General features: G+C 64.9%; 54 protein-coding genes and 1 tRNA gene (2 of these 55 running past the window's edge). 28 read left to right on the top strand and 27 right to left on the bottom strand.

Annotated elements, in window-relative coordinates; all coding sequences use genetic code 11:
* From ggt to AWB66_RS18365, 3 genes are all read left to right on the top strand, one after another.
* On the top strand, positions 1–859 hold the 3' portion of the coding sequence (gene ggt, locus AWB66_RS18375; RefSeq protein WP_087631605.1) for a gamma-glutamyltransferase. The gene continues 779 nt to the left of window position 1, outside the view; only the last 859 of its 1,638 coding nucleotides appear in the window; its start codon lies off the left edge, out of view; its stop codon occupies positions 857–859.
* A 395-nt stretch (positions 860–1,254) separates the two neighbouring features.
* Positions 1,255–2,082 (top strand): ferritin-like domain-containing protein, encoded by an 828-nt coding sequence (locus tag AWB66_RS18370; protein WP_087631647.1) that lies wholly within the window; start codon positions 1,255–1,257, stop codon positions 2,080–2,082.
* A gap of 94 nt (positions 2,083–2,176) precedes the next feature.
* Positions 2,177–2,689 carry a hypothetical protein gene (locus tag AWB66_RS18365; protein ID WP_087631604.1) on the top strand — a complete coding sequence of 171 codons (513 nt, stop codon included), beginning with the start codon at positions 2,177–2,179 and terminating at the stop codon, positions 2,687–2,689.
* 49 nt (positions 2,690–2,738) lie between these two features.
* On the opposite strand, the gene AWB66_RS18360 is transcribed toward AWB66_RS18365, so the two are convergent.
* The 4 genes from AWB66_RS18360 to AWB66_RS18345 all read right to left on the bottom strand — a co-directional run bounded on the left by AWB66_RS18360 (position 2,739) and on the right by AWB66_RS18345 (position 7,276).
* Positions 2,739–4,232 (bottom strand): DEAD/DEAH box helicase, encoded by a 1,494-nt coding sequence (locus AWB66_RS18360; protein WP_087631603.1) that lies wholly within the window; start codon positions 4,230–4,232, stop codon positions 2,739–2,741.
* Between the two features lie 236 nt (positions 4,233–4,468).
* Complete coding sequence (trhA, locus tag AWB66_RS18355) at positions 4,469–5,089, bottom strand: PAQR family membrane homeostasis protein TrhA (protein ID WP_087631602.1); 621 nt, start codon at positions 5,087–5,089, stop codon at positions 4,469–4,471.
* Positions 5,090–5,215: 126 nt separating this feature from the next.
* Positions 5,216–6,511, bottom strand: coding sequence for a c-type cytochrome (locus AWB66_RS18350; RefSeq protein ID WP_087631601.1), 1,296 nt, complete (start codon positions 6,509–6,511; stop codon positions 5,216–5,218).
* Between the two features lie 21 nt (positions 6,512–6,532).
* The gene (locus tag AWB66_RS18345; RefSeq protein WP_087631600.1) at positions 6,533–7,276 is read right to left on the bottom strand and encodes a c-type cytochrome; all 744 of its coding nucleotides are present in this window, start codon (positions 7,274–7,276) and stop codon (positions 6,533–6,535) included.
* 482 nt (positions 7,277–7,758) lie between these two features.
* Between AWB66_RS18345 and AWB66_RS18340 the strand changes: the two genes are divergently transcribed.
* Positions 7,759–8,694, top strand: coding sequence for a CopD family protein (locus AWB66_RS18340; RefSeq protein ID WP_087631599.1), 936 nt, complete (start codon positions 7,759–7,761; stop codon positions 8,692–8,694).
* Positions 8,695–8,759: 65 nt separating this feature from the next.
* Here AWB66_RS18340 and AWB66_RS18335 read toward each other — a convergent pair whose 3' ends face one another.
* On the bottom strand, positions 8,760–9,062 hold the full coding sequence (locus tag AWB66_RS18335) for a hypothetical protein (RefSeq protein WP_087631598.1): 303 nt from the start codon (positions 9,060–9,062) through the stop codon (positions 8,760–8,762).
* Between the two features lie 117 nt (positions 9,063–9,179).
* Positions 9,180–10,328: a galactonate dehydratase gene (gene dgoD, locus AWB66_RS18330; RefSeq protein WP_087631597.1), complete on the bottom strand. Its 1,149-nt coding sequence runs from the start codon at positions 10,326–10,328 to the stop codon at positions 9,180–9,182.
* 145 nt (positions 10,329–10,473) lie between these two features.
* Here dgoD and AWB66_RS18325 point away from each other — a divergent pair, with 145 nt between their 5' ends.
* The gene (locus AWB66_RS18325; RefSeq protein ID WP_087631596.1) at positions 10,474–11,151 is read left to right on the top strand and encodes a FadR/GntR family transcriptional regulator; all 678 of its coding nucleotides are present in this window, start codon (positions 10,474–10,476) and stop codon (positions 11,149–11,151) included.
* A gap of 1 nt (position 11,152) precedes the next feature.
* Here the strand turns inward: AWB66_RS18325 and AWB66_RS18320 are convergent, their stop codons facing one another.
* The 8 genes from AWB66_RS18320 to catA form a co-directional block, all read right to left on the bottom strand.
* Positions 11,153–12,013, bottom strand: coding sequence for an MBL fold metallo-hydrolase (locus AWB66_RS18320; protein ID WP_087631646.1), 861 nt, complete (start codon positions 12,011–12,013; stop codon positions 11,153–11,155).
* Between the two features lie 179 nt (positions 12,014–12,192).
* Complete coding sequence (locus AWB66_RS18315; RefSeq protein WP_087631645.1) at positions 12,193–12,591, bottom strand: FKBP-type peptidyl-prolyl cis-trans isomerase; 399 nt, start codon at positions 12,589–12,591, stop codon at positions 12,193–12,195.
* 371 nt (positions 12,592–12,962) lie between these two features.
* Entirely contained in the window at positions 12,963–13,361 is a 399-nt protein-coding gene (locus AWB66_RS18310; RefSeq protein ID WP_087631595.1) for a RidA family protein, read from the bottom strand.
* Positions 13,362–13,406: 45 nt separating this feature from the next.
* Entirely contained in the window at positions 13,407–14,183 is a 777-nt protein-coding gene (gene benD, locus AWB66_RS18305) for a benzoate diol dehydrogenase BenD (RefSeq protein ID WP_087631594.1), read from the bottom strand.
* Positions 14,180–15,202 (bottom strand): benzoate 1,2-dioxygenase electron transfer component BenC, encoded by a 1,023-nt coding sequence (gene benC / locus AWB66_RS18300; RefSeq protein WP_087631593.1) that lies wholly within the window; start codon positions 15,200–15,202, stop codon positions 14,180–14,182. The genes benD and benC overlap by 4 nt, the downstream gene beginning before the upstream one ends.
* A gap of 40 nt (positions 15,203–15,242) precedes the next feature.
* Complete coding sequence (gene benB / locus AWB66_RS18295) at positions 15,243–15,731, bottom strand: benzoate 1,2-dioxygenase small subunit (RefSeq protein WP_087631592.1); 489 nt, start codon at positions 15,729–15,731, stop codon at positions 15,243–15,245.
* Positions 15,728–17,086, bottom strand: a complete 1,359-nt coding sequence (locus tag AWB66_RS18290) for a Rieske 2Fe-2S domain-containing protein (RefSeq protein ID WP_087631591.1) — start codon at positions 17,084–17,086, stop codon at positions 15,728–15,730. Before AWB66_RS18290 ends, benB begins: the two co-directional genes overlap by 4 nt.
* 111 nt (positions 17,087–17,197) lie before the next feature.
* Positions 17,198–18,133, bottom strand: a complete 936-nt coding sequence (gene catA / locus AWB66_RS18285) for a catechol 1,2-dioxygenase (protein WP_087631590.1) — start codon at positions 18,131–18,133, stop codon at positions 17,198–17,200.
* Between the two features lie 178 nt (positions 18,134–18,311).
* On the opposite strand from catA, the gene AWB66_RS18280 reads away from it, so the two are divergent.
* From AWB66_RS18280 to AWB66_RS18260, 5 genes are all read left to right on the top strand, one after another.
* Complete coding sequence (locus AWB66_RS18280) at positions 18,312–19,235, top strand: LysR family transcriptional regulator (RefSeq protein ID WP_087631589.1); 924 nt, start codon at positions 18,312–18,314, stop codon at positions 19,233–19,235.
* Between the two features lie 105 nt (positions 19,236–19,340).
* Positions 19,341–20,468, top strand: a complete 1,128-nt coding sequence (locus tag AWB66_RS18275; RefSeq protein ID WP_087631588.1) for a muconate/chloromuconate family cycloisomerase — start codon at positions 19,341–19,343, stop codon at positions 20,466–20,468.
* 45 nt (positions 20,469–20,513) lie between these two features.
* Positions 20,514–20,792 (top strand): muconolactone Delta-isomerase, encoded by a 279-nt coding sequence (gene catC, locus AWB66_RS18270; RefSeq protein ID WP_087631587.1) that lies wholly within the window; start codon positions 20,514–20,516, stop codon positions 20,790–20,792.
* 75 nt (positions 20,793–20,867) lie between these two features.
* Positions 20,868–21,098: a benzoate/H(+) symporter BenE family transporter gene (locus AWB66_RS32985; RefSeq protein ID WP_407642290.1), complete on the top strand. Its 231-nt coding sequence runs from the start codon at positions 20,868–20,870 to the stop codon at positions 21,096–21,098.
* 150 nt (positions 21,099–21,248) lie between these two features.
* On the top strand, positions 21,249–22,487 hold the full coding sequence (locus AWB66_RS18260) for an MFS transporter (RefSeq protein ID WP_087631585.1): 1,239 nt from the start codon (positions 21,249–21,251) through the stop codon (positions 22,485–22,487).
* A 106-nt stretch (positions 22,488–22,593) separates the two neighbouring features.
* Here AWB66_RS18260 and AWB66_RS18255 read toward each other — a convergent pair.
* From AWB66_RS18255 to AWB66_RS18240, 4 genes are all read right to left on the bottom strand, one after another.
* Positions 22,594–22,670, bottom strand: a tRNA-Met gene (locus AWB66_RS18255).
* Positions 22,671–22,744: 74 nt separating this feature from the next.
* Entirely contained in the window at positions 22,745–24,403 is a 1,659-nt protein-coding gene (locus AWB66_RS18250) for an MFS transporter (protein WP_087631584.1), read from the bottom strand.
* A 231-nt stretch (positions 24,404–24,634) separates the two neighbouring features.
* Positions 24,635–26,245: a sensor histidine kinase gene (locus AWB66_RS18245; protein ID WP_235021159.1), complete on the bottom strand. Its 1,611-nt coding sequence runs from the start codon at positions 26,243–26,245 to the stop codon at positions 24,635–24,637.
* A gap of 8 nt (positions 26,246–26,253) precedes the next feature.
* Complete coding sequence (locus AWB66_RS18240) at positions 26,254–27,012, bottom strand: response regulator transcription factor (RefSeq protein WP_087631583.1); 759 nt, start codon at positions 27,010–27,012, stop codon at positions 26,254–26,256.
* 229 nt (positions 27,013–27,241) lie between these two features.
* On the opposite strand from AWB66_RS18240, the gene recA reads away from it, so the two are divergent.
* The 8 genes from recA (at position 27,242) to AWB66_RS18200 (ending at position 36,169) form a co-directional block, all read left to right on the top strand.
* Complete coding sequence (gene recA, locus AWB66_RS18235; RefSeq protein WP_087631582.1) at positions 27,242–28,312, top strand: recombinase RecA; 1,071 nt, start codon at positions 27,242–27,244, stop codon at positions 28,310–28,312.
* 48 nt (positions 28,313–28,360) lie between these two features.
* Positions 28,361–29,443 (top strand): recombination regulator RecX, encoded by a 1,083-nt coding sequence (gene recX / locus AWB66_RS18230; RefSeq protein ID WP_235021158.1) that lies wholly within the window; start codon positions 28,361–28,363, stop codon positions 29,441–29,443.
* 182 nt (positions 29,444–29,625) lie between these two features.
* Positions 29,626–30,255, top strand: coding sequence for a DUF2889 domain-containing protein (locus tag AWB66_RS18225; RefSeq protein ID WP_087631581.1), 630 nt, complete (start codon positions 29,626–29,628; stop codon positions 30,253–30,255).
* A gap of 135 nt (positions 30,256–30,390) precedes the next feature.
* Positions 30,391–31,557 carry an ADP-forming succinate--CoA ligase subunit beta gene (gene sucC / locus AWB66_RS18220; protein WP_087631580.1) on the top strand — a complete coding sequence of 389 codons (1,167 nt, stop codon included), beginning with the start codon at positions 30,391–30,393 and terminating at the stop codon, positions 31,555–31,557.
* A 120-nt stretch (positions 31,558–31,677) separates the two neighbouring features.
* Positions 31,678–32,559, top strand: a complete 882-nt coding sequence (sucD, locus tag AWB66_RS18215) for a succinate--CoA ligase subunit alpha (protein WP_087631579.1) — start codon at positions 31,678–31,680, stop codon at positions 32,557–32,559.
* A gap of 146 nt (positions 32,560–32,705) precedes the next feature.
* Positions 32,706–33,416 carry a TerC family protein gene (locus AWB66_RS18210; RefSeq protein WP_087631578.1) on the top strand — a complete coding sequence of 237 codons (711 nt, stop codon included), beginning with the start codon at positions 32,706–32,708 and terminating at the stop codon, positions 33,414–33,416.
* Positions 33,417–33,527: 111 nt separating this feature from the next.
* Entirely contained in the window at positions 33,528–34,115 is a 588-nt protein-coding gene (locus AWB66_RS18205) for a pilin (protein WP_087631577.1), read from the top strand.
* A gap of 242 nt (positions 34,116–34,357) precedes the next feature.
* Complete coding sequence (locus AWB66_RS18200) at positions 34,358–36,169, top strand: PglL family O-oligosaccharyltransferase (RefSeq protein WP_087631576.1); 1,812 nt, start codon at positions 34,358–34,360, stop codon at positions 36,167–36,169.
* An 8-nt stretch (positions 36,170–36,177) separates the two neighbouring features.
* Here the strand turns inward: AWB66_RS18200 and moaC are convergent, their stop codons facing one another.
* Positions 36,178–36,657 carry a cyclic pyranopterin monophosphate synthase MoaC gene (gene moaC / locus AWB66_RS18195; protein ID WP_087631575.1) on the bottom strand — a complete coding sequence of 160 codons (480 nt, stop codon included), beginning with the start codon at positions 36,655–36,657 and terminating at the stop codon, positions 36,178–36,180.
* Positions 36,658–36,891: 234 nt separating this feature from the next.
* Between moaC and AWB66_RS18190 the strand changes: the two genes are divergently transcribed.
* Entirely contained in the window at positions 36,892–38,952 is a 2,061-nt protein-coding gene (locus AWB66_RS18190) for a M48 family metalloprotease (RefSeq protein ID WP_087631574.1), read from the top strand.
* Here the strand turns inward: AWB66_RS18190 and AWB66_RS18185 are convergent.
* The 6 genes from AWB66_RS18185 to AWB66_RS18160 form a co-directional block, all read right to left on the bottom strand.
* Complete coding sequence (locus tag AWB66_RS18185) at positions 38,949–39,539, bottom strand: DUF2946 family protein (protein WP_087631573.1); 591 nt, start codon at positions 39,537–39,539, stop codon at positions 38,949–38,951. The genes AWB66_RS18190 and AWB66_RS18185 overlap by 4 nt on opposite strands.
* A complete protein-coding gene (locus AWB66_RS18180) occupies positions 39,532–40,608 on the bottom strand; it encodes a hydrolase (RefSeq protein ID WP_087631572.1) in 1,077 nt (358 codons plus the stop codon). Before AWB66_RS18180 ends, AWB66_RS18185 begins: the two co-directional genes overlap by 8 nt.
* Before the next feature lie 26 nt (positions 40,609–40,634).
* Entirely contained in the window at positions 40,635–41,081 is a 447-nt protein-coding gene (locus tag AWB66_RS18175) for a nuclear transport factor 2 family protein (protein ID WP_087631571.1), read from the bottom strand.
* Between the two features lie 230 nt (positions 41,082–41,311).
* Positions 41,312–42,364 carry a lipopolysaccharide heptosyltransferase II gene (gene waaF / locus AWB66_RS18170; protein WP_087631570.1) on the bottom strand — a complete coding sequence of 351 codons (1,053 nt, stop codon included), beginning with the start codon at positions 42,362–42,364 and terminating at the stop codon, positions 41,312–41,314.
* 128 nt (positions 42,365–42,492) lie between these two features.
* On the bottom strand, positions 42,493–42,687 hold the full coding sequence (locus AWB66_RS18165) for a zinc-finger domain-containing protein (RefSeq protein ID WP_062642466.1): 195 nt from the start codon (positions 42,685–42,687) through the stop codon (positions 42,493–42,495).
* Between the two features lie 78 nt (positions 42,688–42,765).
* Positions 42,766–43,686: a branched-chain amino acid transaminase gene (locus tag AWB66_RS18160; RefSeq protein ID WP_062642468.1), complete on the bottom strand. Its 921-nt coding sequence runs from the start codon at positions 43,684–43,686 to the stop codon at positions 42,766–42,768.
* Positions 43,687–43,999: 313 nt separating this feature from the next.
* Here AWB66_RS18160 and AWB66_RS18155 point away from each other — a divergent pair, with 313 nt between their 5' ends.
* The 9 genes from AWB66_RS18155 (at position 44,000) to AWB66_RS18115 (ending at position 53,764) form a co-directional block, all read left to right on the top strand.
* Positions 44,000–44,821: an AzlC family ABC transporter permease gene (locus tag AWB66_RS18155; RefSeq protein ID WP_087631569.1), complete on the top strand. Its 822-nt coding sequence runs from the start codon at positions 44,000–44,002 to the stop codon at positions 44,819–44,821.
* Complete coding sequence (locus AWB66_RS18150) at positions 44,818–45,141, top strand: AzlD domain-containing protein (protein WP_087631568.1); 324 nt, start codon at positions 44,818–44,820, stop codon at positions 45,139–45,141. Before AWB66_RS18155 ends, AWB66_RS18150 begins: the two co-directional genes overlap by 4 nt.
* 490 nt (positions 45,142–45,631) lie before the next feature.
* Positions 45,632–46,822 (top strand): phosphoglycerate kinase, encoded by a 1,191-nt coding sequence (locus AWB66_RS18145; protein ID WP_087631567.1) that lies wholly within the window; start codon positions 45,632–45,634, stop codon positions 46,820–46,822.
* Between the two features lie 59 nt (positions 46,823–46,881).
* Complete coding sequence (gene pyk, locus AWB66_RS18140; protein WP_407642289.1) at positions 46,882–48,636, top strand: pyruvate kinase; 1,755 nt, start codon at positions 46,882–46,884, stop codon at positions 48,634–48,636.
* A 216-nt stretch (positions 48,637–48,852) separates the two neighbouring features.
* Positions 48,853–49,917, top strand: a complete 1,065-nt coding sequence (gene fba / locus AWB66_RS18135; RefSeq protein WP_087631566.1) for a class II fructose-bisphosphate aldolase — start codon at positions 48,853–48,855, stop codon at positions 49,915–49,917.
* Positions 49,918–50,061: 144 nt separating this feature from the next.
* A complete protein-coding gene (locus AWB66_RS18130) occupies positions 50,062–50,964 on the top strand; it encodes a phosphoribosylaminoimidazolesuccinocarboxamide synthase (RefSeq protein WP_087631565.1) in 903 nt (300 codons plus the stop codon).
* Positions 50,965–50,982: 18 nt separating this feature from the next.
* Complete coding sequence (gene purE / locus AWB66_RS18125; protein WP_087631564.1) at positions 50,983–51,501, top strand: 5-(carboxyamino)imidazole ribonucleotide mutase; 519 nt, start codon at positions 50,983–50,985, stop codon at positions 51,499–51,501.
* Between the two features lie 42 nt (positions 51,502–51,543).
* Entirely contained in the window at positions 51,544–52,731 is a 1,188-nt protein-coding gene (locus tag AWB66_RS18120; RefSeq protein ID WP_087631563.1) for a 5-(carboxyamino)imidazole ribonucleotide synthase, read from the top strand.
* 10 nt (positions 52,732–52,741) lie between these two features.
* On the top strand, positions 52,742–53,764 hold the full coding sequence (locus AWB66_RS18115; protein ID WP_087631562.1) for an L-threonylcarbamoyladenylate synthase: 1,023 nt from the start codon (positions 52,742–52,744) through the stop codon (positions 53,762–53,764).
* A gap of 95 nt (positions 53,765–53,859) precedes the next feature.
* Here the strand turns inward: AWB66_RS18115 and AWB66_RS18110 are convergent, their stop codons facing one another.
* Positions 53,860–55,032 carry an SGNH/GDSL hydrolase family protein gene (locus tag AWB66_RS18110; protein ID WP_200819011.1) on the bottom strand — a complete coding sequence of 391 codons (1,173 nt, stop codon included), beginning with the start codon at positions 55,030–55,032 and terminating at the stop codon, positions 53,860–53,862.
* Positions 55,033–55,300: 268 nt separating this feature from the next.
* Positions 55,301–56,521, bottom strand: partial view of a D-alanyl-D-alanine carboxypeptidase/D-alanyl-D-alanine endopeptidase gene (gene dacB / locus AWB66_RS18105; RefSeq protein WP_087631560.1) — the 3' portion only. It continues 387 nt past the right edge of the window; the window shows 1,221 of its 1,608 coding nt (coding positions 388–1,608); its start codon lies off the right edge, out of view; it ends in the stop codon at positions 55,301–55,303.

Genomic DNA, 56,521 nt, shown 5'->3' with positions numbered 1-56,521 from the left:
CGAGATCCCGCCGAACGGACAGGGCATCGCCGCGCTGATCGCGCTCGGCATCCTCGACAAGTTCGACGTCAACGCGCTCACCGTCGATCGCATCGAGTCGCAGCATCTGCAGATCGAGGCGATGAAGCTCGCATTTGCCGACGTGTATCGCTATGTCGCCGATCCGCGCTCGATGGAAGTGACGCCCGAGCAGATGCTCGACGACGCCTATCTGACCGAACGCGCGAAGCTGATCGATCCGAAGAAGGCCACGCAATTCAACTTCGGCATGCCCAAGGCGGGCGGCACGATCTACATGTCGGTCGCGGACGAGCGCGGCATGATGGTGAGCTTCATCCAGTCCAATTACATGGGCTTCGGCTCGGGCGTGGTCGTACCGGACACGGGCATCGCGCTGCAGAATCGCGGCTGCGGATTCTCGATGGATCCGAAATCGGCGAACGTCGTCGAAGGCGGCAAGCGGCCGTTCCACACGATCATCCCCGCGTTTCTCACGCAGGAGGTCGACGGCAAACACGAGGCAGTGATGAGCTTCGGCGTCATGGGCGGGGACATGCAGCCGCAGGGCCATTTGCAGTCGATCGTGCGGATGCTCGACTACGGCCAGCAGCCGCAGGCCGCCTGCGATGCGCCGCGCTGGAAGGTGAATCACGACTTCACCATCGACATCGAGTCGACGCTCTCCGCCGAAACGGCGCGTGCGCTCGAAGGGCTCGGCCACACGATTAAGTCGGTCGACGATCCCTACATGGACTTCGGCTCGGGGCAATACATCTGGAAGCTCGACCGCAACGATCCGGAGCGCGGTTATGTCGCGGCAAGCGACAGCCGGCGCGACGGGCTTGCTGCCGGATTCTGATCATCGATTTGACCGGCGACAAGCTGCGCCCGGTCACTAGTCGGACAATTCCTGCGGTGCTCATAAGGGGCGGTCTACGGACCGCTTTCGACCTTTACAGAATGCTGTTTCAGTTCGGCCGTATTTGTCTAAAAAACGTGGCTGGGGAATGAATCGTGCTCATCAGAGCGCCGGCATTAGGAACTGTGCCTGCATTTCGCGAGTCTGTGAGTAGTCTGCAAGTTCGTTGCAGGACGGCTAAGATGGAAAAGTAACGCCGTCAATTGCCTGCTCATCGGCCGACTTACCGGCCGATGAAGCATTTCGAAGACGCTGCGACCGAACCGTTCGCGGCTTACCTGAACCTCCGGCTTCATGACCGGAGACGTGTTCAGTACAGCTTGGGAGCGCGCTACATGCACACTGACCATACTTATGTAATGCCATGGCGAATCGAGGACATCGACTTGAGCCGTATCGACCGGCACAAGGCGGTGTCGAACGAGCATCTGCTGCTGTTGCTGTGTGCCTGCTCGTTCATCGAAAGCGGCACGGATCTATACACGAGCAACCTGAGCAAGTATTTCAACGACGATCCGGAGATCTCCGCGTGGCTCAATAACGAGTGGGAGCCCGAGGAGATGCAGCATGGGCGCGCGCTCAAGACCTACATTCATCACGTGTGGCCCGAATTCGACTGGGACACGGCATTCAAGAATTTTTTTGCGGAGTACTCGCTCACCTGTTCGATGGAGGATTTCGAAAAGAAGCGGGCGCTCGAGATGGTGGCGCGCTGCGTCGTCGAGACGGGCACGGCGACGCTCTATCGTGCGATCAACGAATGTTCCGACGAACCGGTGCTCAAGCAGATCACCGACAACATCCGTACCGACGAAGTCCGCCATTACAAGCACTTTTTCCGCTTTTTCAAGAAGTACAACAAGATTGAAGGCAACGGGCGCATGGCCGTGCTGGGCGCGCTGATGCGCCGCGTGCTGGAACTCAAGAACGAAGATTCGGAAATCGCGCTGCGACATGTGTTCGCGATCCGCTATCCGGAGCGTGTGCGCGATTCGGCGTACAACCGCGAACTGTCGTCGCATGTGAACAAGCTCGTGCGACGGAATTTGTCGGCCGACATGTGTGTGAAGATGCTGCTGAAGCCGCTCGACCTGCCCGCGCGCATCCAGCCGGGCCTGCTTTATCCGCTTGCGAAGATCACCCAGCACGTGTTCTTCCGCTAGGCTTGACGCATCCGCGCCGGCCGGCTTGTCGCCGAATGCAAAGGCCCGCTGCCGCGGGCCTTTCGTTTTTTTCAACCATCGGAAGACAACGTCCATGACCCACTCCGATTCCGCCAGCTCGCGGCCCATCGAGCAGAGCGCGTTCGACGAATGGCCGCCCGAGTTGCGTTCGCTCTTCGACGGCACGTCGATCGAGACCAAGGGCGGATTTACGGCGTCGCTGCTCGCAGTCGATGAAGCAGGGCGCGTGCGCACGTCGCTCCTGAGCCTCGGCGAACTGTTCGCGCCCGACACGCGCACGCTCAGCTTCGCGCTCTGGCCGAAGTCGCGCGCGGCGCAGGCAATCGCATCGACGCGCCGCGCGACCCTTACATTCGTCTTCGACGCAGCGTTCTATCAGGTTCAACTGGAAGCGCGTCCGGTGCCGCTCGATGACGCATCGCTCGCATGCTTCGTCGCGACCATCGAAACAGGCGAGTGGCAGCGCGTCGGCTATGCGCGGCTGACGAGCGGGATCGTTTTCGAACTGGACGACGGCGAGGCCGTGATGACGCGCTGGCGCGCGCAAGTGGAGATGCTGAAGCGGGCGGCGAGCGCCGCCGCTTGAGAGACGCGCGGGCGCTCGTTCGTCGAACGGCGCCCGCCGTGCCGCGGATTTAACGCCCGCGCTGGCCCGAGCGCGGCGTGTCGCGGCGGCCGTTGCCGCCTTCGCTGCGCGGCTTGCCGCCGAGCAGCGAACCCGGATTCGGAGACAGTCCGTTGCGCTGACCGTTCGAATGCGCCGCGCGCGGCGCGTCGGTCTTGCCGTTGGGCTTCGCCGCTGCGGGTTTTTGCGACGAGCGCGAGCCATTGTTATTGCCGCCCGCGGGCTTGGCGCCCGCCGGCTTCGCACCGCCGTTGCCGCCTGCGCCGTCGCGTCGCGGCGCGCCTTGTCCCTGACGCGGCGAGCGCTGGCCGCCGCCGCCACCGCCCTGGCTGCGTCGCTGGATCGGCTCGGCCTTCGCGTTCGGGTCCGGTTCGAAGCCTTCGATCACTTCCTGCGGGATCGGACGCTTGATGAGCCGCTCGATATCCTTCAGCAATTGATGCTCGTCGACGCAAACCAGCGACACCGCTTCGCCCGTCGCGCCCGCGCGGCCCGTGCGGCCGATGCGGTGCACGTAGTCTTCCGGCACGTTCGGCAAATCGTAATTCACGACATGCGGAAGCTGGTCGATGTCGATGCCGCGCGCGGCGATATCGGTCGCGACGAGCACCTGCAACGTCTGGTCCTTAAACTCGGCGAGCGCGCGCGTGCGCGCCGACTGGCTCTTGTTGCCGTGAATCGCGAGCGCGCTGATGCCGTCCTTGCCGAGCTGCTCGGCAAGGCGGTTCGCGCCGTGCTTCGTGCGCGTGAAGACGAGCACCTGGAACCAGTTGTGACGCTTGATCAGGTGCGTGAGCATTTCACGCTTCTTGTCGCGATCGACGGGGTGGATCTTTTGCGCAACCGTCTCGGCCGTCGTGTTGCGCCGCGCGACTTCGATCAGCGCGGGCGAGTCAAGGAGGTTGTCGGCGAGCGTCTTGATCTCGTCGGAAAAGGTGGCCGAGAACAGCAGGTTCTGGCGCTTCGGCGGCAGCTTCGCGAGCACGCGCTTGATGTCGTGGATGAAGCCCATGTCGAGCATGCGGTCGGCTTCGTCGAGCACGAGAATCTCGATATGCGACAAGTCGATGGTCTTCTGCTGCATGTGATCGAGCAGGCGCCCGGGCGTCGCGACGACGATGTCGATGCCGCGCTTCAACGCATCGATTTGCGGATTGATGCCGACGCCGCCAAACATCACGGTCGACTTCAGCTTCAGGTATTTGCCATACGCGCGCACGCTTTCCTCGACCTGTGCGGCGAGTTCGCGCGTCGGCGTGAGGATCAGCGCGCGGACATGGCGCTTGGCGCCTGCGGGCGCCGGCGACATCTGCGAGAGACGCTGCAGGATCGGCAGCGTGAAGCCGGCGGTCTTGCCGGTGCCGGTTTGCGCGCCGGCGAGCAGGTCGCCGCCGTTCAGGACGGCCGGAATTGCCTGGAGCTGGATCGGCGTGGGGCTGGTGTAGCCAAGTTCGTTGACGGCACGCAGCAGGGGTTCGGACAAGCCGAGAGAATCAAAAGACATAGAGTGTTCGCACTTTCGGTATGACGACCGGCGCTGACGCTTCATGGCCGCCAATGCGGCCTGTGCGCTGACTTCAGCGCGCGGGCGACGATCGAGGAAATCGGGCGGCATGGCGTCCGGCGCGCGTTCGCGCTGCCGGGCGCATCGAAGATGCCGCGAAGTTCGGCGCGCTATCAAGACACGTCGACTGGCGTTAAGTTGCATCCAGCTCGCTTGACGAGCGTGTCATGCGCGTCTCACGCGACATAGCGCGCGACGCTGACGAATTGACACAGGCTGCCTGCCAGCACGAACAGGTGCCAGATGCCGTGGCCGTGCCGGATGCGCTCGTCGTTGATGAAAAAATAGATACCGGCGCTATAGATCACGCCGCCCGCCACCAGCCACGCAGTGCCTGCGGGCGGCAGCGCCGAAACGAGCGGACGGACGGCTACGAGCGCGAGCCAGCCCATCAACACGTAAAGCACCATCGAAACGCTGCGGGTTCGGCGCCCGAGCGTGAGTTCCTGCACGATGCCGAGGACAGCGAGCCCCCAGCTCACGCCGAACAGCGACCAGCCCCACGGACCACGCAGCGTGACGAGCGTGAACGGGGTGTAGCTGCCTGCGATCAGCAAGTAGATTGCCGAATGATCGCATTTTTGCAGTACCGCCTTGACGCGCGGATTGCGCGCCCAGTGATACAGCGTCGAAATGGCGTACAGCGCGAAAAGCATCGCGCCGTAGATCGCGAAGCTCACGATCTTGTACGGATCGCCTTCGAACGAGGCCATCGTGACGAGCGCCGCCAGTCCTGCCACCGACAGCACCGTGCCGATCAGGTGACTGATACTGTTGAACCGCTCGCCAAAAACCATTGCATGCCCTCGTTGCGCTTCGCGGTTGCCCGCGTGTCACGAAGCGCCGGCCACCAAAGACAAGGGGCGCGGCCCCGACTCGAAGGCTGCGCCCCAGCATCTATTGTACGCTGTCTGCGTTTATTGTCAGTCGAGCGGCGCCGATCTCAGATTGCTGACCTGTTGCGGCGACACCGGCGTGCCGTGGTTGCCCCACGACATACGGATGTACGTCACGACCGCGGCGACTTCCGTATCCGACAGCGCCTGCGCGAACGGCGGCATGCCGTGCGGCATCGGGTTGCCACCCGTGCTCGGCGGATAACCGCCGTTGAGCGTCATGCGGATCGGGTTGACGGCCGACGGCATCTGGATCGACTGGTTGTTCGCGAGCGGCGGATAAGCCGGCGGCTTGCCGAGCCCGTTCTCCGCGTGACACTTCGCGCAGTTCTCCGTGTAGACCTTCTTGCCCGTCTGCAGCAGTTCGGTGCCGAATTTCTCCGACGTCTCGAGCTGCATCGTTTCCGGCGCTTCCTTCTTCTGCGGGATCGACTTGAGATACGTCGACATCGCGTTGATGTCCGCGTCGGACATGTACTGCAGGCTGTTGTGGACCACTTCGGCCATCGGCCCGAACACCGCGCCGCGCTGCGACACGCCGGTCTTCAGCAGGTCGTTGATGTCCTTGATGTCCCAGTCGCCGAGGCCGGCTTCCTTGTTCGACGTGAGCGACGGCGCGTACCAGTTCTGCAGCGGGATCAGACCGCCGGCGAACGCCGCCGAGTTGACCGGGCCGCCCATCGCGTTGATCGACGTGTGGCACATGCCGCAGTGGCCGAGGCCTTCGACGAGATACGCGCCACGGTTCCATTCGACCGACTTCGTCGGGTCCGGCTTGTACTCGCCTTCGCTGAAGAACAGCGTGCGCCAGCCGATCAGCAGATTGCGGTTGTTGAACGGGAAACGCAGTTCGTGCGGCCGGCTCGCGACCGACAGCGGCGGGACCGAGCGCAGGTAGGCGTAGATGGCGTCCGAGTCGGCGCGCGTGACCTTCGTGTAGCTCGTGAACGGGAAGCCCGGGTACAGCAGGCTGCCGTCTTTGGAACGGCCCGTGTGCATCGCGCGATAGAAGTCATCCGACGTCCACTTGCCGATGCCGTATTGGTCGTCCGGCGTGATGTTCGGCGTGAACATCGTGCCGAACGGCGTCGCCATCGGCAGGCCACCGCCGAATTCCTTGCCGCCGCGCACCGTGTGGCACGCGATACAGTCGCCGGCGCGGGCGAGATACTCGCCCTGCTTGATGAGCGCGGCTTTGTCCGCGGGCGTGGCCGCGACGGCGCCGCCCGAATGGAGAGTGTCGCCGCCCGACCAGAGGACGGCGCCGGCTGCGACGGCTGCCACGACGACAGCCGAAAGTGCGAACAGGGACTTGCGTTTCATTGTGTTGTCGCTCCTCGCGCCTTATTGCGGTTCGCTGCCGCAGGTGAGCGGCATCTTCAACGAGCCAGCGGGCGCGGGCACCGGGTTGGCGGGTGCGGTTTGCGTCGAGAGCCATGCGGCGACGGCGGTGACGTCGTCGTCCGTCAGGCGGGAGGCGATTTGCTGCATGCAGTCCGGTGCCTTCGCGTGACGCGTGCCCGAACGCCATGCGCCGACCTGCGCGCTGATGTAGTCGGCGTGCAGGCCGACGAGACCCGGAATGGCCGGCTGCATGCCGGTCAGCGGTTTGCCGTGACACGCGGCGCAGGCGGGAATCTGTTTCGACGCGTCGCCGTTCAGCACGATCTGCTGGCCGCGCGCGAGCGTGGACTGCGACACGTTGCTCTTCGCGGGCTGAGGATACGGCGGGCGCTGCTGCGAGAAGTACGTCGCGATCTGATGAAGGTAGTCGTCCGAGAGATACGTGACGAGGTAGTTCATCGGCGGGTACTTGCGGCGCCCTTCGCGGAAATTCTGCAACTGGTTGTACAGATAGTCGGCGGGCTTGCCGGCAAGACGCGGGAAATAGTCGTTGTCCGTGCCTTCGCCGTGCACGCCGTGGCACGCGGTGCAGCCTTGCACGCGGGCGGCCATCGTATCAGGGGCGATCGGCTGGTTTTGCGCCTGCGCGGCATTGAAAGCGCCAGCGCTGCCAATCAGTGCCAGGCCGAGCAACGAGGCGAGCAGCGGACGGTATTTGCGTCTTGAAGACACGCGACACTCCATGAAATTCGGGGACCTGCCGAGCTTCGTTCGGCTCGGTGCGAAAGTGGCGAACTACTCAGTGGCGAGCTCGTACCGCTCGAAGCTGCTACCACAAAAGGCTCGACGAGCCTCTGATGCGACGCGGCATTCTATCATCGTTGCATGATGATGACTATTTGGGCTTGGCCTTCCACAGCGGGCGCTGCGGCGTTTCCGCGACAATTTGTCACGTCGTTTCGACGCGGTCGATTGGCGCGCGGGATGGCCTTGTCACGGGCTTTTCACTCGCGCCCCATCGACAAACCTTCGACCCGCGTCCGCCCCGGTCGGGGTGGGCAAAAGTATCAAGGCGTTTCAATACGTGCATGCGAAGCGCCCGTTCGACTAGACTTCGCGGGCTGCATGCGTCCTCTTTCATCCCTGCCGACCGTTCTTTTCCTCCCGATGACGTCCGTATCGCAATCACCGATCCCGCCTGCCCGTCCGACCGCCGGGGAGCGCCCATGAACGACGATCCGCTCTGGCTCGCGCAGGTCGCCTTTGCCGCGCTCGGCGACATCGCCTTCGCCTCGATGCTCGGCGCCGTCCTCATGAACGGATGGCTCTCGAAGGAGAAGGCCTTCGCCACGGTCTCGCCCGCGCGCTTCGGCTGGGCGCGCGCGCGGCGCATCGGTTCAGGCGGCGCGCTCGTACTCGCGTTCGCGAATCTCGTGCTGCTGTGGCTGCAGGCAGCATCGATGAGCGGCGTGCCGGTCATGGAAGCGGGCGCGTCGGTGTGGACGGTTCTCACGGCGACGCACGCCGGCACCGGCTGGGCGATCGCATTCGCCGGCAGCGTCCTGCTCGTGCTCGCCACCGCGTCCGGTGCGCCGATGGGCGCCGGGCGGCTCGCGTTCGCCGCATTCGGAGCGCTCGTCGCGGCGGCGGGCAAAGCGTCGGTCGGACATGCGGCCGATGCGGGCGCCTTTTCGGTCGCCGAGGTCGTGCAGACGCTGCACCTGCTCGCGACGGGCGTCTGGGGCGGAGTCGTGATCGCGGGCGCGTTCGCGGTGCTGCCCGCGCTCGGGACATCGCTTGCGCGCGCGTTTCTGATCCGCATCGCGGGGAAGATGTCGACGATGGCGGTGGTCGCGGTCGTGCTCGTCATCGCGACGGGCGTCTTCAATGCGCTGCGCGGGCTCGGCGGCGCGGCGAGCGTGTTGCAGCAGAGCGTCTGGGGGCACGTGCTGATCGTGAAGGCCGTGCTCGTCGCGACGGCGCTGATCTTCGGCGGCCTCAACCGGTGGTCGGCATTGCCGCGCTTGCGGCGCACCGCGTCGACGGTCGATGCGCATACCGTCACGAACGTGATGCGCGTCGAAGGTCTGCTGATGATCGGGGTGTTCGTGGCGGCGTCCGTGCTGTCGCACAGCGTGCCGGGATTCGCGTTCGGCGGATAAGGCCGTGCGGTGTTGGCTGGCTCGCCGGCTGCGAAGTTCAGCCGGATTTCAGCCGGATCGCACGTTCATTCGTAGCCCAGCCTGTGACTGACGATTGGCGCGCAGAAGAGCGCCACCGCGCAACCCGCCGCCTTGCCCTGCAATTCGACGAACGCCCAGTGCGATTCAGGCGCGAAGGCGAACGCATCGACGAATTGCGGCAGGCAAAAGACCACGGCCGCGCCGGTGAAGCAGTGCGTGACCGTCGAGATGCGCCAGCCGTGCTGCACGCCGAGCGCCGCGCCGATCACGCGCATCACGCCGAACAGGACCAGCGCGCCGACGGCCATCTGGGCACGGACATACTCGTCGGGGAAGGCGTAATACATACTCGTTTCTCGGTGGCGTTGACAGTTCATTCAAGCATAACTGCAACGTCCCGGACCGGTATGTAGGAGAGCGCGCAAAGAGGGCGGAAACATCGGCAGAAGCGCCGCCCGTCTCTCTTACCACTCCGCGACGCTGCCGTCCGCGTGACGCCACACCGGATTGCGCCAGCGATGACCGATCTTCGCCATTTCGCGCACCTTCTCCTCGTTCACTTCGATGCCGAGCCCCGGTCCCTGCGGAATCCCGACCATGCCGTCTTCGTACTTGAAGACCTCCGGATTGCGGATGTAGTCGAGCAGGTCGTTGCCCTTGTTGTAGTGAATGCCGAGGCTCTGCTCCTGGATGAACGCGTTGTAGCTGACCGCATCGAGTTGCAGGCAGCACGCGAGCGCGATCGGTCCGAGCGGGCAGTGCAGCGCCAGCGCCACGTCGTAGGCCTCCGCCATCGACGCGATCTTGCGGCATTCCGTGATCCCGCCCGCATGCGACGCGTCCGGCTGGATGATGTCGACGTAGCCGCCCGCCAGGACGTGCTTGAAGTCCCAGCGCGAATAAAGGCGCTCGCCGAGGGCGATCGGCGTGCTCGTCTGGTTGACGATGTCGCGCAACGCTTCCGCGTTCTCCGAGAGCACCGGCTCCTCGATGAACATCAGCTTGAACGGGTCGAGTTCCTTCGCGAGCACCTTCGCCATCGGCTTGTGCACGCGGCCGTGGAAATCCACGCCGATGCCGACGTTCGGGCCGACCGCCTCGCGCACCGCGCGCACGTTGTCGATGACGCCTTGCACCTTGTCGAAGGTGTCGATGATCTGCAGCTCTTCCGAGCCGTTCATCTTGATCGCCTTGAAGCCGCGCTCGACCACCGCGCGCGCGTTGTTCGCGACGTCGCTCGGACGATCGCCGCCGATCCACGAATACACTTTGATCTTGTCGCGCACCTGGCCGCCGAGCAGCGCATGCACGGGCACGCCGTGATGCTTGCCCTTGATGTCCCACAGCGCCTGGTCGACGCCCGCGATCGCGCTCATGCCGATCGGCCCGCCGCGATAGAAGCCCGAGCGGTACATCACCTGCCAGTGGTCTTCGATGAGAAGCGGGTCTTTTCCGATCAGATAGTCGGCGAGTTCGTCGACGGCGGCGGCGACCGTGTGGGCGCGCCCTTCGACGACCGGCTCGCCCCAGCCGACGATGCCTTCGTCGGTTTCGATCTTGAGGAAGCACCAGCGCGGCGGAACGATGAAGGTTTCGAGTTTGGTGATTTTCATGAGTAGCGTCTCCAGGCGTGAAATGACATGCTATCAAAAAATCTCGCTGTGGTCGTATTAATAGTACTATTGAGAATGAAAAATTCTTTTCGTGCGCGCCGATCGCCGATAATCCGCGCCTGACCGAAATGATAAGGAGACTGTCATTCAGCACGATCTTCACGGCCGCGTGGCATTCGAACTCGGCACCGGCATCCTGCGCGGCGACTTTGCGCCAGGCACGACGCTGCCTCGCGAAGCGGAACTGATGGAGCGCTTCGGCGTCAGCCGCACGGTGCTGCGCGAAGCGTTGCGCACGCTGACGTCGAAAGGGCTGATCGGATCGCGGCCGAAGGTCGGCACGCGCGTGCGGGCGCGCGAGATGTGGAACATGCTCGATACCGACGTCCTCGAATGGTATTCGCGGGTCGCGCCGCCGCTTCAGTTCGCGCTCAAGTTGCAGGAGATGCGCGAGATGGTCGAGCCCTTTGCGGCCGCGCTCGCCGCGAGGAATCACCAGAGCGCGACGCTCGCGATGCTCACCGACGCGCATCGCGCGATGGCCGCCGCGCAGAACGTCGACGAATGGGTGCGCGCCGACCTGCGGTTCCACCTGGGCGTGCTCACCGCGTGCAGCAACGAACTGCTGATCCCGCTCGGCACGCTGATCGAACGCACGCTCGAAGCGCAGTTGCGCTTGAACGCCAAGCGCGCCGAGGTCTACAACGCGGCGCTTGCCGAGCACACGGCCGTGTACGACGCGATCGTCGCACGCGACGAAGCCGGCGCCCGCCGCGCGATGGCAGGCCTTCTCGGCGTGACGCGCGAGCGCATCGAAACCTGATCTACAGCGCGTTCAGCGGAATCTTCAGGTAGGTCGTGCCGTTGCCGGCCGCGTGCGGAAGCTGGCCTGCACGGATGTTCACCTGGATGGCCGGCAGGATCAGCGTCGGCATGTCGAGCGTGGCGTCGCGCGCTTCGCGCATGGCGACGAATTCGTCCTCCGTCTTGCCCGCGCCGACGTGGATGTTGTCCGCGCGCTGGGCGGCGACCGTGGTTTCCCAATGCGGCTCGCGTGTCGGAGGCGGATAGTCGTGGCAGACGAAGAGCCGCGTTTCGTCGGGAAGCGCGAGCAGCCGTCCGATCGAGCGGTACAGCGTGCGCGCGTCGCCGCCCGGAAAGTCGCAGCGCGCGGTGCCGACGTCCGGCATGAAAAGCGTATCGCCGACGAATACCGCGTCGCCGATGCGATACGCCATGTCGGCGGGCGTGTGTCCCGGGACGTACATCGCCGATGCCTGCAGTTCGCCGATCCTGAATGCCTCGCCGTCGCCGAAGAGATGATCGAACTGCGAACCGTCGAGCTGAAACTCCGGTTCGAGATCGAAGATCTTCTTGAACACGCCCTGCACGGTGCGAATCGATTCGCCGATCGCGATCTTCCCGCCCAGTTGCCGCTGCAGATACGGCGCCGCCGATAGATGATCGGCGTGCGCATGCGTTTCCAGTATCCACTTGACGCCGAGGCCCGTTTCGCGGATGAACGCCATGACGGCATCGGCGGAACGCGTCGACGTGCGCGCGGCCTTGGGGTCGTAGTCGAGCACCGAATCGACGATGGCGCATGCCGAACCGGGTTTCCCGTACACGACGTAAGTCATCGTGCCGGTGTTGAGGTCGAAGAAAGGCTGGACGGACGGCTGCACGATCGCGTTCCCTCCGACGAAATCGGTTGCGCTGGCTGTGTCGATAGTATGCACGGGACGCGGGCAATTCGATCGAGCGCGCGGTGCACAAATCGACCACGTGGCGGGTTCACGGCGGATCGCTGGTCGCGCCGTGAACGTCGGCGAGTTTCAGCGATCCGGCTGCGAGGTCGTCGTCCTTACTTGCCGATGCCGAGCAGCTCGACTTCGAACGTGAGGTCGCTGTTCGGCGGGATCACGCCGACGCCGCGCTCGCCGTAGGCGGTCGCCGCGGGGCAGGTCAGCTTCGCCTTGCCGCCGACCTTCATCTTCTGGACGCCTTGCGTCCAGCACGGAATGACGCGGCCGAGCGGGAACGCGGCGGGGCCGCCGTGCTTGTCCGAACTGTCGAATTCGGTGCCGTTCGCGAGCGTGCCGCGATAGTTGACGCGCACGACGTCGTCCGCGGTCGGTTGAGGGCCGGTGCCTTGCTTGATGTGCTCGACGACGACGCCCGAAGGCAGTTTCTCGGTGGTGCCGGCGGCGAATGCGGTCGACACCACGGCTGAAGCGGCGAGCAGAGCGATGATTTTTTTCATGCGAATGTCCTCGTTGAATGGCGGACCGATTATATCGGGGAGCATCCAGCGCTTCGGGCAATGTTCGTCTGCGGCCGGCGACGCGATGACGCGATTCAAGAGCCGTCATCGACTTTCCTCTGAACGTTCGGTGTCGCACGTTCGTTGGGCGTCAGTTGCGAAATACTGGCTGCGCGCTCGGGGGAAGTTGGCGCATGGACCGATAAACAGAAGGGCGGGGCGGCTGATCTGTCGGCAAAGCACAGCGTGATGCAGCGCGAGTCTTTGCCGACAGTCCAGTCAGGCCCGTGGCCGCGAGGCCGCAGCCTTCAACACAACACGCTTTGGAAGCCGGCTTTGGCCGGCTTTTCTTTTTCTGATGACGATGATTTCTACTCGGGCAATACCGCGACCGCCTTGATTTCAACGATGTAGCCCGCTGCACCGCCCAGCATGTGCGCGCCCACCGCCGTCCACGCCGGCAGCGGATGCGCCGTGAGATAGCGGTCACGCACCCGCATGAACAACGGCAAGTCGCGCATGTCGGTGTGAAACGTGGTCAGGTCGACTACATCGTTCAGCGACGCGTCCGCGGCTTCCAAAACACGCTTGAGGTTCTCGAAAGCCTGGACGATCTGCGCTTCGCGGCCTTCGACCAGTTGCATGGCCGCATCACGGCCGATCTGGCCGGACACGTAAATTGTGCTGCCGACCTTCACCGCGGGTGCGTAGCGGATCTTCGCGTACACGGCTTCCATTCCCGGGGGAACGATGGCTTTGCGCTCGATCATTGAATGAGCCTCCTGCAAGCGTTCGATGGCGAGTGTGAACAGGGCTTAGCCATTGTCGCCACCGGCGACCGGCAACACCGTGCCGGTGATATAGCTCGCCTCATCCGAAGCGAGGAAGAGGATCGGCGCGACCTGTTCGTCGATGCTGCCGTAGCGTTTGAAAAAGGTCGATTCGGTGACCTGTTTCACCGCGTCGCCCATCCAGCGCTTTTCCTGCTCGTTGTCGCCTGCGGTGTTGCGCGGGACACGGCGAGCAGGCGCGTCGGTCCCGCCCGGCGCGGTGGCGACCACGCGGACGTTGTGTTCCGCGTATTCCATCGCCAGTGACTGCGTGAGCGCGTTGACGCCGCCCTTCGCCGCCGAATACGGCACGCGCCGGATACCGCGCGTGGCGTTCGAAGAGACGTTGACGATGGTCCCGCCCCCGCGCTCGAGCAGATGCGGCAACACCGCGTGGCACGCGTACAGCGTCGGCATCAGCGAACGGCGGATTTCGGCGTCGATCTGCCCAGGTTCGAATTCGGCGAACGGACGCATGCGGATCGCGCCACCGACACCGTTGATCAGGATGTCGATACCGCCGAACTCGCGCACGGCGAACGCCATCGCCGATGCCGCGCCTTCGTACGTCTCGAGGTCGGCGACGAATCCGGCCGTGTCGGCGCCCTTGGCTTCGGCGGCGACCTCGGAGACGAAGTCGGCGCGGTCGACGAACAGCACCCTGGCGCCCTCGGCGGCCGCACCCAGCGCCACGCCCCGGCCGATGCCCTGCGCCGCGCCGGTCACCACCATGACTTTGCCCGCGAATCGTTGCGTGTTCATGCGGTCCTCGGCGCTGCGTTGGGGGTGAACTTCTCGTAGTGGAAGCTGTTGGGCTTCACGCCGTTGTCGTCGAAATGCTTGCGTACCGCATCGACCATCGGCGGCGGCCCGCACAGATAGACGTCGACGTCGCCATCGTTCAACGCGTCGGCCGGGATGTGCTGCGTCACCCAGCCCTTGCGCGGATGATTCGACTCGGCATCGGCGATGACCGTGGCGTAGCTGAAATTCGGCAGCTTCTTCGTGTACGCATCGATTTCCTCGACCTGCACCAGATCGAGGTCGCGGGTCACGCCATAAATCAAGTGGACCTGCTGCTTCGAATCCGTGCGAGCCAGGACTTCCAGCATCGAGAGAAATGGCGCCAGGCCCGTGCCGCCCGCGAGGAACAGCAACGGCCGCTCGACGGCGCGCAGATAGAAACTGCCGAGCGGGCCGGTCAGTTCCAGCTTGTGGCCGGGCTGCGCGGAGTCGAGCCAGGTGCTCATCACGCCGCCGGGAATCCGCTTGATCAGGAAGCTGACTTTCGACTGGCCCGGGCCCGACGAGAACGAATACGAACGATGCTGGCCGCTTTCCGGAACATCGATGTTCACATACTGGCCGGGCAGGAAGACGGGTGCGGTGGCATCGACCTCCAGTTCGAGCACGACGGCCGCATCGTTGTGCGGTTCGACCTTCGACACCGTCGCGGCGAACCGGCTCTGCTCGGTCTTGCACGCAGTGGAAGAGGCCGGCACGGCGATCACGCAATCGCTTTGCGGCACCATCTGGCAGGTGAGCACGAGGCCGCTATCTTTCTCGTCCTCGCTCAGCGCGTCTTCGATGTACTCGTCGCCGAGGTCGTAGCTGCCGCTTTCGGCGCGGCACTTGCAGGTGCCGCACACGCCGTCGGAGCAATCCATCGGCAGGTTGATCTTCGCGCGAAAGGCGGCATCAAGCACCTTCTCGCCCGGCTTGCATGCGACGAAGCGGGTCACGCCGTCTTCGAAATTCAGTGCAACGTTGTAGCTCGACATGTGTGTCTCCTCTGCTTCCAGTGTCCTGCCGATGGCGATATCAGACGTGATAGACGTCGAGCACCTGGCGGATGTAGTCGTTCTTCAGCACGATTCTCTTGCTCGCAATCAAGAGGGCCTCGTCGACCTTTCGCAAGGTGACGAACATCGTGCCGAAGAAATGATCGGTGGCCTTGTACCGGTGATTGAGCGTGTTGAAGTTGTAGCGAACGTCCACTTCGTTGTCGCGCTCGGCCAGCACTTCCACGTTGGTGACGTTGTGGCTCGTCCGCGGTTCGGGCATCGAAGCTCCGCTGCGCTCGGTCTTGATGCGAAACACCCGGTCTTCCAGGCCGCCACGGTCCGGGTAATACATCAACGAGATCTGGCTCTCGTGGTCGTCGGTGATCTGGTCGTCGTCGTCCCACGCCGGCATCCAGTAGGTGACGTCCTCGGTATAGCAGGCAAGCCACTCGTCCCACTGGCGGTCATCGAGCAGGCGCGCTTCGCGGTACAGCGCGGCGCAGATTGTCTGGTAGTCGTGGCTCATGGCAGCGCCTCCTCTTGTTCCCTTTTCAGCGCGCCGCGCATCACGTGCACCCAGTATTCGTGCTGGCAGACGAAGAGGCCTTCGTCTTCGCTGCGCTCGCCCGAGATGACCGGCTTGAGACCCATGTTCTTCGCATTCTCGTCCGGGCCGTCGACCCACAGCGGCGCGCCGCGCGAAAGGTCGTTCCACAGCGCGGTGGTGCCGGCATAGCCGTTCTGGCAAGCGCGGAATTCCTCGAGGTCATCGGCGGTACCCATGCCCGAGACGTTGAAGAAGTCTTCGTATTGACGGATACGGGTGGCGCGGTCGTCGGCGCTCTCGCCCTTCGGGGCAAAGCAGAAGATGGTGACTTCGGTCTTGTCGACGCTGATCGGACGGATCACGCGGATCTGCGTGCTGAACTGGTCCATCAGGAACACGTTCGGATACAGGCACAGGTTTCGCGTCTGATTGACGATGAATTCCGACTTGACTTCGCCGACGCGCGCCTTGATTTCATCGCGGTATTGATAGACCGGCCGCACTTCCGGATTCATCGTCTTGGTCCACAACAACATGTGGCCGTGTTCGAACCCGTAGACGCCGGCGACCGACTTGCTCCAGCTGTTCGCATCCACCGCCTTGGTGCCGTCGACCTTGCGCCGGTCCATCGTCGCGGCGTAGTTCCAGTGCACGGTGCTGACGTGATAGCCGTCGCAGCCGTTTTCCATCTGCATCTTCCAGTTGCCGTCGTAGACGTACGAGGAATTGCCGCGCAGCACTTCGAGCCCTTCCGGAGCCTGGTCGACGATCTGGTCGATGATGACCCTGGTTTCGCCGAGGTAGTCTTCCAGCGGCATCGCGTCCGGGTTGAGGCTGCCGAACAGAAAGCCGCGATAGCTCTGGAAGCGCGGGACCTTCTTCAGGTCATGCGAGCCGTGCGTATTGAACTGCACCGGATATTCGGTCGTCTTGTTGTCCTTCACTTTCAGCAGCTTTCCCGCGTTGGAGAAAGTCCAGCCGTGGAACGGACAGGTGAAGCTGCCCTTGTTGCCATGCTTGCGACGGCACAGCATCGCACCCTTGTGCGCGCAGGCGTTGATGACCGCGTGCAGTTCGCCGGTCTTGTCGCGGGTGACGACCACGGGCTGACGGCCGATCCACGTGGTGTAGTAGTCGTTGTTGTTGGCAAGCTGGCTTTCGTGCGCGAGATACACCCAGTTGCTCTCGAAGATGTGTTTCATCTCCAGTTCGAACAAGTCGGCGTTGGTGAAGATGTCGCGGCGGCAACGGAATACGCCTGCCTGCTTGTCATCCTGAACGGCGGTGTGCAGCAATTCATCCAGCTGCCTGGCTTTGTCGATAATGGCGGACATGTGTGCTCTCCCTATGCGTGCTCCAGTCATGGAGCCCTTGCATCGGTGTGAAAGAATCTTGCGACGAATTGAGCGGCGGCCGTGTTGCGACAGCGCCGCCGCTGCGAGCCGTTACGCCGTGGCCGATGCGCGCAGGCGATGGACGAGCTGGTTGTCCTTGCCCTGAACCAGCGGAGTCAACTCGATGTTGAACTCGATTTCCTTGTAGGCATCGGCCTTCAGGCCGAGCGCCGTGCCGCCGCTCTTTTCGACCACCGGCGGGATCAGGTCCTCGCGGGTGGCGTAGGCGAAGTCGTCCCAGATCAGCGGGTCGCCCTCGATGTTGATTTGCGTCGTCAGCTTGCGGCACGAGTCGGCGCTGACGAAGAAGTGCACGTGCGCGGGACGGTTGCCGTGGCGGGCGAGCGTGTCCAGCAGTTGCTGGGTCGCGCCCTGCGGCGGGCAGCCGTAGCCCACCGGCATGAGCGTGCGGAATTCGTACTTGCCGTCGGCACCGGTCTTGACTGCGCCGCGCAGGTTGAAGTCGGTCTGCGCGCCGGTCGGGTCGAAGTGCGAATAGAAGCCCTTGGAGTTGGCGTGCCAGCATTCGACGAGCGCATTAGCGACGGGCTTGCCGTCCGGGCCGGTCACGGTGCCGCGGATGATCAGCGGGCCGGACTCCGCGTCCGGATCGCTGTCGATCCTTGATACGCCATCGCGCTCCGGCGCACCGGCGACATACAGCGGCCCTTCGATCGTGCGCGGCGTGCCGCCGGTGATCTCAGCTTCACGGTCGGCGGCATCCATGCGAACGTCGAGGTACTTCTCCAGACCAAGACCTGCGGCGAGCAACGCCGCTTCGCCGTCCTGGCCGAGCTTGTTGAAATAGTGGACGCCGGCCCAGATTTCATCGGGCGTGATGTCGAGGTCGTCGATGGCCTTGAACAGATCGCCGAGCAGTCGATGAACGATCTGCTTCGCGCGGGCATTGCCGTCCTGGCTCCCGAGGTTGGCAGCGGCCTTCAGCAGGTCCTGCACTTCCTTCGTTTCGAACACTTTCACGTTCATTGTCTGCTCCTGAATCTCACTGTTTTCTGGTGGGGGTTAACCCTTGCTTCAGCACCGGTCTCTGTATGCTCAGAAGGTATAATCGGTGGTGAATCAGAGCGTGAAAGCAGGATAATGGACGTCCGAAAGGCCAGTCCAACACTGATTTAGTATCGGGCTATATCCAGGAGGTATTGAGATGGAGTTGCGGCATCTTCGATATTTCGTCGCGGTGGCGGAAGAACGCAATTTCACGCGCGCGGCGCAGCGGCTGCACATCGCCCAGCCGCCGTTGAGCCGTCAGATACAGCAACTCGAAGAGACGCTCGGCGTTCAACTCTTCGAGCGCAATTCACGCCCGTTGAAGCTCACGGAGACGGGCAAGTTCTTCTATTCGCATGCCGTTCAGTTGCTGGCGCAGACCGCCGAACTCGAATCGATGACAAGGCGCGTGGGCAATATCGAACGCAGTCTCTCTGTCGGTTTCGTGGGTTCTACGCTGTATGGAATGCTGCCGAAGATCATCCGGCGTTTTCGCGACGAGAACACCACGGTCGAACTCAGCCTCCACGAGATGTCGACGATGGACCAGATCCGGGCGCTCAAGGACGGCCGCATCGACGTGGGTTTCGGTCGTATCCGGCTCGAGGATGCGAACATCCGACGCGTGATTCTCCGCGAGGAGAAGATGATCGTGGCACTTCCGGTCGGCCATCCGCTTTCGCTCATCAAGCCCGTCCTGGCCCTTCGCGACCTGATCAACGAGACCCTGATCATCTTCCCGAAGACGCCGCGTCCCAGTTATGCGGACCAGGTGCTCTCGGCATTTCAGGACCGCGCGCTGAAGCCGCGCCGGATCTACGAAGTACGCGAGTTGCAGATTGCGCTGGGGCTCGTGGCAGCGGGGGAGGGCATTTCCATCGTGCCGAGCAGCGTGTACGGCCTGAAGCGCGACGATGTGAGCTACAAGGAACTGGACGACCCGACGCTGGTATCGCCCATCATCATGAGCATGCGTGCGCTCGACGAGTCGCGCGATATTCGGGAGATGCTCGAACTCATTTACCGGCTGTACGAGGAGGAGCGTATTCCCTATGCGCCCCGTACCGAGCAGGGGCGGTGAGGTCTCTCATACCTCGAAGGTATGGCACTAGACGTCGATGGTGTTGGACAGCCGATTCTCGGGCGCGCAATACTTCAGCAACCCATCCACTCCGCCATTTCAGGTATGAACCCCCAAATTACCTCCGTCGAAGCGATTCTGGTTGACCTCCCGACCATTCGCGCGCATCAGCTAGCCATGGCGACGATGCAGCAACAAACCCTGGTCATCGTCCGTCTGCATTCGAGCGATGGCATCGAAGGTATTGGCGAAGCCACGACGATCGGTGGCCTGTCGTACGGCGACGAGAGTCCCGAAGGCATCAAGCTGACCATCGACACTTACCTTGCACCTGCGCTCGTCGGCCTGGATTCGACCAATGTCAACGGCGCGATGCTCAAGCTGAACAAGATCGCGCGCGGCAACCGGTTCGCGAAATGCGCGATCGAGACGGCTTTGCTCGACGCGCAGGGCAAGCGCTTGGGCGTTCCGGTCTCGACGCTGCTTGGCGGCGCCGTTCGCAAGACGCTTCCGGTTCTCTGGACGCTCGCAAGCGGCGATACCCAACGCGACATCGAGGAAGCGGAAATGCTTCTCGCCGAACGCCGGCATAATACGTTCAAGCTGAAGATCGGCCGGCGCAGCGTTCGCGACGACGTCGCGCACGTATCGACGATCAAGGCCGCGCTCGGCGACCGCGCCAAGGTCACCGTGGACGTGAATCAGGCCTGGAACGAGGTCGACGCAGCGCTCGGAATCGAGGCGCTGGAAGCTGCCGGCATCGACCTGATCGAGCAACCCACGCCGCGCGAGCAGCGCGGAGCGCTTGCGAGACTTGCATCGCGTTTCATCGTGCCGATCATGGCCGACGAAGCCGTGACAGGGCCCGAGGACGCGCTTGAACTCGTGCGCCACGCATGCGCGGACGTGTTTGCATTGAAGATCGCCAAGTCCGGCGGCATCTACGGGATGATGCGCGTCGCCGCCATCGCGGATGCAGCCGGTGTGTCGCTGTACGGCGGCACGATGCTCGAAGGCAGCATCGGGTCGATCGCGTCGGCGCACGGCTTCAGCGCGTTGCCGCAACTCGCCTGGGGTACCGAACTGTTCGGACCGCTCCTGCTGAAGGACGACATCGTTACTGCGCGCCCCCAGTACCGTGACTTCGACCTGCATTTGACGGACGGACCGGGCCTGGGTCTGCAGATAGACGAGGATAAGCTCGCCTTCTATCGTCGCGACAAGAACGTTTGAGCGCACCCGCGCGACGCATTACCAACCCTTTTCTGGAGGAGAATCATGCTTTATCTGGTGAGAATGGATGTGAACCTGCCGCACGACATGCCCGCTGCTCAGGCCGATGAAATCAAGGCACGCGAAAAGGCCTACTCGCAGGAGCTTCAACGGCAGGGCAAGTGGCAGCAACTGCATCGCGTCGTCGGTGAATATGCGAACTACAGCGTCTTCGACGTCGACTCGCACGACGAACTGCACACCATCCTTTCTGGTCTGCCTTTGTTCCCGTATATGACGATGAAGGTGACGGCCCTTGCACGTCATCCGTCGTCTATCCGCTAAAAGCTGCACGCGGGCGCCATGGGTCCGGATGCGGAAGGGACTGCGGTGTCTGCCGCCCGGAAAGGGCGCTGGTCCGTGTCGGCGGTTACTGCCGGGCTGCTTGCCGTCATCATCTCCTACGCCGGCCCGCTCGCGACCAACATTGCGGGGCTGGTGCAGGACGAGGCGCATCGGGAGGCGTCGTTCCTCACGTTTATCGCGACGGCCTCGAACATGAGCTTTCTGGGTCTCGGTTCGGCATTCTGGGGCATCGTGCTTGGGACGTTGGCGTACCTCGTGTTCGGCAGCGGCAAGCGGAGCCGATGACACGTCGGAACGCTACACAGGCGCGTCTTCGGGCGCCGAGGACGATTCGTATTGTTCGCGTAGGCTGGTAACTGTGTTCCGTGCACGCCCCTTTTTCTCATATCGCGCCCGTCTTAACCTGTCGGACACTAATTTAGAACCCGTGTCCCCATGCATATTGATTCGCCCACCACGCACGCGTCGTTGCACGACAGTCCCACTTCGTTGCGTCAATGGCTTTCCGTCCTGGCCGTCGCGGTCAGCGCCTTCGCGTTTGTCACCGCCGAATTTCTACCTGTCGGACTGCTGCCGCAAATCGCACACGACCTCGGTGTGAAGCCGGGCGTCGCGGGGCTGATGATCACGATGCCTGGCGTCATGGCTGCGATATTTGCACCGACGCTGATCGTCAGTGCCGGACGAATGGATCGTCGGTATGTATTCCTGCTCCTGACGATGGTGCTGCTGCTATCCAATATCGTGTGCGCGGTCGCAGCGACGTTTCCGATGGTGCTGGTTGGTCGGGCTTTGCTCGGGGCTGCGTTAGGGGGCTTCTGGACGCTGGCGACTGCCGCTGCGCCCCGGCTCGTGCAGACGAAGGACGCGGCAAAGGCGACTGCCACTATCCTGACGGGCGTCACGTGTGCCACCGTGATCGGCGTGCCGCTTGGTACTTTCATCGCATCGTTTGCATCGTGGCGTTTGTCTTTTGCAGCGACGGCGGGATTAGTGGCGGTCGCTCTGCTTGCGCAAGTGTTTCTTGTGCCTTCGCTGCCGTCGGCCTCGGCGTTGCGCCTGGCTGATTTCAAAACGCTGCTCGGGCGGTCGCACACGCGGTGGAGCATGTTGATGGTCGCGCTTGTTTTCGGCGCGCATTTCTCGACTTATACCTATATCGCGCCGCTACTCGAGCAAGACTTTTCGCTGAGCGCGATTACGCTGTTGCTCTTCGGCTTTGGTCTTGTCGGGTTCTTTTCCAATGCGATCTTGTCCGTGGTGGTATCGGGTCATCTCAAGAAATCCGTCGCCGTGATGACTCTGCTTCTCCTCGGCGCGATATCGTCGATGTTTTTGATCGACCATTCGCCCATCGGCGAGACGGTCGGAATGCTCGTCTGGGGCGTCGCGTTCGGAGCCCTGCCGCTGTGCTTTAGCGTATGGATTCAGCGAGGTACGGCAGACCTGCCTGAAGCAGGCTCGGCCATGTTCGTGAGCATCATTCAGGTAGCCATTGCCGCTGGTTCGGCAGTGGGAGGCGCCATCGTTGACCGCGCGAGCGTAGATGCCGACTTCGCGATGGGTTGCGGACTTGCAGTGCTCGGTTTGGCGACACTGCAGCGTGTGGTCGCACTGGAAAGGCCTGCCACGGAGTCGACGCTCAAAGGCATTTGCGATCCGTCACCTGACTGATTGCCGTGTAGGGGCGGACGCCGGTCAAACGCCGCATTAGGCGTTTTTCCCGTGCCGGAAAACAAAAAGCCGCTGCTTCTTTCGAAGCAGCGGCTTTTCTAACTACTGGTGGCGAATCAGGGATTCGAACCCCGGACCTGCGGATTATGATTCCGTCGCTCTAACCGGCTGAGCTAATTCGCCTAAAGAGAATCGGATTATGGAGATAGCCGGGAATTCTGTCAACCCCTTCCCGGCATTTTCCTACTACCCGCCGCTCAATCCTGCTCGTACACGGCCGAGTTGCGCGTCTCCTTGACGAACAGCATGCCGATCACGAACGTCGCCAGCGCGATCACGATCGGATACCACAGCCCCGAGTAAATATTGCCCTTTGCCGCCACGATCGCGAAGGCCGTCGCCGGCAGGAACCCGCCGAACCAGCCATTGCCGATGTGATACGGCAGCGACATCGACGTGTACCGGATGCGCGCCGGGAACATCTCGACCAGCATCGCCGCGATCGGTCCATACACCATCGTCACGAAGATCACGAGGATCGTCAGCACCACGATCGCCATCGGCCAGTTGATCAGCGCCGGGTCCGCCTTCGCCGGATAGCCCGCGCTCTTCAGCGTGCCGGCGAGCGTCTTGTCGAACGCGGCGCCCTTTGCCTTCGCATCGCCGGCTTTGCCGTCGTACGTATCGACGACCGTCTCGCCCACCTTGATCTGCGCGAGCGTGCCGGCCGGTGCGGCCACGTTCTCGTAGTTCAGGCCCGACTTCGACAGCGCGCTTTTCGCGATGTCGCACGACGACGTGAACTTCGATGTGCCCACCGGGTTGAACTGGAACGAGCACTCGTCCGGATTGGCGATCACGACGATCGGCGACTTCGCCGTCGCGGCTTCGAGCGTCGGGTTCGTGTAGTGCGCGAGCGCCTTGAAGAGCGGGAAGTAGCAGCACGCCGCGATCAGGCAGCCGGCCATGATGATCGGCTTGCGGCCGATGCGGTCGGACAGCGAGCCGAAGAACACGAAGAACGGCGTGCCGATCAACAGCGCGACCGCGATCATGATGTTGGCGCTCGTGCCATCGACCTTCAGCGTCTGCGTGAGGAAGAAGAGCGTGTAGAACTGGCCCGTGTACCACACCACCGCCTGGCCGGCCGTCAGGCCGAAGAGGGCGAGCAGCACGATCTTCAGGTTCTTCCACTGGCCGAACGCTTCAGTGAGCGGCGCCTTCGAGGTCTTGCCTTCGGCCTTGATGCGCTCGAACACCGGCGATTCATGCAGTTGCATCCGGATCCACACCGAAATGCCGAGCAGCACGATCGACGCGAGGAACGGCACGCGCCAGCCCCACGCGGCAAAGGTGTCCTCGCCGACCATCGTGCGCACCGCCAGGATCACGAGCAGCGAGACGAACAGGCCGAGCGTGGCCGTCGTCTGGATCCACGCGGTCCACGCGCCGCGCTTGTTCGACGGCGCGTGCTCGGCGACGTAGGTCGCCGCGCCGCCGTACTCGCCGCCGAGCGCGAGGCCCTGCAAGAGCCGCATCGCGATGAAAATGACGGGCGCGGCTATGCCGATCGACGCGTAGCCGGGCAAGAAGCCGATCACGAAGGTCGACAAACCCATGATGACGATCGTCACGAGGAACGTGTACTTGCGCCCGACCATGTCGCCGAGCCGCCCGAACACGATCGCGCCGAACGGACGCACCGCGAAGCCCGCCGCGAAGCCGAGCAGGGTGAAGATGAAGCCGGCCGTCGGGTTGACGCCGGAGAAGAAGGTCTTGCTGATATAGACGGCAAGCGAGCCCGCCAGATAGAAGTCGTACCACTCGAAGACTGTCCCGAGCGACGAGGCGAAGATCACCTTCTTTTCTTCGCTCGTCATCGGGGCATGCGATATGCGCCCTTCAACCGTAGCCATGAATCGTCTCCTGATTTTGATTTTCGATGCGGTCCGCGGTCTCGAGCGGTTCCCGTGCAACGATTATTGGAACGAAAACTTACGGCGTTCTGACGCGCGGTCCGGCGTCGTATTAGCAGTCGTCAGACGATCAAATCCGCCAATCAACGTTGATCGTCGTTAAATATCGGAGAATGCGCGGCCTATTCCTTCTAACACGCATCGAGAGCGAGCGTTTTTCAGAGGTGACGCTCAGGGTTTGTCCCGGGCAGGATAAACCCGCTGCAAGCTGACGCGCACGAGCGTTCCGGCAAGCCGCGGCGCTTCCTGATAGACGTGATCCTCGATGGCGAACGTGCCGCCGTGCATCGTCACGATCTCGCGGACGATGGCGAGGCCCAGTCCGCTGCCGTCGCCTTCGCGCCCGAGAATCCGGTAGAACCGCTCGACCACCCGCTGCCGCTCCGCCGGCGGAATGCCGAGCCCGGTATCCTCGACTTCGAGATGCACGAGGTCGAGGTTCTTCTCGTCGGTTCGCACGCGCACCGTGATTCGACCGCCCGGCGGCGTATAGCGGATCGCGTTGTCGATCAGGTTCGAGAGCATCTCGCGCAGCATCACGACATTGCCTTCCACTTCCACCGGATGCGGCGGCTCCTCATAGCCGATGTCCATCTGCTTCGCGAGCGCGGGCTGCACCCAGTCGCGCACCGCGAGCCGCGCGAGGTCGGTCAGTTCGACGCGCGAAAAGATCTGGCCGGTCGCGCGGTTTTCGGCGCGCGCGAGCGCGAGCAATTGCGTGACGAGCCTCGCCGCGTGCTCGGAACTGGTCGCGATCTGTTCGAGCGAGCGCTGCACTTCCGCCGACACGTCCTGTCGCAGCGCCAGTTCCGCCTGCGTGCGCAGCCCGGCGAGCGGCGTTTTCATCTGATGCGCGGCATCGGCGATAAAGCGCTTCTGGAACTCCATGTTCTGTTCGAGCCGCGTCAGCAAGTCGTTGAACGACGCAACGAGCGGCGCGATTTCCGGCGGCGCCTGGCCCGCTTCGAGCGGCGAGAGATCGTCCGGGCGGCGTGCGCGGATGTTCGACTGGAGCGCGTGCAGCGGCGCGAGCCCGCGCGAGAGCCCGAACCACACGAGGATGATCGCGAGCGGCAGAATCACGAACTGCGGCAGGATCACGCCCTTGATGATGTCGTTGGCGAGCTGGCTGCGCTTGTCGAGCGTCTCGGCCACCTGCACGAGCACCGGCTCGTCGAGGTTCGGCAGCTCGACCGTCGTGTACGCGACGCGGATGTCGTTGCCGCGCAGCATGTCGTCCCGGAATTCGACGATGCCCGGTTGCGGGCGGTCGTCCTCGCGCGGCAGCGGCATGTCGCGGTCGCCGCCGACGAGTTCGCCGCGCGTGCCGAGCACCTGAAAAAATACGCTGTCGACGTTGTCGGCGCGCAGGAAATCGCGCGTCGCGTCGGGCAGGCGCAGTTCCGCGACGCCGTTCACCGGCTGGATCTGGCGCGCGAGCACGTAGGCATCGGCTTCGAGCGCGCGGTCGAACGGGCCGTTCGCGATCGACTTCGCGACCAGATACGTGACCGCGATGCTCATCGGCCAGAGCAGCAGCAGCGGGGCGAGCATCCAGTCGAGAATCTCGCCGAAGAGTGAGCGCGGATGCGGCGCGTCGTCGGGCTCGAGCTCGTCGGGCGGCGCGAAAGGGTTCGCATAGCGCGCGTCGCGGGAGGCGTCGGAGTCGGCGGCTTCGGCTGCGGCGGCGTAGCGGGGCGCGAGCGCGTCCTGCGGCGTGCCGGAGGGCGTTTCTCGTCGCGCGCGGTCTTCGGCGCGCTCGGTGGAAGCGGGCGACGCCATGCGTGTTCCTACTTGTAGGGGTGGCCGGCGGGCGTCGGCGCGGCGCCCGATGCGGCAGTCGTCGAAGCGTCGGACGAGGCTGGATTACCGTTCGGCGCGCCCGGCGTCTTCTCGAGCGAATAGCCGAGGCCGCGCACGGTCATGATCCGCGCGCCGCTCGGCTCGATTTTCTTGCGCAGGCGGTGAACGTAGACCTCGATCGCATTGTTGCTGACTTCTTCGCCCCATTCGCACAGGTGATTGACGAGTTGCTCCTTCGACACGAGCCGCCCGATCCGCTGCAGCAGCACTTCGAGCACGCCGAGCTCGCGCGCCGACAACTCGATCACCTGCTCGTTGATATAGGCGATCCGGCCAACCTGATCGAACGACAGCGAGCCGTGCTTGACCACCGTCGGGCCGCCGCCCGCGCCGCGGCGCGTGAGCGCTCGCACGCGCGCTTCGAGTTCGTTGAGCGCGAAGGGCTTCGCCATGTAGTCGTCGGCGCCGAGATCGAGGCCTTTCACGCGCTCGTCGACGCTGTCCGCGGCGGTGAGGATCAGAACGGGCATCTGCGAATTGCGCGCGCGCAGGCGGCGCAGGACTTCGAGACCCGACATCAGCGGAAGGCCGAGATCGAGGATCAGGAGGTCGAAAGTCTGCAGCGTGAGCGCGGTGTCGGCTTCGGCGCCGTGCTTCACATGGTCGACGGCGTAGCCCGATTGGCGGAGTGATCGAGTGAGCCCGTCCGCGAGTATGCTGTCGTCTTCGGCAATGAGGATTCGCATCGTGGTGTGCGCGAGGGCATTGCCGGCACCGCAATTCGCCCGGCGCGGCGGTCTCCAGGTGTTGTTGTGGTTTTTGCGCGGTGCGACGGACGCTTAAAATACGGCGCCCCGTCGATCGGGCTTGCAAAAACTACTGTTTTTTTATACAGTGTCTGAGTTAGTGCAGCCAGCGGTTTCAACGCCGCGCGCGCGTATCTCAGACGCCGTTCATCATAGCAAAGGACGATTCATGGAAGAAAGCAAGAAAGGCCCGGGCGGAATGTCTGCAGAGAAGAGCAAGGCGCTGGCCGCCGCGTTGTCGCAGATCGAAAAGCAGTTCGGCAAAGGGTCGATCATGCGGCTCGGCGCGGGCGAGGTGGTCGAAGACATTCAGGTGGTGTCCACGGGCTCGCTCGGTCTGGACATCGCACTCGGCGTCGGCGGGTTGCCGCGCGGGCGCGTGGTGGAAATCTACGGTCCGGAATCGTCGGGCAAGACCACGCTCACGCTGCAAGTGATCGCGGAAATGCAGAAGATCGGCGGCACGGCGGCGTTCATCGACGCGGAACACGCGCTCGACGTGCAATACGCGCAGAAGCTCGGCGTGAACGCGTCTGACCTGCTGATCTCGCAGCCGGACACGGGCGAACAGGCGCTGGAAATCGCGGACGCGCTGGTGCGCTCGGGTTCCATCGACATGATCGTGATCGACTCGGTCGCGGCGCTCGTGCCGAAGGCTGAAATCGAAGGCGAAATGGGCGACTCGCTGCCGGGTTTGCAGGCGCGCCTGATGTCGCAGGCGCTGCGCAAGCTGACCGGCACGATCAAGCGCACGAACTGCCTCGTGATCTTCATCAACCAGATCCGCATGAAGATCGGCGTGATGTTCGGCAATCCGGAAACCACCACGGGCGGTAACGCGCTGAAGTTCTACGCGTCGGTGCGTCTCGACATTCGCCGGATCGGCTCGATCAAGAAGAATGACGAAGTGATCGGCAACGAAACGCGCGTGAAGGTGGTGAAGAACAAGGTGTCGCCGCCGTTCCGCGAAGCGATCTTCGACATTCTTTATGGCGAAGGCATTTCGCGTCAGGGCGAGATCATCGACCTGGGCGTGCAGGCGAAGCTCGTCGACAAGGCGGGCGCCTGGTACAGCTACAACGGCGAGCGCATCGGCCAGGGCAAGGACAACGCGCGCGAATTCCTGCGCGAGAATCCGGACATGGCGCGCGAGATCGAGAACAAGATCCGCCTGTCGCTCGGCGTCAACGCGATGGCGGAAGCCGTGACCGGCGTCGCGGTTGCGGATGAAGAAGAGTAAGCATCCGCGCTCGCTCAGGCTTCTGGTTGAGCACTCGGGCTGCACGCGATGATGCGCAAGAGCCGGTTCGGATCGAAGGTCGGTCGCGGTAAAGGCCGCGCTGACGACCGGGTTCCGGGCGGCTCGGACAGCGATTCCAGCGTCAGCCGGATCGTTGCCGAAGGCGGTGACCACTACGAACGCAGCAGCGAACGGCGTGGCGACCGCGCGGGCGCATCGACGGGCAAGCGTGGCTGGGGACGAAAGCCGGAACGCGCCGGCGTGGAGCAATCCACGCCGGCGCGTCGCGTTTCAGCGGCCGGTTTTTCGGGCGACGAAACCACGGAGGAGGCAGCGCAATCCGCAGAAATCACGGATGCCGTTTCCCCGACAGAACGAATCGAGCGCGCCCGCGTACTGCTTACGCAAACGCTTGAGAAGCCGAAGAGCTTGCAGCAGCCAACGGCGAACGCTCCGCGGGATCGTGCAAAAAATCGCGCTCATGCGAGCATTCCGGCATTGTCCGACCCCTTCGAAGATGCCGACCCTTTCGAGCCATTCGAGCAATGCGTGCCTGAGTCGACATCGCTGGCACAACGCGACGAGGCTGCATCCGGCGAAACGGTCTATAGCCGCTCGTCGCACGCCCGGCATAGGCAGTCCGACGAAAAGAAGGCTGGCAAACGTCCGCAGCGCTCATTAAAAGGCCGCGCGCTAGCTTATCTCTCGCGTCGCGAACACAGCCGGGCTGAGTTGTCCCGCAAGCTCGTGCCGTTCGTCCAGGAGGCCGACTCGCTCGAAGGCGTGCTCGACGCGCTCGAGCGCGAAGGCTGGCTGTCGAACGCGCGTTTTGTCGAAAGCGTCGTGCATCGGCGGGCGGGCAGCTTCGGGTCGGGCCGGATCGTCAACGAACTGAAGCGCCACAACGTCGGCCAGGAACTCATCAGCCAGACCGGCGACGAACTGTCCCGAACGGAACTCGCGCGCGCCCATGCCGTGTGGGCGAGGAAATACGGCACGCCACCGCAAACATCGGCCGAACGGGCGAAACAATCGCGATTCCTCGCGGCCCGCGGGTTTTCCGGCAGCACGATCTCGAAGGTGATCAAGGGCGGCGACGAAGATCTGCCGTTCGACCCGGCCGACGACTAGACCGCATGAAGCGCGCGGCGTCCTGTGCGAAATCGGGCGCGCGACGCTCGATTCGCATGCCGCGAAGAGACGAGCGGGGCATCCGCCAATCGCGGTGAACCCGCTCGCGCCTTCATGCCGGGCCTGAAATACCCGATATGCTAAAATTCGCTGGTTTCCCATCCGGCCTTCCCATTTCTCGCATGCCGCTTTCTCCGCCCGTTTCCCGACAGTTGCGCCATCGCCGCGCGATTCGACTGGAAGCGTTCGAACGGGACGACGGTTTGTGGGACATCGAAGCCCGTCTAACCGATGAAAAGCCGCGCGATGTCCACCTCGCGTCGGGCGTCCGGCCGAACGGCCTGCCGATCCATGAACTCTGGCTGCGCATCACCATCGACCGCAAGCTCACTATCGTCGACGCCGAGGCGTCGTCGGAATGGGCGCCCTATGGCGGTCAGTGCGCCGAGTCCAATCCTGCCTACCGTTCCCTCATCGGTCTCAATCTCCTTCAGAATTTCCGTCGCGAAACCAATCGTCTGCTGCGCGGCACCGCCGGCTGCACGCATCTCACCGAGCTGTGCGCCGTCCTGCCGACCGCCGCGATCCAGGCGTTCGCGGGCGAAGTCTGGAGCATCGAAAACGGCAATCCGCGCGGCGAGCCGCTCGCGAACCCAAATACAAATTCGGAAGAACAGCCGCCTTTCCAGCTCGGCCGCTGTCACGCGCTGCGTTTCGACGGTCCCGCCGTCGGCGAGTATTACCCGCGCTGGTACGGCCACAAGCCGCGCGAGCCGGAAGACCGCCCAGCCGACGAAGCGAAGACGGGCTGAACATCCACGAGATAGCTGGAAGAGACACACGCGAGCCGGTTGGGCCGGCTGGCAGGCAGCACGAATCAGCGGTTAAAAAGAAAGCGTTCAAGACAAGCGAAGTTCAATCCAACTCTCAGACTGAAGGAATCACGCATGAAGATTCACGAGTACCAGGGTAAGGAAATCCTGCGGAAATTCGGCGTCGCGGTCCCGCGCGGCAAGCCCGTGTTCTCGGTGGATGATGCGGTCAAGGCCGCGGAAGAGCTGGGCGGCCCGGTATGGGTCGTCAAGGCGCAGATTCACGCTGGCGGCCGCGGCAAGGGCGGCGGCGTGAAGGTTGCGAAGACCATCGATCAGGTCCGCGAATACGCGAACCAGATCCTCGGCATGCAGCTCGTCACCCATCAGACCGGCCCTGAAGGCCAGAAGGTGAATCGCCTGCTCATCGAGGAAGGCGCGGACATCAAGAAGGAACTGTACATCGGTCTCGTGCTCGACCGCGTTTCGCAAAAGGTCGTCGTGATGGCCTCGAGCGAAGGCGGCATGGACATCGAGGAAGTCGCGGAAAAGACGCCCGAACTGCTGCACAAGTTCGCCGTCGAGCCGTCGACCGGCCTGCAAGACGCAGACGCCGACGACCTCGCACGCAAGATCGGCATTCCCGACGCATCGATCCCGCAAGCGCGCGCGATCTTGCAGGGTCTGTACGACGCGTTCTGGGAAACCGACGCATCGCTCGCCGAAATCAACCCGCTGATCGTCACCGGCGACGGCAAGGTGATCGCGCTCGACGCCAAGTTCAACTTCGATTCGAACGCGCTGTTCCGTCATCCGGAAATCGTCGCGTATCGCGATATCGACGAAGAAGATCCGGCTGAAGTGGAAGCGTCGAAGTTCGACCTCGCGTACATCTCGCTCGACGGCAACATCGGGTGTCTGGTGAACGGCGCGGGCCTCGCGATGGCGACGATGGACACGATCAAGCTCTTCGGCGGCGAGCCGGCGAACTTCCTGGACGTCGGCGGAGGAGCTACGACCGAGAAGGTCACGGAAGCCTTCAAGATCATGTTGAAGAACCCGAACCTGAAGGCGATCCTCGTGAACATCTTCGGCGGCATCATGCGCTGCGACGTGATCGCGGAAGGCGTGGTGACGGCATCGAAGGCCGTGGCGCTGAAGGTGCCGCTCGTCGTGCGCATGAAGGGCACGAACGAGGACCTCGGCAAGAAGATTCTGGCGGACTCCGGCCTGCCGATCATCGCGGCCGACAGCATGGAAGAAGCTGCGCAGAAGGTCGTCGCCGCAGCCGAAGGCAAGTAAGCGCTTTTCATCCGAAAGCGTCTACGAGCGTTCCGTTCCACCAGATACGAATGGCGGCGCTCGTCCGCGCGTGAAGCACCGACGCGGGCGAGGCGACGCCAAACGAACAGAGGTCACTACATGTCGATTCTGATCAACAAAGACACCAAGGTCATTACGCAGGGCATCACCGGCAAGACCGGTCAGTTCCACACGCGCGCGTGCCGCGAATACGCGAACGGCCGCGAGGCATACGTCGCGGGCGTGAACCCGAAGCGCGCAGGCGAAGATTTCGAAGGCATTCCGATCTACGCGAGCGTCAAGGAAGCGAAGGCCGAGACGGGCGCAACCGTGTCGGTCATCTACGTGCCGCCGGCAGGCGCCGCGGCCGCGATCTGGGAAGCCGTCGAAGCCGACCTCGATCTCGCGATCTGCATCACGGAAGGCATTCCGGTTCGCGACATGCTCGAGATCAAGGACCGCATGCGCCGCGAAAACCGCAAGACGCTGCTCCTCGGACCGAACTGCCCGGGCACGATCACGCCGGACGAACTGAAGATCGGCATCATGCCGGGTCACATCCACAAGAAGGGCCGCATCGGCGTCGTGTCGCGTTCGGGCACGCTGACGTATGAAGCAGTCGGCCAGTTGACGGCGCTCGGCCTCGGCCAGTCGTCGGCGGTGGGGATCGGCGGCGATCCGATCAACGGTCTGAAGCACATCGACGTGATGAAGATGTTCAACGACGATCCGGAAACGGACGCCGTCATCATGATTGGCGAGATCGGCGGTCCGGACGAAGCCAACGCGGCTTACTGGATCAAGGACAACATGAAGAAGCCGGTGGTCGGCTTCATCGCGGGCGTGACGGCGCCTCCGGGCAAGCGCATGGGCCACGCCGGCGCGCTGATCTCGGGCGGAGCCGACACGGCGGATGCCAAGCTCGAAATCATGGACGCCTGCGGGATCAAGGTCACAAAGAACCCGTCGGAAATGGCGCGTTTGCTGAAAGCGATCATCTAAGCGCGTTCAGGCGGATCGAACCGGCAGAAAGCGTCAGGGTTTGGTACTCTTACGGGACCCTTTCGTAAAATGTCGAGTCAGAAGCGAGGGAGCGTTTGCTTCCTCGCTTTTTTCATTTCCGCAGCCGTTTCGCTCTACCGTCATCCATGCTCGAATTCTTCGCGACGCTCCACTGGGGCGCGGTCATCCAAATCATCATCATCGACATCCTGCTCGGCGGCGATAACGCCGTCGTGATCGCGCTCGCCTGCCGCAACCTGCCGGCGAACCAGCGCGCGCGCGGCGTGGTACTCGGCACGCTCGGCGCGATCCTGCTGCGCGTGGTGCTGATCGCGTTCGCGGTCGCGCTGCTCGACGTGCCGTTCCTTAAGTTCGTCGGCGGTCTCTTGCTGCTGTGGATCGGCATCAAGCTGATGCAGCCGGGTCACGACGACCATCACATCACGCCGTCGGACCGGCTGTGGGCGGCGGTGAAGACGATCATCATCGCCGATGCCGTGATGAGCCTCGACAACGTGATCGCGATCGCGGGCGCCGCCGAGGCCGCCGATCCGCAGCACAGGCTCACGCTCGTGATCTTCGGCCTCGTCGTGAGCATTCCGCTGATCGTGTGGGGCAGCACGCTGGTGCTGCGGCTGCTCGACCGTTTCCCCGTGGTGATTGCGCTCGGCGCCGCGCTGCTCGGGTGGATCGCGGCGGGGCTCATCATCGACGATCCGTTCGTCGACCGCTGGCCGGCGCTCAATACCGAGAGCGCGGGTTACGCGGCGCGCATCGCGGGCGCGGTGGTCGTGCTGCTCGCCGGCTGGATCTTCAGGCGCCGCGCGCTGTCAGGCGCAGACCGCGCGACCAACTGAGCAGGAACGTTAGCCATCTGGCCGACTGCCGCGTCGTGCGGCATCTCAATACGATAGAAGCGTCCGACTGCATCGCGCGGTCGGGCGCTTTTGTCTTTTTGGGAGTGAGCAATGACGTTAACGATGGGCGGATGGCGCGCGGCGAACACGCCGCGATGGTTTGAAAAGCGGAGCAACGACAGGTCGGCGACGGGTTTTACGCTGATCGAACTGATGATCGTGCTGGCGATCGTCGGCGTGGTCGCGGCGTATGCGATTCCGGCGTATCAGGATTATCTGGCGCGCAGCCGGGTGGGCGAGGGGTTATCGCTCGCGCAGTCGGCGCGGCTTGCGGTGGCGGAGAACGCGGCGAGCGGTTCCGAGCTGGGCGGCGGTTATGCCTCGCCGCCGGGCACGCGCAATGTCGAGTCGATTCACGTCGACAGCGACACCGGGCAGGTGACGATCGCCTACACGACGCGTGTGGCGCCGGCGGGCTCGAACACGCTCATGCTGGTGCCTTCGGCGCCGGATAACGCCGACACGCCGACCGCACGCATCGCGCTCGCAAAGGGCGTCGTGCAGCCGGGGTCGGTCACGTGGGAGTGCTTCGCGGGCGGCAAGGCGGCCTCGTCGTTGCCGGCGCCGGGAGCGGGGCCGAGTCCGGCCGACGCGCCGACGCTGCCGTCGAATCTCGCGCCGCCGGAGTGCCGCGCCTGACAGCGGAATTACGCCGCGTGAACTGCCACGCGGCGCTGGCCGGACCGCCCGCACACGCGGTCCGGCGCTCGCGTGTGGGTCACGGCAGCGGGGCCACGGCGGCAACGCGGCGGCGCGTCAATGGCGGGCGCACAACAAACCACGGCGATTCCGGCCGAATTCACTGCATTTCGGTTCACCCGCCGGACAGCCCGGATAATTTTTTGTATAGTGCGCCGGTCGCCGACGTTCCCAGCCCCCCAATGCCTTCACAATTCGCGCGTTTTCTCTGCCTTTCCGTGCTGTTTCTTGCGTTGACGATCCCTTACGCCGTCGTCAACCACACGTATCCGATCCCGACTTTCTACGCCGAATACAGCGCGCTCGCCTTGTACCTCGCGCTCGGTGCGACGGTCGCGCTGGTCGTGCGCACGGCCGAGCCGCGCGCATCGTTCGCGATGCCGGTGATCGCGCTGATGCCGCTCGCCTTCGGCGTGCTGCTGATCGCGCAGACGGTGCTGCTGCCCGTCGCGCAGCCGTCGCTCAATTGGCTCGGCGGCGGCTATTTGCTCGCGGCGTTCGTGACGGTGCACACGGGCTTCGGCATCGTGCGCGCGGGTCTCGTCGACAAGGCGTGGCGCTGGGGTGCGGCGGCGCTGATCGTCGGCGGGCTCTTTGCCGTGTTTTGCCAGATCGTGCAACTGCTGCACATGGAGGCGAAGTTCACGCCGTTTATCGTCGCGTACAACGTGATGACCGAGCGCCGTCCGTTCGGCAACATGGCGCAGGCGAACCACCTCGCGACCTATATCGCCTTCGCGATGGCGGCGACGCTCTACTTCGTGCAGACGCGGCGTCTGCCGGTCATCCTGTGGCTCGCGCTGTCGACGATCTTTTCGGTCGGGCTCGCGCTCACCGTCTCGCGCGGCCCGTGGCTGCAGATGGCGGTGATCGTCGTCGCGGGATTCTGGATGGCGTTCGTGCTCGGGCGTCCGGCGTCGGCGGAAGGTTTCGACGGGCCGGGCAAACGCCATCCGCGCGCGTGGCTGATGCCGGTCGTGATGGCCGTGCTCTTCTGCGCGGTGAATATCGCGATCCGCTGGGCGAATCTGCGCTTTCACCTCGATCTCGCGCAGTCGGCGGCCGAGCGCATGCAGGACGCGAACCAGATCGCGCCGCGTCTCGCGCTCTGGAAATACGGCTGGACGATGTTCAGGACGCATCCGCTGCTCGGCGTCGGCTGGGGCGAGTTTCCGCGCTATCAGTTCGATTTCGTGCGCGAACTCGGCGGCGTCGAGATTGCGAACAATGCGCACGACATCTTCATCGACCTGCTCGCGAAGACAGGCGCACTCGGCCTCGGCATTCTGCTGCTCGGCGTCGTGACGTGGTTCGTGCGGGTCGTGCGCGCGCCGCAGACGCCCGCGCGGATTTTCGGACTCGCGCTGCTCGGCGTGCTGCTGATGCATGCGCTCGTCGAATATCCGCAGCAGTACATGTTTTTCCTGCTGCCGGCGATGCTCGTGATGGGCCTGCTCGAAACGCGCGCGTTGCGTCTGGTCGCGCGGCCGGTGTCCTACGGGCTCTACACGGCGCTCGTGCTGGGCGGCCTGGCGGCGCTGTATCCGGTGATGCGCGACTACAACCGCGCCGAGGTGCTGTACTACGGCTCGCGGCCGGCGGAGCAATATGCGAACAATCCGTCGTTCCTGTTCCGCGCGTGGGGCGAGTACGGCGCGGCGACGCTCCTGCCGATGAACGGCCAGAATCTCGCGGAGAAACTCTCGATGCACCAGCAGGCGCTCGCGCTCCTGCCGGGCGAGACGGTGCTGCGGCGTTACGCGGTGTTGCAGGCGCTGGCGGGGCAGCGCGAAGCGGCGCTCGATACGGTCGCGCGCCTGAAGATCTTCGCCACGCAGTTGCACGACTGGCCGGCGCAACTGGCCGCGGTGTACAAGCTGCTCGACGAACAGGGCAAGCCGATGGCCGGGTTCAAGGCGGAACTGGTGAAGATTTATGGGACGCCGTCGACGCAGCAGCTTGAGTCCGACGAGGAAGACGACGGGGACGAGTGAAGCCGCTTTCAGGCGGGCGCCACCCAATCGCCCGACTTCCCGCCGTGCTTCTCCAGCACCTTCACGTTATTGATCGTCATCCCGCGATCCACCGCTTTGCACATGTCGTAGACGGTCAACAGGCCAACCTGCACGGCCGTCAGCGCTTCCATCTCCACGCCGGTGCGCCCGACCGTCTCCACGCGCACTTCGCAATGCACGCCGGGCAGCGTTTCGTCGACGACGAAATCCACCGCGACGCGCGTCAGCGCCAGCGGATGACACAGCGGAATCAGGTCCGAGGTGCGCTTTGCGCCCTGGATCGCCGCGATCCGCGCGACGCCCAGCACATCGCCTTTCTTGGCCCGGCCTTCGCGGATCAGCGCGAGCGTGCTGTCGAGCATCGCAATCGATCCGCGTGCGATCGCGATGCGCCGCGTCTCGCCCTTGTCGCCGACATCGACCATGTGCGCTTCGCCAGCGGCATCGAAATGAGTGAGTCCGGACATTGCCTCTCCTGTCGGCCAGACGCGGCGCTTCGATCCCCGCGCGCGCTCCGGTCCGATGCAAAATGGTTGCTTCAAACGGGCGCCCATCATACCAGCGGCGATTGCCCGCGCGCCCCGCACGGGCGCGTCGCAAGCCGCCTCCGAAAGCGCCCGAACACTTGATACGATAGGCTCGTTTTCGTCTTTTAGCCGCGCCGGCCGCGAGTCCGGCGAACGCACCGCGCCACGTACTCCATGCGTCCGAATCGACTGCTGATCGCCGTGTTGTGCCTGAGTCTCGCCGTGCCGCCCGCGACGCTGGCGCAGACCGGTGCGAGCGCGTCGTCGGCGTCGTCCGCATCGTCCGCGTCCTCCACGCGCGTCCAGTCCGACACGCTCGCCGCAGCCGCGCTGCGCGCCTCGGTGCCCGACGCCGCAAGCCGAACCGCAACCGGCGCGCCCGCCGGCGTGGCCGAAGGCGTCTTCGGCGTGTATGGCGGCGCGCAAAGCCGCTTCGCCAACCGTCCCGGCGAAATGACCGGCGTGAACAGCCTGCGCGCGCCGCTTTCGGCCGTCCAGTTGCCCGATCTCGGCGATGGCTCCGGCGGCACGCTCACGCCGCAAGCGGAGCGGCGGCTCGGCGAGCGCCTGATGCGCGACCTGCGCAACGACCCCGACTATCTCGACGACTGGCTCGTGCGCGACTACCTGAATTCGGTGTCGTCGAAGCTGTCGACGGCGGCGGTGTCGCAGTATCTCGGCGGCTATGTGCCGGACTTCGATCTCTTCGCGGTGCGCGACGCGCAGATCAACGCGTTTTCGATGCCGGGCGGTTTCATCGGCGTGAACACGGGACTGATCGCCGCGACGCAGACCGAATCGGAGCTCGCGTCGGTCGTCGGGCACGAAATGGGGCACGTGCTGCAGCGGCACATCGCGCGCATGCTCGGCACGCGCGAGCGCAGCAGCTACGCCGCGCTCGCCGGGATGCTGGCCGGTCTGCTCGCGGGCGTGCTCGCGAAAAGCGGCGATCTCGGCATGGGCATCGCGATGGGCGGGCAGGCGTTCGCCGTCGACAATCAATTGCGCTTTTCGCGTTCGGCCGAGCACGAGGCGGATCGCGTCGGCTTCCAGATGCTTTCCGCGGCCGGCTACGATCCCTATGCGATGACGGCCTTCTTCGACCGCCTCGACCGCTCGACGATGGGCGACAACGGTGTGCCGCCTTACGCGCGCACCCATCCGCTGACGGGCGAGCGCATCGCCGACATGGAGGACCGCGCACGGCGCGTGCCGTACCGGCAGCCCCGGCAGTCGCCGGAATACGCGTTCGTGCGGGCGCGCTCGCGCGTGCTGCAGGTGAATTCGCCGAGCGATTACCGCGATATCGCGAGCCGCCTGAAAACCGAGATCGAAGATCAGACGGCGCTCAACGCGGCGTCGAACTGGTACGGCATCGCGCTTGCCGAGACGCTGATGGGCGACACCGCCGCGGCGGGCGACGCGCTCGCGAAGGCGCGGCGGCTCTTCGAAGGGGACGAGGCGGATACGGCGGCGGCCGCGTCGGCGACGGCGGCGGGTTCGCGCACCGACGCAAGCGCAAAAACGGCGCGGCGCGGCGCGACGCGCAATCCCAAAGCCGAGCCGGGCCGCGGCGAGCCGGGATCTTCGTCCGGGCTATCGCCCACTGAGCCGCCTGCCGCCAAGGCACGGCGAACGGCCAACGCCGCGCCGGCCGCGATGCCGAACGCGCCCGCGGCACAATCGCGCGCCACGGCCGAGTCCGCGCTCGCGGCTCCCAGCCCCGGAACGGTTTCGGTCGTGGCATCGCGCGGCACGCCGGTCGCGTCGTCGCGGACGCTGCGCAGTTCGCCGAGCCTCGACGTCCTCGCCGCCGACATCGCCCGTCGTGCGGGACGCAACGACGAAGCGGTGCGTCTCGCCGAAATCGCGCAGAAACGGTGGCCCGACTCGCACGCCGCCATCGACATGCACTTGCAGACGCTCCTCACCGCGCGGCGTTTTGCCGAAGCGCAGGCGCTCGCGCGGCAGGAGACGCGCTCGGAGCCGAAGCGGCCGGACTGGTGGTTTTATCTGGCGCAGGCGAGCGTCGGGCTGAAGGACCCGTTGCAGCAGCATCAGGCGATGGCGGAGAAGTTCGCGCTCGACGGCGCATGGCCGTCCGCGATTCGCCAGTTGAAGGAAGCGCGCGACGTCAAGAACGCGAGCTTCTATGATTTGTCGGCGATTTCAGCGCGTCTGCGCGACTTCGAGACGCGCTACCGGGAAGAGCGCGAGCAGGAGAAAAACGGCTAGTTACCCGATCCCGACGACGACGACGCCCGCCCGGCCGGGCTCGTCACGAAGCCGAAGCGGTTCGCGACTTCGGCGCGCGCAATCGGCGTGATCGGCAGATCCGGTCCCGCGCGCCAGTGGAAGACGCCATGTTCGCCTTCATCGAGCGATGCATGGTTCGAAAAGAGATCGAGATCGTGGTCGTGCAGCGCGGCAATCCGCGCCGGCGACGACGCGTCGGAAAAGAGGATGCCGCCCTCGTCGTCGAGCCAGACTTGCGCCGGGTCGAACGTGGCGCCGCGCTGGTCGGTCAGCGCGAGTTCGCCGTCGATCGAACTCAGCCGCACGATCCACGGCGTATAGCCCAGTTCCACATACACGCGCTGCGGGCCGTTCTGGAAGAACCACTGGCCGGCGTCGTCGGATTCGTAGTTGCGGTTGATGAAGCCGATCAGCGCGTCATGGCGGATCGCGTCGCCGAGTTCGCCCCCGGCTTGCGCCGCTTCATCGCGCATGCGCCATTGGCCGCGACGGTCGAGCAGCAGCCAGCCGGTGCAGTGCGGCACGTTCGGCCATTTGGCGAGCGCTTGTTTGACGATGTCATCCATGATCGAGATGGGTGTCCATGTAGCCGATGATGCGTTGCGAGAGCCAGTCGATGCGCCCCGGAAACGGTCCCGTCATGAAGCCGACGTGACCGCCGTGGTCGGGCTGGTCGAGCGTAACGGCCGCCGACACATCCGCCTTCGTCGGCAGCACGCGGCCCGGTAGGAATGGATCGTTGCGCGCGTTCACGACGAGCGTCGGCACGACGATGCGCGGCAACAGCGGACGCGTGGTGGCGCTCGTCCAGTAGTCGTCGGTATCGCGAAAGCCGTGCAGCGGCGCGGTCACGACATTGTCGAATTCGTAGAGCGTGCGGGCCGCGAGCATCGCGTCGCGCTCGAAGAGACCGGGGTATTGCGCGAGCTTCGCGAGGCCCTTGCGCTTGAGCGACTTCAGGAAACTGCGCGTATAGACCATGCCGAAGCCTTGCGAGATCGCCTGGCCGCCGGCGTGGACATCGAGCGGCGCGGAGACCGCCGCGGCCGCCCGGATCACCGATGCGGCGCCTTCGCGCTCGCCGAGCCAGCGCAGCAGCACGTTGCCGCCGAGCGACACGCCCGCCGCGATCACCGGCCCGGGATGCACGGTCGCGAGACGCCGCAGGATCCAGTCGACTTCGTTGCTGTCCGCGAGATGGTAGAAGCGCGGCAACAGGTTGAGCGTGCCGCTGCAACTGCGAAAGTGCGGCACGACGCCATGCCAGCCGCGCGCCTCTGCCGCCGACATCAGCGCGCGGGCATAGTGCGAATCGGAACTGCCTTCGAGGCCGTGAAAGAGCACGAAAAGCGGCGCGTCGGCGGCGGGCCGGGCGGTGTCGTCGTGCGCGATCCAGTCGAGGTCGATGAAATCGCCGTCGGGCGTATCCCAGCGCTCGCGCCGGTAGTGCACGGCCGGGCGGCGGCCGAAGAGAGCAGGGACGATGGTTTGCGCGTGGCTCGTCGGCAGCCAGCGCGGCGGGCGGTAGAGCCAGTCGGTGAGATCGGCGGCGGCGCGGGCGGCGGGCTTGAGCGCCTGCGAGGGCGCCGAATCCACGAACGATGGATCGCGTGTGATCAATGGATCGCGTTTCATGGCCCTTTCCCCGACAGACGTTTTCTTTAGTGCAGCGGTCCCTGGCCGTGGCGCATCTTCGCGGCGAACTGGCCGGCGGCGGCGTCGGGCATCGGGCTCGCGTGAAGATGCGCGATGCGCCACTCGCCGCGTTCGTGAACCATCACGTAGGTCGTGAAGATCAGCCGCGAGACGCCGGCGGGATCGGCCGGCTTGTGCGCTTCGGCGATCGCGTAGACGACCGTGCCGAGGCTGTCGTACACGCGGATGTCGAGCGGCTCGATGGTCACCGGCGCCGCTTCGAGTTCCTTCGCGAGACCCGCGCGAATGCCGTCGAGCCCATGCAGATGCGCGCCCTGCGCGCTGATGCAGGTGGCGAACTCCTCGTCGATCCAGAGCGTCATCACGCTGTCGATGTTGCCTTCCGCGACGGCCTGATAGAACGCGTTGAGGGTGTCGGCAGCGGCTTCGAAGAGGCGGGCAAAACGTGGCATGGCTCTTGGGTCTCTGGCGTTCGATCCGCTTCGCGCCGTGTTACCGGAGCGTCACGCATCGGTCATTGGTCAAAGCATGCCTCCGTTCGGAGACATTCGCGTGTCGGCGCCCGCACACAGGACGCGCATTCGGACGCCGCGCGCCGGACGTCTCGCGCGGCGCGCGGCCTTCGGGAACGGCCTCGACCGATCGACCAAGCCGTGAAGCGAGGCCGCCGGGCGCCGCAATTTCAGCGATGCGCGAGCAGCATGCCCCGCAGGTCCCCGAAAACCTGCTCCGCGCTGAGTTCGCGCAGGCAGTTCAGATGGCCCAGCGGACACTCGCGGGCAAAGCAGGGACTGCATTCGAGATGCAGCCATTGTACCTTTGCGAGATCGGACAAGGGCGGCGTGTGGCGCGGGTCGGTCGAGCCGAACACCGCGACGAGCGGGCGCCGCAAGGCCGCCGCGACGTGCATCAGCCCGGAATCGTTCGTGACGACCGCGCTCGCGCGCGAGATCAGCGCGCACGCCTCGCCGAGCGAAGTCTGGCCGCACAGGTTGCGCACGTTCGACGAACGGTCGGCGATGGCCTGCGCGATCGGCGCATCTTTCGGCGAACCCAGCGCGACGATCCTCGCATACGGAAACGACTGCGCGATGAACTGCGCGAGCGCCGCGAAGTGCTCGGGCGGCCAGCGCTTGGCGGGGCCGTACTCCGCGCCGGGACAGAACACGACGAGCGGCGTGCGGTTGTCGAGATCGAAGCGCGTCGAGACGCGCGCGGCTTCGTTCGGATCGGACTCCAGGCGCGGCACGGGGAACGGCGTCGTGCCTTCGCGGCCGTCCTGCGAGAACGGCAGCGTGGCGCCGGGCGCGTAGGCGAGGGCGGCGTACTGGCCGACCATCGGCGGACGTTCCTTCTTGCCGGGATTCGCGTGACGCACGTTGAGCAGGCCATAGCGGCTCTCGCCGGTATAGCCGATGCGCAGCGGAATCTTCGCCATCCACGGGATCAGCGCGGATTTGAACGAATTCGGCAGCACGTAGGCGGCGTCGTAGCCGACCTCGCGCAGGTCGCCCGCGAGTTGCCAGCGGCGCAGCATCTGCAGCTTGCCGTGCGCGAGGCTCGTAGCGTAGACGTCGTGGATTTCCGGCATCCGTTCGAGCACGGGCGCGACCCACGCGGGCGCGACGGCGTCGATGACGATGCGCGGATGGAGCTTCCTCAGCAGCGAGAAGAGCGGCTGCGCCATCAATGCGTCACCGATCCAGTTCGGTGCAATAACCAGCGCGCGGCGCATCTGTGTAGTTTTTCCGATCAAGAACGCATCCCGAGTCGTTTGCGCGAGATGTCGATGTTATGTATTGGGCCGCCGGGAAGCGGGACGGGCGCGCCGGCCCGGCCGCCCGGACGATGTCGATAACGCGCTCAGTGGCCCTTGACCACTTCGCCCGCCTTCAGCTTGTAGCGCGTGCCGCAGTACGGGCAGCGCGCCTCGCCGTGGGAGATGTCGAGAAAGACGCGCGGATGCGTGCTCCAGCGCGGCATCGACGGGTTCGGGCAGAACGCGGGCAGGTCCTTCGCCGTCAGTTCCACCAGCGGCATTTCCTTCAGGTCGCTCATCGTGAGTCTCTATGTATCGTGGAGTGAGTCGTGTGCAATGAAACGCGGGCGGCTCGCGAAGATCGCCCGCGCCGCGTTTCAGACTTTGGCGAGCCAGCTCGCGTACTTCTCGTTCTTGCCGCCGACGACGTCGAAGAACGCGCTTTGCAACTTCTCCGTGATCGGGCCGCGCGCGCCTTCGCCGATGGTGCGGTTGTCGAGTTCGCGGATCGGCGTGACTTCGGCGGCCGTGCCGGTGAAGAACGCTTCGTCGCAGGTGTAGACCTCGTCGCGCGTGATGCGTTTTTCGATCACCGGAATGCCGAAGTCGCGCGCGAGCGTGAGGATGGTGTCGCGCGTGATGCCGTCGAGGCACGACGACAGGTCCGGCGTGTACAGCTTGCCGTTGTTCACGAGGAAGAAGTTTTCGCCCGAGCCTTCGGACACATAGCCGTCGACGTCGAGCAGCAAGGCTTCGTCGTAGCCGTCGGCGATGGCTTCCTGGTTCGCGAGGATCGAGTTCACGTACCAGCCGGAGGCCTTCGCGCGCACCATCGACACGTTCACGTGATGGCGCGTGAACGACGACGTCTTCACGCGGATGCCCTTGGCGAGGCCGTCGTCGCCGAGATAGGCGCCCCACGGCCACGCGGCGATCGCGACGTGAATGGTATTGCCCTTCGCCGAGACGCCGAGCTTCTCCGAGCCGACCCAGATGATCGGGCGGATGTAGCAGGATTCGAGATTGTTCGCGCGCACGACTTCGAGTTGCGCGGCTTCGAGCGTGTCGCGGTCGAACGGAACGTCCATCTGGAAGATCTTCGCCGAGTTGAAGAGGCGCTTGGTGTGCTCCTTCAGACGGAAGATGGCGGTGCCGCTCGCGGTCTTGTAGGCGCGCACGCCTTCGAAGACGCCCATTCCGTAGTGCAGCGTGTGAGTCAGCACGTGGATGTTGGCGTCGCGCCAATCGATCAGCTTGCCATCCATCCAGATCTTGCCGTCGCGGTCGGCCATTGACATACGATTCTCCTAGCGAGTTGCGTGTTCCGATTCAGTGTTGCGGGGCGGGCTTGCAGAGCGGATTCCGGTGCCCGGACGCGGGCGTCGTGCCTGCTGGCGGAGCGGTTTCGCGCGCCGCCAGCAGGTTGCCCGGAAGGCGGCGAAAGACCGACATTTTAGCGTCTTTTCAGCGCTAAACGGGCGCGATTGCGGGTTCTGCGCCTTTCACGACGCTATAATTCGCCTTTCGTCGCGGAACCGCTGCGACGTTCCTCCTCTTTCCGCCGAACCCTCGCGTATCCGGCCCGGCCGCGCGATGGCTCGCCTCCGATCCATGCTCGACCGGCTGTCCGACACGAATCGCCGCGCTTTCCTCGACGGCATCCGCACACTTTCTCCCGCCGTGGCCGCCACCTTCTCCTGGGGCCTCGTCACGGGCATCGCGATGGCGAAATCGGTGGTGCTGACGGTGCCGCAGGCGCTCGGCATGTCGATCGCAGTGTATGCCGGCTCGTCGCAACTGGCGGTGCTGCCGCTCTTCGCCGCGAAGCTGCCCGTCTGGACCATCCTCCTCACCGCGGCGATGGTCAATCTGCGCTTCGTGATCTTCAGCGCGGGCCTCGCGCCGCATTTCTCCTATCTGCCAATGTGGCGGCGCCTCGTGCTCGGCTACTTCAACGGCGACATCATCTACCTGATGTTCGCCAAGCGTAATTTTCCGACTGGCTTTCAGCCCGGCAAGGAAGCGTTCTTCTGGGGGCTCGCGGTCACGAGCTGGTCGTCGTGGCAGGTGTCGTCGATCGCGGGCATCCTGCTCGCGAGCCTCTTTCCCGACGACTGGGGCCTCGAACTCGCCGGCACGCTCGCGCTCTTGCCGCTGATCGTCTCGGCGATCGCCACGCGCTCGACGCTCGCGGCCGTGGGCATCGCGAGCATCGTCGCGCTGCTCGCGTTCGATTTGCCGTACCGCATCGGCTTGCCGATCGCCGTGCTGGCGGCGCTCGCCGCGGGCAGCATCGCCGATATGGTCATCGCGCGAGTCGCGCCGGATCGCGCGCGCAAGCCGCACGCGCCGGCTGCCTCGCCGGCGACGCGCGAAACGCCGCCCGGCGAATCCGCCCCGACGCGTCCAGACACCACGCGGAGCGCCCGATGAGCGCGCTGCAAATCTGGCTCACGATCCTCGGCATGGGCCTCGTCACCGCGATCACGCGCGCGCTCTTCCTGATCGGCGGCGAAAGGATGATCTTGCCCGAGCGGCTGCAACGCGCGCTGCGCTACGCGCCTGCTGCGGCGCTTGCGGCCGTCGTCGTGCCGGATTTGCTCGAGACACCCCACGGCTTTTCCGTCGCGCTCGGCAATCACGCGCTGTACGCGTCGCTCGCGGGGCTCGCCTGGTATTTGTGGCGACGCAGCATGCTCGGCACGATCCTGATCGGCATGGCGGTCTTCACCGCGCTCAGGCTCTGGACCTGATGCGCGATTGCTGCACTGCGTCATCATCCGCGTACGACGGCGTTCATCTCAAATACGCGTCATCAAGGATTACCGGCGTTTGGCGGCCACACGTATCGGTTAAAATGACGGTCTTGCTGTCGCATCGAACGAGGTCTGAACGTGTTTCCGGCAGTCACTGTGCTTCAGCTTCACCACTCGCGGCTCCGCGCCTTTACGGTCGGCGCCGCGGCAGGCCGGCAACCTCCTTCGCATCGTCTTGCATGCATTGCCCGCGCATCGTCGAATGCTTCGTTCCCGCGACGCTGCCCGTCCGTTTCAGCCCGAACCGCCCGAACCGTCAGCCCGTCGCAGCCGGTGTTTTCAGCCGATGATTCACCGAAACCCGGCGGCCGGCTCGCTCACCCGAAGCGCGGCCGACGCTCCACCGGCGCCGCGCCGACCTGATGCCCTGGCCGGTCGCCAAGCCGGCCTTCTTCGCCCGAACCGCTTCTCTACCACGTTGACTCCCATGACGAAAGTACTGCGTTTCACCGATTTGATCGCCGAAGGCAAAGTCTCAGGCAAGCGCGTTTTCATCCGCGCCGACCTCAACGTTCCGCAGGACGACCAGGGCAACATCACCGAAGACACGCGCGTGCGCGCGTCGGTGCCGGCGATCCGCGACGCGCTCGAAGCGGGCGCCGCCGTGATGGTCACGTCGCACCTCGGCCGTCCGACCGAAGGCCAGTTCAAGCCGGAAGACTCGCTCGCGCCGGTCGCGAAGCGCCTCTCGGAGCTGCTCGGGCGCGACGTGCCGCTCGTCGCCGACTGGGTCGATGGCGTCGACGTGCAGCCGGGCAATGTCGTGCTGCTCGAAAACTGCCGCTGCAACAAGGGCGAAAAGAAGAATGACGACGGCCTCGCGCAAAAAATGGCGAAGCTGTGCGACATCTACGTGAACGACGCGTTCGGCACCGCGCACCGCGCCGAAGCGACCACGCACGGCATCGCGAAGTACGCGGGCGTCGCATGCGCGGGCCCGCTGCTCGCCGCCGAACTCGACGCGCTCGGCAAGGCGCTCGGCAACCCGAAGCGGCCGCTCGTCGCGATCGTCGCGGGCTCGAAGGTGTCCACCAAGCTCACCATCCTGAAGTCGCTCGCGTCGAAGGTGGATCAGCTGATCGTCGGCGGCGGCATCGCCAACACGTTCATGCTCGCGTCGGGCCTGAAAATCGGCAAATCGCTCGCGGAAGCCGATCTGCTCGACGAAGCCAAGACGATCATCGCGGAAGCGCGTGCGCGCGGTGCCTCGGTGCCGATCCCGAGCGACGTCGTGACGGCGAAGGAGTCCGCCGCGACCGCGAAGGCGGAAACGAAGTCCGTCGACCAGGTGGCCGACGACGACCTGATCCTCGACATCGGTCCGGACACCGCGAAGGCGCTCGCCGCGCAACTCGAAAAGGCCGGTACGATCGTGTGGAACGGCCCGGTCGGCGTGTTCGAATTCGATCAGTTCGGCAACGGCACGAAGACGCTCGCGGACGCCATCGCGAATTCGCCGGCGTTCTCGATCGCGGGCGGCGGCGACACGCTCGCGGCCATCGCGAAGTACGGCATCCACGACAAGGTCAGCTATATCTCCACCGGCGGCGGCGCGTTCCTCGAATTCCTGGAAGGCAAGAAGCTGCCCGCGGTGGAAGTGCTCGAATCGCGGGCCTGAGCTTGACGGCTCGCATCAGGCCGGAGAAGAAGGGCGCGCCACAGGCCGGGCGCGCGCAAATGGAAGAGACGCAAAATCAAACACAAGCAGCAGAAGAACAGCACGCGGAGCAGGCGCTGGCCGTGACGGCCGCCGCCCGCGACGCCGAGACAGCCGCAGGATCGGGCGAATCGCATGGGGACCCGGACGCGGCAAGGGCGCTCGCCAACGCGTCGGCCGTGCTGATCGGCGGCACGAACGGCGAGCGGCTGGACAACACACATAAAGCGACGCCGGCCACGACCGGCGCGCACTCGCGGTCGCAGAGCAATACTTCGCCCGCCGCGCAACATGCTCGCAGCGCCGCTTACGGCGACTCCACCAAGACGAGGAATGACATGCATCGCGCCACCAAGATCGTTGCCACCATCGGCCCCGCTTCCAGCAACCCCGACACCCTGCTGCAGATGATGCAGGCGGGTCTCGACGTAGTCCGTTTCAACTTCTCGCACGGCACCGCCGACGATCATCGCCAGCGCGCCGAATGGGTGCGCGAAGCCGCGCGCAAGGTCGGCCGCGAAGTCGCCCTGATGGCCGACCTGCAAGGCCCGAAAATCCGCGTCGGCAAGTTCGAGAACGGCAAGACGATGCTGATCGCGGGTAATTCGTTCGTCCTCGACGCGAACTGCGAAATGGGCAACAACGAGCGCGTCGGCCTCGACTACAAGGACCTGCCGCGCGATCTGCGCCCCGGCGACATCCTGCTTCTGAACGACGGCCTGATCGTGCTCGACGTGACGCGCGTGATCGGCGAGGAAGTGCATACGACGGTCAAGGTCGGCGGCGAACTGTCGAACAACAAGGGCATCAACCGTCAGGGCGGCGGTTTGACCGCGCCCGCGCTGACCGAGAAGGACATGGAGGACATCAAGACGGCGATGTCGCTCGGCGCGGATTTCGTCGCGGTGTCGTTCCCGAAGAACGCCACCGACATGGAAATGGCGCGGCAGTTGGCGAACATCGCCGGCCAGCCGTATGGCCTTAAGCCGAAGATGATCGCGAAGATCGAGCGCGCGGAAGCGATTCCCGCGCTGCAAGGCATCCTCGACGCGTCCGACGGCATCATGGTCGCGCGCGGCGATCTGGCGGTCGAAGTGGGCAACGCCGCAGTGCCGGCGCTGCAAAAGCGCATGATCCGCATGGCGCGCGAGTCGAACAAGCTCGTGATCACGGCCACGCAGATGATGGAATCCATGATCCACGCGCCCGTGCCGACGCGCGCGGAAGTATCGGACGTGGCGAACGCCGTGCTCGACGGCACCGACGCCGTGATGCTCTCCGCCGAAACCGCGGCGGGCAAGTATCCGGTGACGACCATCGAGACGATGGCGGCGATCTGCGTCGAAGCGGAGAAGTCGGAAGACTCGCAGCTCGACAAGGATTTCCTCGACCGCACCTTCACGCGCATCGACCAGTCGATCGCGATGGGCGCGCTCTTCACGGCCTATCACCTCGGCGCGAAGGCGATCGTCGCGCTGACGGAATCGGGCGCGACCGCGCTCTGGATGTCGCGCCACTGGACCCACGTGCCGATCTTCGCGCTGACGCCGCGCCTCGGCAGCGAGCGCACGATGTCGCTGTACCGCAACGTCACGCCGCTGCACCTCGACACCAACACCGACCGCGACACCGCGCTGCATCAGGCGCTGGAAGTGGTCGTGAGCAAGGGCTACGCTGCGCGCGGCGACATGGTCGTGCTGACGGTCGGCGAGCCGATGGGGCAGGCGGGCGGCACCAATACGCTGAAGATCGTGCGCGTCGGCGAGGTTTTCTGATCGGCGCGGCCGTCTGAAGCGGGATTTGCAGCGTCCGCCGGCGCGCCGGGTTTCACCCGGAAAGCGCCATGAAATGCGCCGGCGGAGGCAAAAAGGCGTGACGAAATGCACGGGAACGCACGCGAGCGCACAGGATCGGCGCTTGCGTTTCGCTAAAATCCTCAAAAATCTCCGGCCGCACGCCCAAGAATTCGTTTCATCTCAAGGAGTTTCACAATGCCTCTCGTATCAATGCGTCAGTTGCTGGACCACGCAGCCGAAAACGGCTACGGACTCCCGGCATTTAACGTAAACAATCTGGAGCAGGTGCAGGCGATCATGGCCGCCGCGAACGAAGTCAACGCGCCCGTCATCATGCAGGCGTCGGCCGGCGCGCGTAAGTACGCGGGCGAAGCGTTCCTGCGTCACCTGATCGAAGCGGCCGTCGAGTCGTATCCGCACATTCCGGTCGTGATGCACCAGGATCACGGGCAATCGCCGGCGGTCTGCATGGCGGCGATCAGGAGCGGCTTCACGAGCGTGATGATGGACGGTTCGCTCGAAGCCGACGGCAAGTCGGTGGCGTCCTACGAGTACAACGTCGACGTGTCGCGCAAGGTCGTGGAGATGGCGCATTCGATCGGCGTGACGGTCGAAGCGGAGCTGGGCGTGCTCGGTTCGCTGGAAACCATGAAGGGCGACAAGGAAGACGGCCACGGCGCCGAAGGCACGATGACGCGCGAGCAGTTGCTCACCGACGTCGAGCAGGCCGCCGACTTCGTGGCGAAAACGCAGTGCGACGCGTTGGCGATCGCGATCGGCACCTCGCACGGCGCGTACAAGTTCACGAAGAAGCCCACGGGCGACATCCTCGCGATCCAGCGCATCAAGGAAATCCACCAGCGCATCCCGAACACGCACCTGGTCATGCACGGTTCGTCGTCGGTGCCGCAGAATCTGCTGGCCGAAATCCGCGAATTCGGCGGCGACATGAAGGAAACCTACGGCGTGCCGGTCGAGGAAATCCAGGAAGGTATCAAGCACGGCGTGCGCAAGGTGAATATCGACACCGACCTGCGCCTCGCGATCACCGGCGCGATCCGCCGCTATTTCGCGGAAAATCCGTCGAAATTCGATCCGCGCGACTATCTGAAGCCGGCGCGCGAAGCGGCGAAGAAGATTTGTCTCGAACGCTACGTGCAGTTCGGCTGTGAAGGTCAGGCCGGCAAGATCAAGCCGATTCCGCTCGACAAGATCGCCGAGAAGTACAAGTCCGGCGAACTCTCGCAGATCGTCAAATAATTTCGAGATTGAGCGAGTAAAATCAACGGGTTCCGCCACGGAACCCGTTTGCGTTTGGTTTGGTTGTCATCCGCCGCCGTTCCTGCCTTTTCGGGGAACGGCGTTTGGCTTTTATTTTTGCGGCATTTTTTCCGGTCGATCACGATGGCTACTCCGCGTTCCACACTTCTCGAATCCACGATCCAGTCCTTGCCGCTGCTCGGGCGCGGCAAGGTCCGCGACAACTACGCCGTCGGTCAGGACAAGCTCCTGATCGTCACGACCGACCGCCTCTCCGCGTTCGACGTCATCATGGGCGAGCCGATTCCGAACAAGGGCCGCGTGCTCAACCAGATGGCCGATTTCTGGTTCGGCAAGCTCGCGCACATCGTGCCGAACCACAATACCGGCATCGATCCGGCGACCGTCGTCGCGCCGGACGAAGTCGACCAGGTCAAGGGGCGCGCGGTCGTGGTGAAGCGCCTTGAGCCGATCCTGGTGGAAGCCGTGGTGCGCGGCTATCTCGCCGGCAGCGGCTGGAAGGACTATCAGGCGACGGGCGCCGTGTGCGGCGTTGAACTGCCGCCGGGCCTGCAAAACGCGCAGAAGCTGCCCGAACCCATTTTCACGCCGGCCGCGAAGGCCGAAATGGGCCATCACGACGAAAACATCACCTACGATGAGATGGAGCGCCGCATCGGCACCGAACTGTCGGCGACGATCCGCGACATTTCGATCAAGCTGTACAAGGAAGCGGCCGAGTACGCGGCGACGCGCGGCATCATCATCGCGGATACCAAGTTCGAATTCGGGCTCGACGAGCGCGGCGAACTGTATCTGATGGACGAAGTGCTGACGGCCGATTCGTCGCGCTTCTGGCCCGCCGACGGCTATCAGGTCGGCACGAATCCGCCTTCGTTCGACAAGCAGTTCGTGCGCGACTGGCTCGAAACGCAGCCGTGGAAGAAAGAGCCGCCCGCGCCGAAGCTGCCGGACGACGTGGTCGCGAAGACGGCCGAAAAGTACGAAGAGGCACTGCAACGCCTGACCGGGCAGTCGCTCGTTTAACTGGGACGGACAACCAAGATGAGCGAAGCACAGACCGCCCACACGCACGCCGCGCCGGTCATCGGCGTGCTGATGGGCTCCAGTTCCGACTGGGACGTGATGAAGAACGCGGTCGCGATCCTGCAGGAATTCGGCGTGCCTTACGAGGCGAAGGTCGTCTCGGCGCATCGCATGCCGGACGAGATGTTCGAGTACGCCGAAAAGGCGCGCGAGCGCGGGCTGCGTGCGATCATCGCGGGCGCGGGCGGGGCGGCGCATCTGCCCGGCATGCTGGCCGCGAAGACGACCGTGCCGGTGCTCGGCGTGCCGGTCGCGAGCAAGTATCTGAAGGGCGTCGATTCGCTGCATTCGATCGTGCAGATGCCGAAGGGCGTGCCGGTCGCGACGTTTGCGATCGGCGAGGCGGGCGCGGCGAATGCGGCGCTGTTCGCGGTATCGATTCTCTCCGGCACGAACGACGCATACGCCGAACGCCTCGCTGCGTTCCGCGTGCGTCAGAACGAAGCCGCGCATGCGATGGTTTTGCCGCCGCTTTAATCGCGGTCCCACGGCCGCCATGGCGGCCAAGAACACACGAAGATGAACCCACACAACTCTCCGGTTTCACCCATCCTGCCCGGCGCCTGGCTCGGCATGGTCGGTGGCGGCCAGCTCGGCCGCATGTTCTGTTTCGCGGCGCAGTCGATGGGCTATCGCGTCGCCGTCCTCGATCCGGACGAGTCGAGCCCGGCGGGCGCCGTCGCGGACCGACACATCCGCGCGTCCTACGACGACAAAGCCGCGCTCACCGAACTCGGCCGCCTGTGCGCGGCGGTGTCGACGGAATTCGAGAACGTGCCCGCCGCGAGCCTCGAATTCCTCGCGAACTGCACGTTCGTGAGCCCGGGGGCGAAGTGCGTCGCGATCGCGCAGGATCGCGTCGCCGAGAAGCGCTTTATTTGCGACGCCGGCGTGCCGGTCGCGCCGCACGTCGTGATCGAATCGCCGGAAGCGCTCGCCGCCATTCCCGACGACAAGATCGCCGCCGTGCTGCCCGGCATCCTGAAGACCGCGCGCCTCGGCTACGACGGCAAGGGCCAGATCCGCGTGCGCAACGTCGACGAAGTGCGCACCGCGTATGCGTCGCTCGCCGGCGTGCCGTGCGTGCTCGAAAAGCGCATGCCGCTCAAGTTCGAGGTGTCCGTGCTGATCGCGCGCGGCGGCGACGGCAAGTCGGCCGTGTTCCCGCTCGCGCAGAACGTTCACGTCAACGGCATTCTCGCGAAGACGGTCGTGCCCGCGCCCGACGCGTCCGCGTCGCTCGTCGCGCAGGCGCAGGACGCCGCGCTTACGATCGCCGCGAAGCTCGGCTATATCGGCGTGCTGTGCGTCGAGTTCTTCATCCTCGAAGACGGCACGCTGATCGCCAACGAAATGGCGCCGCGTCCGCACAACTCGGGGCACTACACGGTCGATGCCTGCGCGACGAGCCAGTTCGAGCAGCAAGTGCGCGCGATGACCGGCATGCCGCTCGGCGACACGCGCCAGCATTCGCCGGCCGCGATGCTGAACCTGCTCGGCGACGTCTGGTTCGACGGCAAGAAGGCGCGCACGCCGCCGTGGACGGAAGTCGCCGCGATGCCGGCGGCGCGTCTGCATCTGTACGGCAAGGAAGAGGCGCGCGCGGGCCGCAAGATGGGCCACATCAACTTCACGGCGGAGACGCTCGAAGAAGCCCGCACGGCGGCACGCGACTGCGCACGCATGCTGCACATCCCGCTCGATTGAGCGCGCGCCGATGAGCATCCTCTACCCGGGCGCCGCGCAGATCGACGAAGCGGCGGCGCTTCTCGACGCGGGCGAACTCGTCGCGTTTCCGACCGAAACGGTGTACGGCCTCGGCGGCGACGCCGAGAATCCGGACGCCATCGCGCGCATTTACGCGGCGAAGGGGCGCCCGGCGAATCATCCGGTGATCGTGCATCTCGCGCCCGAAGGCGATCCGGCGTACTGGGTGCAGTCGCTCGTCCCCGACGCGCTCAAGCTGATCGACGCCTTCTGGCCCGGTCCGCTCACGCTGATCCTGAAGCGCGCCGCGCATATTCCGGCGGCGGTCAGCGGCGGGCAGGACTCGGTCGGGATTCGCGCGCCATCGCATCCGGTGGCGCAGCAGCTTTTGTCGGCGTTCAGTGCGCGGCGCGGCGGACATGGTGGCGTGGCGGGGCCGTCGGCGAACCGCTTCGGACACGTCAGCCCGACGACCGCGCAGCATGTGCGCGACGAGTTCGGCGCGACGGTTCATGTGCTCGACGGCGGCGCGGCGGACGTCGGCATCGAATCGACCATCCTGGATTTATCGCGCGGCTTTCCGGCGCTGTTGCGCCCGGGTCATGTGAGCCCGCAGGCCATCGCGGACGTGCTCGGCGTCGCGCCGCGCCTGCCCGACGGCAGCGACGCCACCGCGCCGCGCGCCTCCGGCACGCTGAAGGCGCATTACGCGCCCCGCACGCCGCTCGCGCTGTTGCCGTTCGCGGCGATCGAAGCGCTGCTCGCGTCGCACGGCGCGTCGAACGTGCAGAAAATCGCGCTCGTCGCGCGCGCGTCGAGCGCGCTCGCGTGGGCGCAGGCGCCGGGCGTGCATTTCGTCGCCGCGCCGGAAGACCCGCAGACCTACGCGCGCGATCTCTACGGCTTGCTGCGCGCGCTGGACCGGGCGAACGTCGAGCGAATCCTGATCGAAAAGCTGCCCGAATCGATCGAATGGATCGCGGTGAACGATCGGCTCGGGCGCGCGGCGGCGGCGTTCGAGGCGCAGGAATAGGCTTTCCTCGTCGCGAAACAGGGCAAAAAAGCAAAACGCCCGGTCGATCGACCGGGCGTTTCGCTTTCAGACGGCTTCTAACCAAAAAGCCCGAATTACTTCCCGAGCCCGGACTTAGCGATCGCCTGTTCGACGGCCTGCGCGTACAGCAAGTGCAGGTGCGTCGTCGGATGGATGGTGTCGGCGTACATGTACGTCTGGTCCGCGCCCGCGACCGTCTGCGTTTCCGGCGAGCAGAAGAGCGAACTGCCGAATGCGGTCGGATTGGTCTGGCCGGCCTTCGTGGCGGCGGCGATCATCGCCTGGAGGTTGCAGGCCGTCCCCGTGTTCGACACCGTGAAGCCCATCGACTGATAGTTCGCCGTGATGTTGGCGAGCAGCGGCGGCAGGTCCACGTAGATGACCTTGGAAATCAGGCCGGCCTGCGTCAGCGCGCCCTTCAGCACGGTATTGAAACCGTTCGAGGCGCTCGTGAGCGTTGCGCCCTTGTCGGCGCTCATGAGGCCTTGCGGCGTCGTGCCGATGTCCGGCACGTTCGACACGACGACGTGCGTCGCCCCGGCCTGCACGACCCGCCCGACGACACCTGCCAGATCGATCGCCGCCTGCTGGATCGCGGCCTGCGCCGCCGCGCCCGCCTGTTGTGCCGCTTGCGGCGGGATCTGCCCGGCGGCGGCCTGCGCGGCGGCAGTCTGCGCGATGGTCAGATTCAGCAGGATGTCGTTCGCGCCGCCGTTGATCAACACGAGCTGATTCGCGTTGAAGCCGCCGTGCGCGGCGATATAGTTGCTCACCTGCTGGTTGATCGGGATGGTGGTGGCTTGCGAGAAGTCGGCGTTGGCCGTGCCCGGCGTCGCGTGGCCGATGCCCGGCTGGAGCGTGACGCGCGCGCCGCCCTGGCCGTAGCCGAAGCCCGTTCCCGGCGTGAGCGGCACGCCGAAGCCGCCGGTCGCGGCGGGCGTGAGCGTGTCGCCGTAATACTGCGCGACGTTCTGCGTCCAGACCTGTCCCGGGTTCGTCGTGAAGCGGCCGCCGCCGAAGCTCCGCGTGATCACGGGCGAGTACGTGCCGACGTCGGACAGGCTGTCGCCGAACGAAACGACTTGCAGCTTGACGCCGCCCGGCGGCGTCGAATTGTTGTTGTTGTCGTCACTGCCGCCGCCGCATGCGGCGAGGATGGCGAGCGCGGCGCTCGCCGTGGCGAACTGGGCATAACGCAGCATCGCGCCGCGCGTGGTGGTGTGCTTGTTCATCGACCTCGTCTCCATCTTTTTGGTGAATCTTGTAGTTGATGCCGCGGCTCGACTGCCGCGTTTCTTATCCATGTTTTCAGGCGCCGCGCCGGGTCAGGCCGCCCAGCCAGCGTCGCGATAGCTTACCGAATCTTCCCACCTCCATCAGATGTTTCGCGCGAATGACGCATCGCCGGGGCCGCCGGACTTCGCGCGGCGGAACCGGACCGCGTGCGTGAGCGTACACGGGGAGCGCGCGGCGGCGCTCGCGACTTCGTAGAAGGAATATTCGAAGCCCGGGTTTCTACTCGGCCGCGCCCGGCTTGCGCGCGCCTTCGTACACCCACTCGAGCAGCGCATCGTGGGCGGCGCGCGCAGCTTCCGCCCGCGGATCGTTGATGAAGCTCACGACCACGTAGGTCTCGCCGTTCTCCGCGCCGACGTACCCGGCGATCGCGCGGACGTCGCGCAGCGTGCCGGTCTTGATGTGCGCGTTGCCGAGCGCGCCCGCGTTGGTCAGGCGGTTGCGCATCGTGCCGTCGACGCCTGCTATCGGCAGCGATTCCGTGAACACCTGCGCAACCGGGCTCGAATTCGCCGCCTGCAGGAGATCGGCGAGCGACAGCGCGCTGATGGTCTCGTCGCGCGAGAGCCCGGAGCCGTTGTCGAGCGCCAGGCCGTTCATCGGCAGGGCGCTTCTGCGCAGGAACTGCAGGATCGCCTGCGCGGACTTCACCGGCGTCGCGGGCGGCTTCGCGGTGGCCGCGCCGATCGTGAGGAACAGGTTGCGCGCCATCACGTTGTTGCTGAACTTGTTGATGTCGCGAACGATGTCGGAGAGCACCGGGCTGCGGTGCGTGCCGACGAGCCGCGCGCTCGAAGGCGTCGCGCCTTCGCGGGTCGTGCCGGCGAAGGTGCCGCCCGTCTGCTTCCAGAGCGCGAGGAAGCCGCCCGCGAAGAACGTGGAGTGATCGAGCGCCGCGACGTTGATCGTGCGTGAACCGCAGCGCAGCGGATAGTCGCCGATGAACGACGCCTGCACGAAGCCAGAGTTCGTCTGCGCGACGCTGGGCGACGCCGCCGGCAGCGTGCCCGCGCACGCGCCGCGCGTGACGCGCAGTTCGTTGTCGATCTGAAGTTGCGCGAGTTGCGGCAGCACGTCGATGGAGACGCCGCCTTCCGGGTTCGGCGTCAGCGTGAACGACAGCGACTTGAACGCGTACAAGAGCGGATCGGGACCGACGTTGTAGGGCGCGCTGTCGTCGTGGTCGAAGGCGGGCAGGTCGCGCGTGGAGGCGTCGAAGTAGCGCTTGTCGAGCACGAGCGCGCCGTCGATGCCCGTGATCCCGTTCTTGCGGATCTGGTCGACCAGGTCGATCAGTTCTTCCGGCACGAGCTTCGGGTCGCCCGTGCCCTGGATGTACAGGTTGCCGTGCAGCACGCCGTGCGGGTCGACTTCGCCGTCGGCGTAGGCGGTCGTCTTCCAGCGATAGTCCGGGCCGAGCAGCGAAAGGCCGGCGTACGT

The sequence above is a fragment of the Caballeronia telluris genome (genome assembly GCF_001544495.1).
GTDB classification, from domain to species: Bacteria; Pseudomonadota; Gammaproteobacteria; order Burkholderiales; family Burkholderiaceae; genus Caballeronia; species Caballeronia telluris.
Note: the sequence above shows the minus strand (reverse complement) of the source record. Positions and strands in the feature narration are given on the sequence as shown.

Coding starts and splice junctions, on each gene's coding strand:
- AWB66_RS18130 (WP_087631565.1), top strand. CDS start 50,062: ATGGCTACTCCGCGTTCCACACTTCTCGAATCCACGATCCAGTCCTTG.
- AWB66_RS18145 (WP_087631567.1), top strand. CDS start 45,632: ATGACGAAAGTACTGCGTTTCACCGATTTGATCGCCGAAGGCAAAGTC.
- AWB66_RS18370 (WP_087631647.1), top strand. CDS start 1,255: ATGCACACTGACCATACTTATGTAATGCCATGGCGAATCGAGGACATC.
- sucC (WP_087631580.1), top strand. CDS start 30,391: ATGAAGATTCACGAGTACCAGGGTAAGGAAATCCTGCGGAAATTCGGC.
- moaC (WP_087631575.1), bottom strand. CDS start 36,657: ATGTCCGGACTCACTCATTTCGATGCCGCTGGCGAAGCGCACATGGTC.
- AWB66_RS18290 (WP_087631591.1), bottom strand. CDS start 17,086: ATGTCCGCCATTATCGACAAAGCCAGGCAGCTGGATGAATTGCTGCAC.
- AWB66_RS18190 (WP_087631574.1), top strand. CDS start 36,892: ATGCGTCCGAATCGACTGCTGATCGCCGTGTTGTGCCTGAGTCTCGCC.
- dgoD (WP_087631597.1), bottom strand. CDS start 10,328: ATGAAAATCACCAAACTCGAAACCTTCATCGTTCCGCCGCGCTGGTGC.
- benD (WP_087631594.1), bottom strand. CDS start 14,183: ATGAACACGCAACGATTCGCGGGCAAAGTCATGGTGGTGACCGGCGCG.
- AWB66_RS18345 (WP_087631600.1), bottom strand. CDS start 7,276: ATGGAGTGTCGCGTGTCTTCAAGACGCAAATACCGTCCGCTGCTCGCC.
- recA (WP_087631582.1), top strand. CDS start 27,242: ATGGAAGAAAGCAAGAAAGGCCCGGGCGGAATGTCTGCAGAGAAGAGC.
- waaF (WP_087631570.1), bottom strand. CDS start 42,364: ATGCGCCGCGCGCTGGTTATTGCACCGAACTGGATCGGTGACGCATTG.
- AWB66_RS18115 (WP_087631562.1), top strand. CDS start 52,742: ATGAGCATCCTCTACCCGGGCGCCGCGCAGATCGACGAAGCGGCGGCG.
- AWB66_RS18240 (WP_087631583.1), bottom strand. CDS start 27,012: ATGCGAATCCTCATTGCCGAAGACGACAGCATACTCGCGGACGGGCTC.
- AWB66_RS18165 (WP_062642466.1), bottom strand. CDS start 42,687: ATGAGCGACCTGAAGGAAATGCCGCTGGTGGAACTGACGGCGAAGGAC.
- benC (WP_087631593.1), bottom strand. CDS start 15,202: ATGTCGAGCTACAACGTTGCACTGAATTTCGAAGACGGCGTGACCCGC.
- sucD (WP_087631579.1), top strand. CDS start 31,678: ATGTCGATTCTGATCAACAAAGACACCAAGGTCATTACGCAGGGCATC.
- AWB66_RS18310 (WP_087631595.1), bottom strand. CDS start 13,361: ATGATCGAGCGCAAAGCCATCGTTCCCCCGGGAATGGAAGCCGTGTAC.
- catC (WP_087631587.1), top strand. CDS start 20,514: ATGCTTTATCTGGTGAGAATGGATGTGAACCTGCCGCACGACATGCCC.
- AWB66_RS18150 (WP_087631568.1), top strand. CDS start 44,818: ATGAGCGCGCTGCAAATCTGGCTCACGATCCTCGGCATGGGCCTCGTC.
- AWB66_RS18260 (WP_087631585.1), top strand. CDS start 21,249: ATGCATATTGATTCGCCCACCACGCACGCGTCGTTGCACGACAGTCCC.
- AWB66_RS18205 (WP_087631577.1), top strand. CDS start 33,528: ATGACGTTAACGATGGGCGGATGGCGCGCGGCGAACACGCCGCGATGG.
- benB (WP_087631592.1), bottom strand. CDS start 15,731: ATGAGCCACGACTACCAGACAATCTGCGCCGCGCTGTACCGCGAAGCG.
- AWB66_RS18160 (WP_062642468.1), bottom strand. CDS start 43,686: ATGTCAATGGCCGACCGCGACGGCAAGATCTGGATGGATGGCAAGCTG.
- AWB66_RS18225 (WP_087631581.1), top strand. CDS start 29,626: ATGCCGCTTTCTCCGCCCGTTTCCCGACAGTTGCGCCATCGCCGCGCG.
- AWB66_RS18120 (WP_087631563.1), top strand. CDS start 51,544: ATGAACCCACACAACTCTCCGGTTTCACCCATCCTGCCCGGCGCCTGG.
- AWB66_RS18250 (WP_087631584.1), bottom strand. CDS start 24,403: ATGGCTACGGTTGAAGGGCGCATATCGCATGCCCCGATGACGAGCGAA.
- AWB66_RS18210 (WP_087631578.1), top strand. CDS start 32,706: ATGCTCGAATTCTTCGCGACGCTCCACTGGGGCGCGGTCATCCAAATC.
- trhA (WP_087631602.1), bottom strand. CDS start 5,089: ATGGTTTTTGGCGAGCGGTTCAACAGTATCAGTCACCTGATCGGCACG.
- fba (WP_087631566.1), top strand. CDS start 48,853: ATGCCTCTCGTATCAATGCGTCAGTTGCTGGACCACGCAGCCGAAAAC.
- AWB66_RS18280 (WP_087631589.1), top strand. CDS start 18,312: ATGGAGTTGCGGCATCTTCGATATTTCGTCGCGGTGGCGGAAGAACGC.
- AWB66_RS18360 (WP_087631603.1), bottom strand. CDS start 4,232: ATGTCTTTTGATTCTCTCGGCTTGTCCGAACCCCTGCTGCGTGCCGTC.
- AWB66_RS18340 (WP_087631599.1), top strand. CDS start 7,759: ATGAACGACGATCCGCTCTGGCTCGCGCAGGTCGCCTTTGCCGCGCTC.
- AWB66_RS18185 (WP_087631573.1), bottom strand. CDS start 39,539: ATGGATGACATCGTCAAACAAGCGCTCGCCAAATGGCCGAACGTGCCG.
- pyk (WP_407642289.1), top strand. CDS start 46,882: ATGGAAGAGACGCAAAATCAAACACAAGCAGCAGAAGAACAGCACGCG.
- AWB66_RS18175 (WP_087631571.1), bottom strand. CDS start 41,081: ATGCCACGTTTTGCCCGCCTCTTCGAAGCCGCTGCCGACACCCTCAAC.
- AWB66_RS18180 (WP_087631572.1), bottom strand. CDS start 40,608: ATGAAACGCGATCCATTGATCACACGCGATCCATCGTTCGTGGATTCG.
- AWB66_RS18335 (WP_087631598.1), bottom strand. CDS start 9,062: ATGTATTACGCCTTCCCCGACGAGTATGTCCGTGCCCAGATGGCCGTC.
- AWB66_RS18365 (WP_087631604.1), top strand. CDS start 2,177: ATGACCCACTCCGATTCCGCCAGCTCGCGGCCCATCGAGCAGAGCGCG.
- AWB66_RS18200 (WP_087631576.1), top strand. CDS start 34,358: ATGCCTTCACAATTCGCGCGTTTTCTCTGCCTTTCCGTGCTGTTTCTT.
- AWB66_RS18245 (WP_235021159.1), bottom strand. CDS start 26,245: ATGGCGTCGCCCGCTTCCACCGAGCGCGCCGAAGACCGCGCGCGACGA.
- purE (WP_087631564.1), top strand. CDS start 50,983: ATGAGCGAAGCACAGACCGCCCACACGCACGCCGCGCCGGTCATCGGC.
- AWB66_RS18350 (WP_087631601.1), bottom strand. CDS start 6,511: ATGAAACGCAAGTCCCTGTTCGCACTTTCGGCTGTCGTCGTGGCAGCC.
- recX (WP_235021158.1), top strand. CDS start 28,361: ATGATGCGCAAGAGCCGGTTCGGATCGAAGGTCGGTCGCGGTAAAGGC.
- AWB66_RS18315 (WP_087631645.1), bottom strand. CDS start 12,591: ATGAAAAAAATCATCGCTCTGCTCGCCGCTTCAGCCGTGGTGTCGACC.
- AWB66_RS18275 (WP_087631588.1), top strand. CDS start 19,341: ATGAACCCCCAAATTACCTCCGTCGAAGCGATTCTGGTTGACCTCCCG.
- AWB66_RS18155 (WP_087631569.1), top strand. CDS start 44,000: ATGCTCGACCGGCTGTCCGACACGAATCGCCGCGCTTTCCTCGACGGC.
- AWB66_RS18110 (WP_200819011.1), bottom strand. CDS start 55,032: ATGGAGACGAGGTCGATGAACAAGCACACCACCACGCGCGGCGCGATG.
- catA (WP_087631590.1), bottom strand. CDS start 18,133: ATGAACGTGAAAGTGTTCGAAACGAAGGAAGTGCAGGACCTGCTGAAG.